Here is a 57671-nt window from a genome sequence, read left to right on the forward strand (position 1 = left end):
TCGGATCAACGTTTTCAGCTTCAACTTCAGGTTTTGATTCAGCTTGTGCCTCTGCTTGTTGTGCGGCTTTTCTTGCTTTAGCACGAGCGACGGCAGCAGCGACAGCGGCTTTTTTCGGATCAACGTTTTCAGCTTCAACTTCAGGTTTTGATTCAGCTTGTGCCTCTGCCTGTTGTGCGGCTTTTCTTGCTTTAGCACGGGCAACGGCAGCAGCAACAGCAGCTTTTTTCGGATCAACGTTTTCAGCTATAGGTTCAGGTGCTGATTCAGCTTGTGCCTCTGATTGTTGTGCGGCTTTTCTTGCTTTAGCGCGAGCCACGGCAGCAGCAACAGCGGCTTTCTTAGGATCAACGCTTTCAGTTTCAACTACAGGTTCAGTTGTTGATTCAGCTTGTGCCTCTGATTGTTGTGCGGCTTGTCTTGCTTTAGCACGAGCGACGGCGGCTGCGACAGCATCTTTTTTACTGTCATTTTCAGCAGCGGGTTGGTTACTTGCTGTAGCTTCTTTTTCAGCCTTACGTTCACGAGCTTGACGTTTACGCTCTTCACGTAATTTCGCCATTTCACTGTTATCTGGCAGGCTTTCTGAAGTTGCATCTTGTGCTGAAGCTGCTTGTTTTGCTTTTGCTTTTGCAATCGCTGCTGCAACAGCAGGTTTCACTTCAGTTGTATCTGCTTTAGCGGCTGCTGCTTGTTTGGCTTTTACGCGGGCAATAGCAGCAGCGACTGCATCATCACCCCCAGTTTTCGCCATTTCATCACGACGAGAATCAGCAGCTTTTTTAAAGCGGTTTTCACGCTCTGCTTTATCGCGTTCCATACGAGCTTGTTTGGCTTCAAAGCGCTGGCGAGCACGTTCAGCATTTATTTCATCTTGACTACGAGCCCAGATCTCGGCTTTGGCTTGGCGATAATATTGAACTAAAGGAATTTCACTTGGGCATACATACGCACAAGCACCGCATTCAATGCAGTCTTGTAAGTTGTATTCTTCGCATTTATCGTAGTTTTGATCTTTGGCATACCATTGTAATTGCTGTGGAAGTAATGATGATGGGCAAACATCCGCACAAGCAGAACAACGAATACATGCCATTTCATAGGTATGTAGTGGCAGCTCTTTACGTTTTGGAGCCAGAATACAGTTTGTTATTTTGGTAATTGGAACATTGGAGTGCGGGAGTGTAAATCCCATTAATGATCCACCAATGATCACTCGTGGATGTTTCTTATCTGCTTTATAGCCAAACTTGTCTAATAAATAGGCAATCGGCGTGCCTAGCATGGCAAAAACATTACCACGTTGTTTAAAGGCTTCACCCGTTAACGTTACAACACGCTCAATCAGTGGTTCACCGTCGATAATGGCGCGCTTAATCGCAAAAGCAGTACCTATGTTTTGCATGATAACGCCAACAGAAGTTGAACGTGACTGACTTGGTACTTCTCTGCCAGTTAGGATTTTCACTAACTGCTTTGAGCTACCTGATGGATATTTTGTTGGCACAACACGGATCAGAATGTTGTCTGCTTCGGTGACATGCTGTTCAAGGGCTTTAATTGCTTCAGGTTTGTTATCTTCAATACCGATGATTGTGAGCTTTGGGCTAATAATATGGCGAAGAATACGCACACCTTCGATCACTTCTTCAGCATAATCGCGCATCAGTCGATCATCGGCAGTAATGTATGGCTCACACTCGGCCGCGTTGATAATTAAAATATCGACATTACCTAAACCGCCTTGGAGTTTTCTTGCGGTAGGGAAACCTGCGCCACCTAATCCTGCAATACCACTTAAACGGATTGTTTCGATCAGTTCAGCTGGATCACGATCTTCATAATCTGTATAGGTTGTTTTCTCTCCCCAAGTATCAGTGTGATCGGGGTGAAGCACGATACATAAATCGCTTAAACCTGATGGATGAGCAGTGGTACGTTGCTCAATGGCTATTACTGTACCAGATGTGGGCGCATGAACAGGGACACACATTGCAATGTCGCCTTGTGTCAGAGCTTGACCTTTTTGTACTTTGTCACCAACGGCAACGATAATGTCGCCTTTAGAACCGATATGTTGTTTAAGCGGTAAAACGAGCTCTTGTGGAATGCCAGCACTCACGATAGGTGCTTGATTTGAGATTTTTTTATTTTCAGCGGGATGAATACCGCCATGGAAATCCCACAACTTACCTTGTTTAATTTGTTCAATGATAGATAGCATAACTACGACTCTACCTTTTCTGTACTCGATGCATCACTGATATTTACGACTGGAATTTGGTTTAGCTGCCATTTCCAGTTTTCAGGCGTTTCTTTTACTGGGATCATTTCGATACAGTCAGTAGGGCAGGGGGCAACACAGAGATCACAACCTGTACATTCGTCTTTGATGACTGTATGCATAGATTTAGTGCCGCCAACAATGGCATCGACAGGGCATGCCTGAATGCATTTAGTACAGCCAATACACATGTCTTCATGAATAAAAGCGACTTTTTTAATGCTTTTTTCTGCATCTGGAGCTGAATCAGGAACATCAACACCCATTAAGTCAGCTAATTTTTCTATGGTAACTTGACCGCCAGGAGGACACTTATTGATCACATCGCCATTGGCAATCGCTTCTGCATAAGGGCGACAGCCAGGATAACCACATTGACCACATTGGGTCTGTGGAAGAATATTGTCGATCTGTTCAACGATTGGATCGGCTTCAACTTTAAATTTAACCGAAGCAAAACCAAGAATTAGTCCGAAAATGGCAGCTAGAATAGCAACCGCAATGACTGCGATAAGGATCCCGCTCATTACAATTTCACCAATCCAGTAAAGCCCATAAATGCTAGAGACATAAGTCCAGCTGTGATCATTGCAATGGATGCACCTTTAAAGGGTTCTGGTACATCAGCTGCGGCAATGCGTTCACGCATAGAGGCAAATAAAACAAGCACAAGTGAGAACCCCACGGCAGCACCAAAACCATAAATCACGGATTCAATAAAGTTATGACGCTCATTTATGTTTAATAGGGCAACACCCAGCACAGCACAGTTAGTAGTAATAAGTGGTAGGAAAATACCTAATAAACGATAAAGCGTTGGGCTTGTTTTATGCACGACCATTTCTGTGAATTGCACAACAACGGCAATAACTAAAATAAAGCTAAGTGTGCGTAAGTACTGAATCCCTAATGGATCCAAAATGTAAGTTTCAACAAGATAGGCACACACAGAAGCAAGCGTTAGCACAAAGGTAGTTGCTAAGCCCATTCCAATAGCAGTTTCTAATTTTTTAGATACGCCCATAAAAGGGCATAAGCCTAAAAATTTAACGAGTACAAAGTTGTTAACCAACACAGTACCAATAAGTAATAGGAGGTATTCAGTCATACCGGCTTCATTATTATTGCAAGAGATCTAAACATTATCTGATTTTGTTGCCGTTATAACAACTCCTGAGGCGTAGGGTTTTAGCTATTATTGTGTTTTTCGTAAACACAGAACATGAAATATAAGTTTTTATCTTAATTATTACGTCATTCTTTCGCTGTGTGATCAAAAAACTGCCATTTCCATATAACGCGAAAGTTATCAGCATTTATTTTTGTGTGCATTAAATGTTACTTGTTTGTGTGTGCAAGCCTTAAAGCTTGTGATGATGAGTTAAGTTTTCGCAAAATATGTTTGGATAACTTGTAAAGCTGTTTTAAACCACGTTTTATGTCAGAGGACTTGTGATCATCATGCAAGATGATGACATCATTGAATGAGCATAGGATAGAAATGATGGATATTTTATTATTGAGTAACGGTAAAATTGCGGGCAATACTCATGTGATGGAATTTGCAGGTGATGCGATTGTTGAGCAGGTTAAGCGAACGGGCGCTAAGCATTTTCTTGTTATTCCTTATGCTGTGATTCGTTCAAGCCATGATGATCGTGTTGCTATGGTTCAAGCGACATTTGATCGTTTAGGTCTTGATTGTGTTGCTACTGGTATTCATCAAGCAACTGATCCTGTGAAAGCAATTGAAGAAGCCGAAGGGGTTATTGTTAGTGGTGGTAATACTTGGGTCTTAAATAAAAAACTTCATGACTTAGGTTTAGTTGGACCGCTACGTAAGGCGGTATTAGCGAAAGGTATTCCTTATATTGGTTGGAGTGCAGGTACCAATATTGGTTGTCCAACGATTCGTACCACTAACGATATGCCGATTGTCACTAGTGCAGTGCTAAGCTCACTTAACTTTGTTCCTTTCCAAATAAACCCGCATTATCTAGAAGCGTCAGTTGAAGGCCATATGGGAGAAACCCGTGATGAGCGTATTCAAGAGTTTTTAGAAGTGAATAAGCATGAGCCTGTTGTGGGTATCCCAGAAGGGACATGGCTGCAATTATTAGACGGGAAGTTAAGTTATCACACAGCTAATGGTAAGCCATTAAAATTATTCCATTATGGTGTTGAGCCTGTGTATTTTGAGGCAGGGCAAGATATTCAATTTATGATGGAATATAGCTGTTAAGACATCTGCTACATTGGATGAAAGAAAAGCCAGCATTCGCTGGTTTTTTTGTTTTAGTTATATATAAGCCTACATTTTACATATTTGCATTTAGATGCATATAAAATAAAGCTTGATTTTTAGGATAGTAGATTTGACCTGTGTTTTACTTAGTTACCCACAAAAACTGTGGATAAGTGTGTTGATTTCATCTTGTAAACTTATTTGATAGCGATGACTTGAGTTTATAGACTTTTTATATATAAGGGAGATGTACGATAAAAAGGTACTAATTTCAAACACTATTATTGACTAGATTGATACCTATATGTGTTATTGCTTAGTAAACAGACAAGATGAGGGGATATTTTTCAGTAAGTAAAAACATTGAACAGAATAGGGATAAGCTGTGGATGTAAAGACTAATATTTAATTGTTTGTGAAAAGTTAACGATATAAATCTGGAGTGTATCTTTTAGGGAGAAGCATAATACGTCTTACAACATAGTTGGTCAATTGTTCTAGATTCATTTTTATATGTTATTTTGATGTTTGGATAATAATTTCATAAAAAGAGATAAAAAAGATCAGATATTTTTTAACATTTTTTCTCGTTGTGAAATTCACTGTTTAATTATAAAACGTATAATAGATTAAATAATCAATGAGTTAGGTTTTTATTTTTACGATAGAAAGCATGTGTTTTCTGAAATTCAGAATGATACATAAGTCTAGATTATTTATTCTTTCTTTATATTCACACTGTCACTTTTACCTTGTCCATTATTCTCTTTATGATTCATTCCACATTAAGTTCCTGGATTCGAGTCAGGCCTTTAAACTTATGATTAAGATAAGGGTACTTAATGCTCTACACGTCAAATTTAGCTTAACGTTTTGCTTATAAGTTGAGTTAGCTTGTAACAATGTAATGTTGTTTTGCTTCAATATTAGTTAGTTAAGACCCAAAGGGGGCTATTTACAGACTGTTGTATATAGTTGTGGTCTTTTATTCTGTGAGTCATGTTTGGTGTTCAAGCTCTCAGTGTTTATGTAACTAATATTGGAGCTATTTTTTTATCTGCAATTTAGTTTCTTCATTTCAATGATTTCCAGTAGTTGACATTACTAATGGTCTATCCACAATGTAACCAGTAATTTATTGCTGGATATGTAATTTATGAGCGACTTATTTTCTCTTGCTTCTGAATATTCTCCGTCAGGTGATCAACCTACCGCTATTGCTCAATTGGTTGATGGTTTAGATTCAGGGCTTGCGCACCAAACGTTACTTGGCGTAACAGGTTCAGGTAAAACGTTTACCGTTGCTAATGTTATTGCTCAAGCTAATAGACCGACTCTGATCCTTGCGCCAAATAAAACATTAGCTGCGCAGTTATATGGTGAGATGAAAGAGTTCTTTCCAAATAGCGCCGTAGAATACTTTGTATCCTACTATGACTATTACCAGCCCGAAGCGTATGTGCCTACAACGGACACATTCATTGAAAAGGATGCGTCGGTTAATGCTCATATTGAGCAAATGCGACTATCAGCAACCAAAGCTTTAATGGAAAGACGCGATGTTATTATTATCGCTTCTGTGTCTGCGATTTATGGTTTGGGCGATCCTGATTCTTACTTAAAGATGATGTTGCATGTCAGACGTGGCGATTTCTTAGATCAACGAGACATTCTTCGCCGCCTAGCTGAATTGCAATATACCCGTAATGATATGGCTTTTGAGCGTGGTACTTTTCGCGTTCGAGGGGAAGTGATTGATATTTTCCCAGCAGAGTCTGAAAAAGAAGCGATCCGTCTTGAGTTATTTGATGATGAAGTGGAATGTATTTCATCTTTTGATCCATTAACGGGGAGTATTACGCATCGTGATATGCCACGTACTACTATTTATCCCAAAACGCACTACGTGACGCCACGAGAAAAAATCTTAGACGCGATTGAAGGGATAAAAAAAGAACTGGTTTCACGCAAAGAGCAGTTTTTAGATAACAATAAACTCGTAGAAGAGCAAAGAATTAGTCAGCGTACACAATTTGATATTGAGATGATGAATGAGCTAGGTTTCTGTTCAGGTATTGAAAACTACTCACGTTATCTTAGTGGGCGTGCTGAGGGTGAGCCACCACCAACACTGTTTGATTACTTACCTGCTGATGGCTTACTGATCATTGATGAATCACACGTGACGGTGTCTCAAATTGGCGCAATGTATCGTGGTGATCGTTCTCGCAAAGAAAACTTAGTCGAATATGGATTTCGTCTTCCTTCTGCGCTTGATAACCGACCGATGAAGTTTGAAGAATTTGAATCGTTAGCGCCTCAAACGATTTATGTTTCTGCAACACCAGGTAATTATGAGATTGAAAAGTCGGGGAATGATATCGCAGAGCAAGTAGTACGCCCAACGGGGTTACTTGATCCTGAAATTGAAGTACGTCCTGTTGGTACACAAGTGGACGATTTACTCTCTGAAATTCATATTAGAGAGAAAAAAGGTGAGCGTGTATTGGTTACAACTCTCACTAAGCGTATGGCAGAAGATCTCACTGAATACCTCACAGAGCATGGTGTGAAAGTGCGTTACTTGCACTCAGACATTGATACCGTAGAGCGTGTAGAAATTATTCGCGACTTACGATTAGGTGAGTTTGATGTATTAGTTGGTATTAACTTGTTGCGTGAAGGGCTAGATATGCCTGAAGTATCGTTGGTTGCGATTCTAGATGCAGATAAAGAAGGCTTCTTACGATCTGAACGTTCATTAATACAAACGATTGGTCGAGCAGCTCGTAACATTGAAGGTAGAGCCATTCTTTATGGTGATCGTATAACAGGCTCAATGGAGCGTGCTATTAACGAAACCCAACGCCGTCGTGAAAAACAAATTGAATATAACCTTGAGCACGGTATTACACCTCAGAAGTTGAACAAGAAAATCGGTGATATTCTTGAACTTGGTGCTTCGAGTTCTCGTGGTAAATCGCGAAATAAAGCGGCAGATCTTCACAAAGTGGCAGAAAGTAAAGGAACATATTCAGCGCTTTCTCCACAAGAGCTAGAATCACAAATACAAGTATTGGAAAAGCAAATGTATGACTTTGCACAAAACTTGGAATTTGAACAGGCGGCAGAAACGCGCGATAAGATCCATAAACTAAGACAGCAATTTATCGCCAATAGCTAATTGGTTATATGGCTACTTTTCTTATGAAGCTTGAATTTTAGGCAAAAAAAAGCCAACCGATAAATAGGTTCGGTTGGCGTCATTGTTTTAGTGAAAAAAATCCACAAACAACGTCAGTTGGCTAGGTTGACTCTTAACTTAAGAGTCACGTTATATAAAGCATGTAGTGTGCCAACTTTTTAAAATTGTATTTTTTTATACAATCCTGCGTGTTTCCTGCCTTTGAGTAGCACTTATTTATTTGTACTACAGCACAAATAAAAACAATAATTCGCAAAATGCGAATTAATTTGCAAACCAATATGAGATTATTGAAAAAAGAGAAATCTATCCCCCATATTTTTTTCTATTGATTACAATTAGTTTAAGGGGCTTGTTTTGGGAGGAGCAATGGAGAGCAGAATGCAGCAACGCCAAGTATTAATGGTTGAAGATACAGCGTCAGTTGCGGCCTTGTACAAATCTTACTTAAACCCTCTTGGACTTAATGTAAGCATTGTTGGTACAGGGAAGGAAGCACTGAGCTTTATTCAAGATATTATTCCTGATCTCATTTTATTAGATCTCCGTTTACCTGACATGACGGGAATGGAAGTGCTTGAACGTGTAAGAAAAGAGCATGGTAATGTTCCTGTTGTAATAATGACCGCACATGGTTCTATTGATATAGCTGTTGAAGCTATTCGTTATGGCGCACAAGATTTTTTAATCAAACCTTGTGAGGCAGATCGATTACGCATTACTGTAAACAAAGCACTTAAAGCCGAAAGTAAATCGAATACCAGTAATCAATCTAAACAATCTGATGGAGCACAATACCAAGGATTTATTGGTAATAGTTTACCGATGCAGGCGGTATACCGTGTTATTGAATCTGCTGCTTCAAGTAAAGCAACGGTATTTATCACGGGTGAAAGCGGTACGGGTAAAGAAGTGTGCGCAGAAGCGATCCATGCTGCAAGCCCACGCCATGACAAACCGTTTATAGCTCTAAACTGTGCTGCTATTCCTAAAGATTTAATTGAAAGTGAATTGTTTGGGCATGTCAAAGGTGCCTTCACTGGCGCATCAACAGAACGACAAGGTGCCGTTGAAATGGCACATAATGGTACGCTAATGCTTGATGAGCTCTGTGAAATGGATCTTGATTTGCAAAGTAAATTACTACGATTTATTCAAACAGGAACCTATCAAAAAGTTGGCTCCTCAAAAATGAGCAGTGTTGATGTCCGTTTTGTTTGTGCGACTAATCGAAATCCTTGGGAAGAAGTTCAAGAGGGGCGATTCAGAGAAGATCTTTACTACCGCTTACATGTTATTCCTATCTCTTTACCGCCGTTGCGAGAACGTGGCGGAGATATTATAGAGATTGCTCACGCACTACTAGGTTTGATGTCGTTAGAAGAAGGCAAAAGCTTTAGTCGTTTTTCTGAGCCAGTTTTGCGATTATTTGAGTCCTACTCTTGGCCTGGTAACGTTCGTGAATTGCAGAATGTGATCCGTAATATTGTTGTTTTAAATACTGATGATGAAGTCAAACTTGAAATGGTTCCACCACCTATTAATGCGATTAACGGCGTAGAAATTGCATCTTATCCCAAGGCTATACCTGAAAAAGTACAGAGAGAAAGCCTTGCTGATGAATCTATTTATTCACATGATCATCATAAAAATAAAATAGAGCCGCTCTGGGTTGTAGAAAAAAGAGCGATACAATGGGCGATTGATGCTTGCGATGGCAATATTCCAAGAGCTGCAGGCTTACTTGAAGTAAGTCCATCAACGATATATCGTAAATTGCAATCTTGGCAAGACACTAATGGCAGTGCTAGGGAGATGGATTAAATGGCAACAATGATAAATTCTGAGACAATTAAGCGCCTTGCTGATGAAGTTGGTGAGGATACTGTGTCATTGCTATTAAATGTTTTCAGTGATGAACTAGAACAGTATTCAAAACAATTGTCGGCACATCCTTCTGTTGATCAAATTGGCGAAATAAGTCATGCAATAAAAAGCAGCGCCGCCAGTTTTGGTGCGGATGATTTAGCATTAATGGCACAAGAATGTGAATATCGAGTAAAACAAGGACAAGATGATTGGATGATTGACCATTTGTCTGAATTTAGACAAATGGTCGAAGGTATGGTGGTTGAATATAAGCAATTAGCTGGAAGCAATGAGCTTATCAACCGCATGCTTTAACTTGTCTCGGTCATGTCGCCACTCATGATTACTGGATGCAAGATCTTCAATTTGTAGATTAAATTTATTATTTAAATCTGTATGAAGTTTATCCGTTAATATTGTGTCTATCTTGCGTCCATTCATTGCTCTTTCGCACCAATGTAGCATTGTCTCTAGTGGCATTTTACCTGCTGGACCATGCTCTTTATCTAGGTTAGTAATAAATACAATTTGCGCATTACTGTTTTTTAACGCGATACCTAAGTCACGTAACAGTAAGGTTGGCATAACGCTTGTTAAGAAACTACCAGGGCCGAGTAATATTAAATCAGCTTGATTAATAGCATTTAATGCTTCTTTTGTTGCTGGCACTGCTGGTTCAAGATAAAGGCGTTTAGGTATTTCTTGTAATTCATCAACACTGGTTTCACCATTTATAATCTCGCCACTGTAGGTTATTGCAGCAAGATCTGATGGATGCTCTGACATTGGAATGATCTGAGTTTCAACATTTAACATATCTCGGATCAGGTTAATGGCATCAAGTGGGCGAATCGAGAGGTTGTCTAATGCCGTTAGCATTAAATTACCTAGGTTATGACCATTCAGCTCACCATTACCTTTAAAACGGTATTCAAAAATCATCGAACCAATCGAGGGCTCTGTAATTAATTGATTGATACAGTTGCGCATATCGCCCCAAGCTATGCCGCCTTGGCAAGCCCTAATACGACCCGTTGAACCACCGTTATCTGTAGTTGCAACAATTCCCGTTACTTTTGAGCCGTAACAAGAAAGAGAGGATAAGATCCGTCCTAGGCCATGACCGCCACCGATAGCAACAATATTCTTTTTCAATTTATCTGCCTTAAGCATAGTGTTGGCTTTATTATATATTTATAAGCAATTAGGTTACCAAAGAAAGCATTCTGTTGCATTTGTTGCAGTGTAAATTATCTGTAATATCTCACATAAAAAAATTAGTGGCTTGTTTTGATCATACTCATTAAATAATCGTAAGTGTTTAAACAGGTTGGTTTATTAAGTAAATTCTGTTTATCTATGGTCGGTAGTGGCAATATTTCTAACCAGCGCTGACATAACCAACTGAGATTATTGAAGTCTTTGCATTTATAGAGTTCATCAAGATCAGGGAATTTTTCAAACATTTTCTTCAGCCGAATCGCAAGTAATTGTTGCTCTTTATTGATAGCGATCTCTTCCCAACAGGGTAGAGATGTTGTCTCTCCCCAAAATACACCATCTGTTGTTTGTTTTATCGACTGGATCTTAAAGTTATTATGGCCTGAAACGGTGAGTTTTATTAACGGAGACTCTCGATCTTGGTTGAAATCATCAATTGTGACACGGGTACCGATATGAAATAAATGTTGAGCTTCTTTTTTATCGCTATACATACAGATCCCCAACCCATCTTTTGATGCAAGTACCGCTTTTAAGGTTGGTGTCTGATCTACTGGTGAGATATAGATTTGCATCCGACCAGTAGGAAGAACATGGCGCTTTTGAAAAAGTAGCGGTAATACTTTAGCCATAATGAACTCCACAGTAAGATTTGCAATGCCTAGTTATATAGACAATGCAAAACTAATGCCGACTAAAAGTTCAGGCGTTCATCTGGCTTTGTCATTGACTTTATAATCTTTTTAATCAAACTGCGACGCTTCTTCATTTTATTTTAAATCAGTAAGACTTATTATTCATTGCAGTTTGAAAACCAATATTTGCAAATCACATTCTTCCTGTGTCATTTTTGACGCTCAATTATTGATAACGCAGTATCAGTCGGAAGCAGTTCTAAATGGCCTAATTCATCAAAATACCAACCTTTGATCAGTCCTTTATCACGCATGTCTATAAAACCATCAATGACTTGCTGTGCAGCATTTTGTGCTGAGTCTGCATCAATACCGTCTTCTCGTTGTAAATAGAGTGCAATATCTTCGATTGAAGCTGATTCCATTATATTTGCCATAATACCCTCACTTTTATTAGTAAATTGCGGCTTAAATTATTAACTAGTATTGTCGTGATCCTACTCGAAAGGTAGAATACAGACTGTTTTTTTCCGTTATTTGTCAAATATGGAAAAACTCTGATACTTTTATATATAAGAAATGCTGTTGTGTAATATTCTCTCAAGGATTGATTTGCTTTGCATAACTGCCATAACTCCGAGCATTTTTCACTAAGTTGCTAAGTGATGTTGGACGTTTATATATACGTTCAAAAGTTGATAGGTGATTAATGCCAGTGACGATTTGTCACCAGGGTTGATTTAGAAATGAATTGACCTCCCGTATTTGGAAAGGTGTTCCGTGGCGAAACAATTAGAAGATAGTTTCCATCGCAAGTTTTACTACTTGCGACTTTCAGTTACAGATGTCTGTAACTTCAAATGTACCTATTGCTTGCCAGATGGCTACCATCCAACAGAAAAGAAAAAACCTTCCTTTCTAACATTGGATGAAATTCAGCGAGTTGCTTCTGCGTTTGCAGAATGTGGAACCAGTAAAATACGTATCACCGGTGGTGAGCCGAGTTTACGTCGAGATTTTACTGAGATCATCAAGACTGTGGCTGAAATCCCTGGGATCAATAAAGTCGCGACAACCACTAATGGTTATCGTATGGCTAAACACGTCCACGAATGGCGTGATGCTGGCTTAACGCATATCAATGTAAGTGTTGATAGTCTTGATCCTAAGATGTTTTATCAAATTACCGGTGAGAATATGTTCCATCAGGTAATGGATGGCATTGATGCCGCTTTTGATGCTGGCTTTGAGCAAGTTAAAATCAATACGGTCCTCCTAAAAGATCTTAATTCACAAGAACTCCCTAAATTTTTAGAGTGGATTAAAACTCGTCCAATTCAATTACGTTTTATCGAATTGATGCAAACTGGCGAAATGGACAGTCTTTTTCAAAATCATCACCTTTCAGGGGTGAGTATTCGTAATCATTTGATCGCTAATGGTTGGCTACTGAAAATAAAAGGTAGTAATGACGGTCCAGCACAAGTTTTTTGTCACCCCGATTATATGGGCGAAATTGGCTTGATCATGCCTTACGAAAAGAATTTCTGTCAAAGTTGCAACCGTTTACGTATTTCTGCGAAAGGCAAGCTACATCTTTGTTTGTTTGGTGAACAAGGTGTTGAATTACGCGATTTACTTGCAAGTGATGATCAAAAAGAATCATTAATTGCACGTATTCAAGCAGGGCTAGGTGAAAAAGCGGTTAGCCATTTCTTGGATGAAGGTAAAACGGGTATGACGCCAAACCTAGCATCTATTGGCGGTTAATTCAGTCTACTTTTCCTAATTTTAGTGAGCTTAGTTGAGAAGACGTCTCAACTAAGCTTCGTATCGCTTCGTTGAGGAACGATTAAATAATGAACCAATTTACACATATTAATGCATCTGGTGAAGCTAACATGGTTGATGTTTCTGCTAAAGCGGAAACCGTTCGTGAAGCTCGTGCAGAAGCTTTTGTTCATATGGCAGCAGAAACGTTAGAGCTGATTGTATCAGGTCAGCATCATAAAGGTGATGTGTTCGCAACTGCGCGTATTGCTGGCATTCAAGCGGCAAAAAAAACCTGGGATCTGATCCCACTTTGTCATCCGCTACTCCTTTCGAAAGTAGAAGTACAGTTAGAAGCGATTCCTGCTGAAAACAAAGTGCGTATTGAGTCTTGTTGTAAGCTAGCGGGTAAGACTGGTGTGGAGATGGAAGCATTAACAGCAGCTTCTGTTGCTGCATTAACGATTTACGATATGTGTAAAGCGGTACAAAAAGATATGGTGATTAGCCAAGTGCGTCTGTTAGAAAAAACAGGCGGTAAATCAGGTCACTTTAAGGTAGAAGCATGATTAAGGTTCTCTTTTTTGCACAAGTGAAAGAACTTGTAGGTATTGATAGCCTTGAAGTTGATGCAATTTACTCTACTGCTGATACGTTGCGTGCGGCATTGGCAACACGTGGCGACAAATGGCAATTGGCATTAGAATCAGGCAAGTTACTTGTTGCTGTCAATCAAACTATTTGTTCACTAGATACGCCATTAACCGATGGTGATGAAGTAGCATTTTTTCCACCAGTAACAGGGGGATAAGTGATGATTTCTGTTCAGTTTGATGATTTCTCGGTTGCTGATGAATATGAAAAATTAGCGGAAGGCACTGAAGCTGGCGCTGTTGTAACTTTTATCGGTAAAGTACGTGACTTTAATCAAGGTGATGCCGTGACCGGGCTATCTTTAGAGCATTACCCTGGAATGACGGAAAAATCGCTTCAAGAGATCGTTGATCAAGCATGCCAACGTTGGCCATTGCTGAAAACACGAGTTATTCATCGTGTTGGTGATTTAGCATTGGGCGATCAAATTGTTTTTGTGGGTGTAACAAGTGCTCACCGTGGCGCTGCTTTTGAAGCGTGCGAGTTCATTATGGATTTTTTAAAAACCCGTGCGCCATTTTGGAAAAAAGAACAAACACCAGAGCAAAGTCGTTGGGTAGATGCTCGAGAAACAGATACTTCAGCTGCTGATCGCTGGAAATAAGCGCATAAATTAAAAGAAAAGGAGCCGAAAGGCTCCTTTTTTATTTATAAAATAGCAGATTATTCTAGGTTATTGCGATTTGTCACTCTTCTTGTTCTTATCACGTGGTATCACACTTGATGGAACGTAATTAGGGCGAAAACGTGATGGGCTTGGGCGTGACGCACAACCTACTGGTCTCATAGGATACTCTTAAAAATTAAATAGAGGGGTTATTCTTCAATCTTTGCTAAATAAAGCATAAATACTTTACATTAATAATATTACCCCTCTTTTTTATGTTTTGTATGTTAATAATGTAGATAAATATGTCGATATAATAAAAATATCTATCAGCATGATTGTTAATTGTTTTTAGTTATTTAAATAATCATAAAAGAAACTTTTATGGCAGATTAGAAGCGAATTGTGTAGATGTGTGCCATATTTTAATTGCGGTTAGTTATTAAATAGAAATTGATTGCTGGTGTTAGACCAAGTAGGAAAAGTGGTAATTGAGGTTCACTGGCATAGCTTGACAGCGGAGGGTTCAATGAAGCACAGACGCGTAACCAATAAAAAAATGAAGCAAATTATGCATGATATTGGTATGACAGATCAGCCCGAGGATGATGAGTCTCAATTGTTATTAGAGCAAAGAGAACAATCAGTAAATGTAGATAAACAATTGATTAAATTAGATAGCGAAAATAAGTAATTCCCATACAAATTTTGAACAAAAAAACATCGATAGTATCGGTGTTTTTTTTTGTCTGAAATTTAATTGTAAATAAAATGTTATTGTTTGGTGTTTATTGTTTGGTTTTTTGAGCTGATAATGTGATCTTGTGTGAATAATATAGCTGTTAATTGACCTATATAATAGTTATTTATAGTGTTATTTACTGTTAATTAAGAGTTTATGGAGATGAAAATTTGGAAGATAAGTTGTTATTAGTATTTATAACTTAACTATAACTAATTTATCAGCATAAAATCACTTTTAAATGTTAAAATATGGTAAAAATATTTATATTCTGGTAACGTTTTGAATAATTCTTCGGTTTGATTGGTCGGTTTTAAGGTAAAAGCTAACCAATGTAGCTACTTATAGATAGCCAGGTGAAGAACGTCACGGACGTAATAAACTGATGTATTGGAGTAATGCATGTACAAGAATAAAATCACACAGGCACTCATGATGAGTGCTAGTTTTGCTGTTGCCGCCACTTCTTTTTCCTCTTTTGCGGCACAAGTTCCTTCAGATGTAAAACTTGCAGATAAGCAAGAACTTGTTCGCGGTAATGGAACAGAGCCAGAATCGCTAGATCCTCAAAAAGTATCAGGTGTACCTGAATCAAATGTTATTCGCGATTTACTTGAAGGGTTAGTCAACCAAGATAGTAAAGGTAACTTAGTACCTGGTGCGGCGAAGTCGTGGGAAACTGCAGATAATAAAACGTGGATCTTCCACCTTCGTGAAGATGCAAAATGGTCTAATGGCGATCCTGTAACAGCTGAAGATTTTGTTTATACATGGCGTCGTTTAGCGGATCCAAAAACAGCATCTCCTTACGCGTCATATATTCAAATGACAACAATGGCAAACGCTGAGGATATTATTGCAGGGAAAAAACCAGCAGATACATTAGGTGTTGAAGCGGTTGATGCACATACTTTAAAAGTAACATTGGATAAGCCAGTATCTTACTTTGCATCGATGCTTGTTCACACTTCAATGAAACCAGTAAACCAAAAAACGGTTGAAAAGTTTGGTGATGATTGGACGAAAGTAGGTAATTACGTATCTAATGGCGCATACAAGTTAGATAAGTGGGTTGTTAACGAGCGTATTGTGTTAACTCGTAATGAAAATTACTGGGACAACAAAGATACGGTTATTAATAAAGTAACGTTTTTGCCAATTGAAAACCAAGTTGCAGCAATGAACCGCTTCTTAGCGGGTGAGTTAGATATGACGTATGAAATGCCAAACGAGCACTTTAAACGTCTGCAAAAAGAATACCCACAAGATGTGAAGGTAACGCCATATCTATGTTCGTACTACTACGAATTTAATATGACACGTAAACCTTTTGATGATGCAAACGTACGTAAAGCACTGTCATATGCGATTGATCGTGATGTACTGGCGAAGTTTATTGTAGGTAAAGGCGAAACGCCTGCTTACAACTTTACACCATTGGCAACCAATGGTTTAGATGTTGATATGCCTGAGTATTCGAAGCTTGATCAAAAGCAACGCTTAGCGAAAGCAAAAGAGCTATTGAAAGCGTCGGGTTATGATCAAAATAATCCTCTGAAATTTAGCCTGCTTTACAACACATCTGAAAACCACAAGAAAGTGGCTGTTGCGATAGCTTCCATGTGGAAAAAAGGCTTAGGTGTTACTGCGATGCTAGAAAACCAAGAATGGAAGAGCTACCTCGATGCTAAACGTCAGGGTAACTTTGATGTTTCACGTGCCGGTTGGTGTGGTGATTACAATGAAGCGTCAACATTCCTAGCAATTATGCGAAGTGATCACTCACAAAACTACCCGAAATATTCAAGTGCTGATTACGATAAAGCAATTGATGATGCGGTACTAGCAACAACAGATGCGCAGCGTTCTGCTGATTATAAACTGGCTGAATCAAAGCTTGCTGCAGATATGCCTATCATGCCTATTTATCACTATGTTAATGCTCGCTTGGTTAACCCTCAATTAGGTGGTTACCCAATGGAAAACCCTGAAGATAACATTTACTCAAAAGATATGTACTTCACAGCGAAATAATTCGCAATAAATAAAAATAATAATATGCAGCCTTCGGGAGTGAAGGCTGCTTTTGCACTCACAGCAATGACACGGTAGCGTTTATGTTTAAATTTATAGCTAAACGGATTTTAGAAGCCATACCGACCTTATTGGTATTGATCACGATTTCCTTTTTTTTGATGCGCTTTGCTCCTGGTAATCCTTTTTCAAGTGATCGTCCTCTTCCTCCTGAGGTTATGGCAAATATCGAAGCGAAATATGGTTTAGATAAACCAGTTTTAGAACAATACACCACTTATCTTGGCAATATTGTCCAAGGGGATTTTGGGCCTTCTTTTAAATATAAAGATTTCACTGTTAACGAGTTGGTGGCAAAAGCCTTACCTGTTTCAGCAAAAATTGGCTTTTTTGCCTTTATTTTTGCGTTGGTGATGGGGGTAACTGTTGGCACTATTGCAGCGTTGAAACAAAATACCTGGCTCGATTATACAATCATGTCTACTGCGATGGCGGGGGTGGTCATGCCGTCCTTCATTCTCGCACCTGTTCTTATCTACATATTCTCGATTAAGCTGCAGTGGCTACCTGCTGGTGGTTGGCAAGACGGTTCAACTAAATTCATTTTGTTACCAATGTTTGGTATGGCGTTGTTATATGTTGCCACGTTTGCCCGTATTACTCGTGGTAGCATGATTGAAACGTTAAACAGTAACTTCATTCGTACTGCGCGTGCGAAAGGCTTAAGTTATCCTTATATTGTCATTAAACATGCGTTAAAACCTGCACTTCTTCCTGTTGTTTCGTATATGGGACCTGCTTTTGTTGGCATCATTACAGGCTCTGTCGTTATCGAAACCATTTTTGGTTTACCGGGTATTGGTAAGTTATTCGTTAATGCAGCGTTTAACCGTGACTATTCTTTAGTACTTGGTATTACTATTTTGATTGGTTCATTAACCATTATCTTTAACGCCATTGTGGATATTGTTCTCGCAACAATTGATCCTAAGATCCGTTACTAAGAGGCTAATAATTATGATGTTAATGAAAAAAGATAGTGTAGAAGCCTTAGAGAACTTTTCAGAAAACTTGGAAATTGAAGGCCGTAGTTTATGGCAAGATGCGCGTGTGCGTTTCATGCGAAATAAAGCGGCAATGATTTCTTTAGCTATTTTATTCTTAATTACCTTTGCCGTTATTTTTGGCCCAATGTTTAGCCAATATGCGTTTGATGATACTGACTGGTATGCGTTACATGCCGCGCCATCATTCGGTGCTGAAGGACACTTTTTTGGTACTGATAGTTTGGGGCGGGATTTATATACTCGAACCCTTATTGGTGGGCGTATCTCACTGATGGTCGGGATTTTAGGTGCATTAGTCGCGGTGGTGATTGGTACGCTATATGGTGCAGCATCGGGATTCATTGGCGGTCGAACTGATCGCATTATGATGCGTATTCTAGAGATTTTATATTCAATCCCATTTATGTTTTTCGTGATTGTTTTAGTGACGTTTTTTGGTCGTAACATCATGTTGATCTTTATTGCGATTGGTGCCATTTCATGGCTCGACATGGCCCGTATTGTTCGCGGTCAAACCCTGTCTTTACGTGGCAAAGAGTTTATTGAAGCGGCACATGTTTGTGGCGTGAGTCGCTGGCGTATTATCACTCGTCATATTGTGCCTAACGTATTAGGTATTGTGGCGGTTTACTCAACATTACTTGTTCCGTCAATGATTCTGACTGAATCCTTTCTTAGCTTCCTTGGTTTAGGGGTACAAGAGCCGATGACTAGTTGGGGAGCACTGTTACAAGAAGGATCGCAAACAATGGAAGTGGCTATTTGGCAGTTGATATTCCCAGCAAGTTTCATGGTTGTGACATTGTTCTGTTTTAACTACGTGGGTGATGGTCTACGTGACGCATTAGATCCAAAAGATAGATAAGAGGGTGAAGCAAGGCAAGAAACAAAATGGTTAACAATAATAAAGTTTCCAATGCTTAGTTTCATTTATAAGGACGTAATATGAGCTTATTAGATGTAAAAGATCTGCGTGTCGAATTTACTACCCCAGATGGTATTGTTACTGCAGTTAATGACTTAAATTTCTCGCTGAACCTTGGTGAAACTTTGGGTATTGTGGGTGAATCAGGTTCAGGCAAAAGCCAAACTGTTTTTGCCATCATGGGTTTACTCGCTAAAAACGGTAAGATCAGTGGCAGTGCTAAATTTGAAGGCAATGAAATTTTAAACATGCCTGAAAAGGCGCTGAATAAAATTCGTGCAGAACAAATCGCGATGATTTTCCAAGACCCGATGACATCGCTAAATCCCTATATGAAAGTGAGCGATCAGCTCATGGAAGTATTAATGCTGCACAAAAATATGAGTAAGTCTGAAGCGTTTGAAGAGTCTGTTCGCATGTTAGATGCGGTTAAGATCCCTGAAGCACGTAAACGGATTAGCATGTACCCGCATGAATTTTCGGGCGGTATGCGCCAGCGTGTGATGATCGCAATGGCGCTATTGTGTCGTCCTAAGTTGTTGATTGCAGATGAACCGACAACAGCACTTGATGTAACTGTCCAAGCGCAGATCATGGAGTTACTCAATGATTTGAAGAAAGATTTCAATACTTCAATCATTATGATCACTCATGATCTTGGTGTCGTTGCTGGAAGTTGTGACAAGGTACTTGTGATGTACGCAGGTCGAACGATGGAATACGGTAAGATCAATGATATCTATTATCAGCCAAGCCATCCTTATACCGAAGGTTTATTACGCGCAATTCCTCGTTTAGATACTGAAGGGGAAGAGTTACCCACCATTCCTGGCAATCCGCCGAATTTATTACGTTTACCTACGGGGTGTCCATACCAAGATCGATGTCATCGTGTATCTGCACGTTGTAAACAAGAGTCACCTATCTTAACTCCGTTTGATGATGGTCGTTTACGTGCATGTTTTTCTGATATGGGGACGTGGTAATGACTACAGAAAAGAAATTATTGCTAGATGTGAATGATCTTAAAGTTCACTTTAACATTGCAGCTAAGTCAGCATGGCCATGGACACCACCACTTAAATTAAAAGCGGTTGATGGTATCAATATCCGTATTTATGAAGGTGAAACGCTGGGCGTTGTTGGTGAATCGGGCTGTGGTAAATCAACGTTTGCTCGAGCAGTGATTGGTTTGGTTGAGGCTACTGATGGGCAAGTTGTTTGGCTTGGGCAAGATTTGACGACATTGAAGCGGGAAGCATTACGTGAAAAACGTAAAGAAATTCAAATGATCTTTCAAGATCCATTGGCATCACTGAACCCACGTATGACGGTGGGTGAAATTATTGCCGAGCCGCTAAAAGCATTTTATCCAAAGCTTTCACCAGATGATGTGAAGCAGCAAGTACAAGCGATGATGACAAAAGTTGGTTTGTTACCTAATGTGATTAATCGTTATCCTCATGAATTCTCTGGTGGTCAGTGTCAGCGAATTGGTATTGCACGTGCGCTTATCTTAAAACCGAAAATGATCATTTGTGATGAGCCAGTATCTGCACTTGACGTTTCGATTCAGGCTCAAGTTGTTAACTTGCTTAAATCGTTACAAAAAGAGATGGGGCTTAGCTTGATCTTTATTGCTCATGATCTTTCTGTTGTAAAGCATATCTCTGATCGTGTGTTAGTGATGTATCTTGGTAATGCAGTAGAGATGGGAGAAAGTGATGCGTTATTTGCGGATCCTAAACACCCTTATACCAAAGCATTAATGTCGGCAGTACCGATTCCTGATCCAGAGTTAGAGCGTAATAAACATGTGGAGTTGCTAGAAGGAGATTTACCTTCACCGATGAATCCGCCTTCAGGCTGTGTATTTAGAACTCGTTGTCCAAATGCAACTTCGTTATGCGCAGAGCAAAAACCACAGCTACAAGGTGGCGATGTACATGCGGTATCGTGTCTTCATGTTGCTTAATAGCTGAGAAATAAATAAAACGCGGCTTTTGTATTGAACAGAAGCCGCTTTTAATGATTAATTACTAATATTTAGTTAGATGTTCAGTAAATTTTTATTCTTCTTGTTTTGATATAAAACATTGTCAGCGCGATTTAGCGCATAAGATAAGCTTTCATTTGTGGCAACCTCAACGCAACCAACCGTAATACTGGTATGGACCTTGTGCTCACAAAATCGACTATTGCTGATTGCAATAGATAGTCTATTCGCCATTTTCTTCGCTTTATCTAAGGTACATTGTGGCAATATCAGACAAAACTCATCGCCTCCTAGTCGAATACCTATATCCGCTTTACGACTTAAATGTGAAATATTATTGGCTATATGAGTCAGTGCCTTATCACCAATATCATGACCGTAGGTATCATTTATGGTTTTAAAATCATTAGCATCAATGATGATAATTGAAATAGCAATTTTCTTGTCTTGATATTCATTGATGAGTTTGGGCAGTATTTTTTCCATAATACGGCGATTAAATAGCCCCGTTAGAGAATCGCTGAATGCTTCTAACTGAAAGTGATTTTTTTGGAATCTATATTTTTTGAGTAGAGAATACATGTAATTTAATAAAAAAATAATCATTAATCCGATAATGATATTTTGCATTACGACACTTAGGAAAAACAAAATCGACAGGTGTGCGCAAATCGCGTTTTGATCGTCAATATCGACTTTCATTGTGAGGTAAGGACCTAACGCCGTTTTACTGCCTTGTAAGACATTAATCTGGCTGTCTTCTGCTTTGTTATTAAAAAACAAGGTGAGATAAGCCTTAAAATTACGAGGTAGAGTGATCGCACGGCGTAGTGATGCAATTGGAATATCTACACCAATATCACCAATTACTTGCTGATCTTTATAGACAGGTGATTTTAACGTGATCACTTTTTCATGGGTAATATAGTCTGTATAAGGTGCAGTAAAGTAAAAGCCTTCCTTATTCTGATATTGTTTGTTGGTATCTGAGCGATAGTGGGTATATAACGAAGTCGAAAAAAAATGTTTACGCGTATTAAAATCACTTACTGAATACTTGGTTGATAAATAGAAATACTTCGATGTATGCGAAATGTAGTAATAATTATACTTAATTGAATTTTGGTGTTGTTGGCTCCAGAGATCATCTAAAAAAGGGAAAAAATTGGTTTCCTTTTTTATCTCATCAGTCGGTTTACCTGCACCAATAAGACTACCGTTGAGTAGATTGCTTGCGTAGATATTACGGTTAAAGCCAAATTCATTCAGTTCAGGATAGTAATGCACATCAACTAAAGCAGAGGTCTGTGATGCTTGTAATCTGGTTATTTGCTTAGAAAAAGTACGCGCATAACGCTCATTACGATAAGCCAATGAAATAATACTTTTCTTTATTTGGTTTAGGTTACCTTGCACGTATTCTTTTGCAGCACTGATCTCTTGCTGTGTATTCATCACGACCAGAAAAGTCAGCAGTAATACATTGATGGATAAAACAATCATACGGTTTAATAGATAATGGCTTACGACAAAATGTTTGGTAAACCAATTTGCTTGTTGTTCTTCTAAAATACTGTGATTGTTGTTATTCATCAGTAGTAAACTCCTGACAAATACGGCTGAATGGCTGTGGTTTGCTATAAAGAAAACCTTGGTGATAATGAATTCCCATAGCAATTAAGCAGTCTGCCTGCTCTGCTGTTTCTACGCCTTCAGCAACTACTTCTACTTCAGCTTTCTCAGCAAAAGCGACGAGAGAGCTCACAATGGTATTCTTGTTATTACAATCGAGTTCATCAATGAATATTTTATCGATTTTAATCGTTGTTGCTTGTAGTTTTTGTAGTGCTAGAAAATCACAATAGCCATTGCCCACATCATCGAGTTTGATTTGAATCCCCATAGCATTAAGTTGCTGGCAAACTTGGCTAGCGAGTTCAATATCTTTAATTGGCGAGCGCTCCGTTAACTCAAACGCTATGTTATGTGCAGCAATTTTATAATGTTGTAGTGCTTCACGGGTGATCTGCACAAGCTCAGGATCTTGCAATACACTGGCACTTAAATTAATGCTGAAATAGAAAGGTAAAGGCTTGCCATGATGCAGAATTTCAAGCTTTCGAATATCTTTCGCAACAGTATTAATTAGTTGGAAAGTAAGAGGCGTGATTGCTCCATTTTCTTCACATTGTGGAATAAACTCATCTGGTAAGATCACTTTACCTTTTTTTGTTTCCCAGCGGATCAGGACTTCATAACCGCAAATTTGCTGTTTATCGGCATCAACAATCGCTTGGTAATAAGGCACCAGATGATTTTGTTTAATCGCATTTTCAATCAAGAACTTTATGATACTAGTACTGTGATAACGACGGTAACACAGGTAGATCAAGGCACTAGAAAACAGCGCAAGTAAAAAGAGTAAATAAGGCTTAATAATATTGCGATAAGTCTTAATTGCTTCAGGAGTCGCATAATATTTTAGCCATGCTTTATTATTTAACGACATGGATAAAATGGGTTTGACGATATGATTAACATCATTTGCGGTAATATCTTTTGAGAATATTTCGTTAGGTGAGCCTTTTCGATTGCCCGTAAATAATGCGGCATTATTGCCTTCAATAATTTGAATCCAACTATTTTTAGGCAATCCAGCAAGTAAAGGATTAACAGGCTGTTGAGCAATATCAACAATAACGTTGCCGCCTAAAATATGCTTTTTGTATTGGACAATCGACTTATTATTTTTCTTATTAGCAATGAGAATAATTTGCGGATCTAATTCGATAATTTGAAGAGGATGAGCATATAACGCATCGATATCACGGTGATCACTACATTTTAAACCGTTATTAGTAATAAGTTGAATTGATGCAATCTGAGGCGAGTAGTAACTGATTTTTTCAAGTTCAGCGATATCTTGAGCATCGCAGGTATAAGAAAGACTATATTGTAGGTTATCAAGTAGCACTGAAGTCTTTTTTACTTGATCGATATAGTCATAAAAACGTTGGTTTTCGAGAAACTTAAGATGAGTTTGGAATAGCTGAGTGCTGATTTGTTCCGATGACAAGGTAGCTAAAACGAGCACTATAGCCAAGCTAAGAAAGCCAACCGCACAATTAAAAAAAGTAAAAGAAAGACGTTTTAACTTTACGATCATGATACTCAACCAAGGTGTAGTGCTTTAAAGCGACAATATAAAGTTTGAAGTATTAATACGCTACTAAATAGCTCTGAAAAAATCTGAACATAAAATTTATGTGAGAGAAATTATTTTTATGTTTATTTATATAGTTATTTCCTCTGTTTTTATCACTCTCATTTGTTTTATTAATTTAATTGGTAGTACTAAGTTGCTTTGTGAATGGATTTAACTGTAACCAAAGTATATTTTTGTTTATGCATTTAAGTATTAAGGTTGACTGAAATTTAACAAACCTACTTGTAGATATTTTAATGGCGGCAAAGAATCTAAATATTAAAACATATTAATTTTTTGATTGGAGTGAGTTAAAAAGCTATATATATCAATGCATTTTTGATTAATTATTTTCATCATGCTTAATCATAATTAATAACTATCGGATACGAATTTTCCTGTGGCTAAATGTAGTCACTCGAAAGGCAAGGTGCTTTTAAGGAGCTCATCAAGCGCTTATCTGCACATCATCGCGAATCACGAATGTCAGAAGACATGCTTTGCCTTTCAAGCTACGACTAAAAAATTTACATAAAGGAAAATAGATATGAAATTCAATAAGACTCTTGTTGCTCTAGCTGCTGTTGCGTTCCCAATGATGGCTTCTGCTGCTACTTCAGGCGCTACAGGTACAACAGAAGTTCAAGGCGGCCAAGTACGTTTTGAAGGTGAAGTAGTTAATGCAGCTTGTGCAGTTGATAACGAGTCTCGTGACAAGCTAGTTCAAATGGGCCAAGTTCGTGTGGCTGACTTTGCTTCACCAGGTGATGAAGCGGGTGGTAACTCTTTCACGCTTTCTTTAGTAGATTGTGATACATCAGTTCAAACTACTGCTGCGATTAACTTCCAAGGTAATGTTGCTGCAACTGATACTCAAGCATTAGCAATTAATACCCTAGCGGGCTCAGCTAAAGGTGTAGGTATTCACCTTTACAATGAAGATGGTAGTGCAGTTACATTCAATGAAGCTTCGTCTTATTCGAAAGCTCTAATTGACGGTACTAACGTATTTAACTACCGCGCAACGTATGTATCAACTGATACGACAGTAGAGCCTGGCGTAGCAAACGCAGTAGCACAATTTACTGTTACTTACTCATAAGGGTTAAGTTGGCGTAAATATAGCTAACTAAGATAGGGTGCTTACCTTTATTCATCGTATTAAGGGTGAGCACTTTCTTATCAATAAGTAATAAGTAGGTTAGATGAAATATTACATATTAATATTATCGATTGTTACTTATTCTCATTTTGCATTTAGCAAAGATATGCCTGTAACTGCAGATGGAATTGTCAACATTGAAGGCATGGTGGTTAATCAAACCTGTGTGACTAATTATGATAACAACCATGAAGAAACCACTATATCGAAACATAATAATAATGATATAGATGACATTTTTAACTTTAATATTTTATTTGAAGAGTGCATTGCAGATATTAAAAAAAATATTGATTTAGGTTTTACTGGGATAAAAGACATCAAAGATGTGAATGCTTTTAAAGCCGGTAGTAACAAAAACGGCATTGCGATTGTTATTACTGATATTTACGGTAAACCATTCTTACCCAATACTAATAACCGTGTGGTATTGGATAAGAATAAAGAAAAAGTTGATATGGTTTTAAAATACAAAAGCACGCAAAAGAAAGTTGTCCCAAGCTCAACAAACAGTAAACTTTTAATTCGAGTTATCTATCCATGATGAAATTTAAAAAAAGAAAAGCAGTATTATTATTATCATTGCTTGCTCCAATTTGTTCTTATGCTGGTGGTGTTTCATTAGGAGCAACGCGGGTAATATTTAAAGAATCAAACTCACAGCAATCGTTAAATATTAATAATTCTGATCAAGATAACAAATTCTTAATTCAGTCATGGATTGAAAACGATAAAGGTGAAAAGACCAATGATTTCACCATTACACCGCCTTTATTTGTTGTTGATAAAAATACAGAAAATAAAATCAGGATCATTCGAGTTAAAAACAGCGCAGCGTTCGAACCTAAAAAAGAGCAAGTGTATTGGATCAATGTAAAAGCGATCCCACCAAAAGACGAAAAGAAGAAAAATACCTTGCAGCTGGCGATTGTCTCGCGGATCAAAATGTTCTATCGCCCTGATTATGTAGCGCATGCCGCAGGTATGGTGGACGTACCATTACAAGCCAAATATAAAGATAGTCGACATATTGAATTAGTGAATGACTCTATTTTCCATCAATCATTGATTAATGTGAAAACGGGAAAAAATAAGCCTGAAGCAATTATGTTAGCACCTAAATCAACCACAAGTTTTGATTGTAATGATTGTAAAAATACCAATCTGCAATATCAAAGCATTAATGATTATGGTGCGATTTCTGATAAGTTAACCTTGAAAGTAATGTAATGATGACACTACGACTAAATAAAGTAGCCTACTGCCTGTTATTATGTATGACGCAATCAACAGTCACGGTTAATGCTGAAACATTTGATGCCGCCTTTCTTTCTGAAGGTGATGGTGCAGCAGTGGATCTCTCTTCATTTAGTCGTAGTTCTATTTTACCTGGCCAATATATCTTTGATATTTACGTTAATGATAAATATTTAACCAATGAAGAGATTGTATTTAAAAATCATGATGACAGCATTGAACCTTGTCTTTCATTAGAGGAATTATCTTCATTAGGGTTAGATTTAACGAAGCTGGGTGAGCAACACTTTGATCTTAAAAGTTGTTTTTCTTATAAAGAAATTAACGATCTTGGCATTGACGTAGATACTTCAAAACAAGCCCTGTCTATTTCTATTCCTCAAGCATACCTTGATAAAAATGTGAGAGGATTCGTTGATCCTAGCCGTTGGGATAATGGTATTAATTCAGCATATATGAATTATCATTTATCTGGTCGTAATAGCCGTTATCAAGGCAATGCATCTAATAATTTATCTGCGAACGTATTACTCGGAGCTAATTTTAACGAGTGGCGTTACCGCGGTAGTCTTTTTGTTAGTGATATAACTGGCTCACCAGATGTCAATATTAGTAATAACTATATTTATAAAGTGATCCCAGCGATTGAATCGAAGCTGAAAGTGGGTGAGTTAAATTCCAGTGGCAGGGTATTCTCTTCTAATCGTTATGATGGGGTTCAGCTTGTAACTGATAAAAATTTAATGCCAGAAAGTCAGCAAGGTTTTGCCCCTGTGATTAAAGGGATCGCTAAATCGAATGCATTAGTCACTGTAAAACAAGGTAATAGCACCATTTATCAAACCTCGGTGCAGCCGGGTCCGTTTGTTATTGATGATCTTTATTCAACAGGATCAAGCGGTGACTTACATGTTGAAGTGAAAGAAGAAGATAATACAGTTAGCTCATTTATTGTCCCTTTTTCAACTTTACCGTCATTGCAACGTGCGGGTCACCTAGGTTACGAAATGAACCTTGGTAAATTGAAAGATGCGAATGATCTAAAAGACGGATTATTTTTAGACAGTAATTTTTATTACGGTTTCAATAACACGTTTACCGTGTATAACGCTGTGCAATTAAATACCAATTATCAAGCATTATCACTCGGTGTGGCAGCGAATATTGGTCAATTTGGTGCCTTTTCGATTAATACATCCTATGCAAAAAGTCAGTTTGAAAACAGTGATGCGGAAGGTGTGTCTACTAGTATTCTTTATTCTAAATCACTAACAAGCACAGGCATGAACGTAAGTTTAGCTGGTTACCGTTATTCATCAAAAGGGTTTTATGAGCTGTCGGATGTGATCCAAGAAAATAGTACTAAAGATCATATTAATAATAAAAAAGCCAAAGCAAATATTACTGTTAATCAATCACTAGGAAAATATGGCAGCTTATATACTAACTATTATAAGCAGTCTTATTGGGATGGCAGTAAAGAAAATAATTTCTTAATTGGTTATAACGCAACCATCAAGAACGTTACATTGGGTTTATCTTATTCTCAGGTTGACAATGATAGTCAATATTCAAACAGTGATAAGATGATTTCATTGAATGCATCGATTCCAATTAATTATATGGATGATAAAAATACATTATCAACCTCATATGTAAATTACAGTATGGATTCAGATTTAGATGGTCATGTTGCGCATCGTGCTTCGGTCTCTGGGGCGCTATTAGAAAATAAAGAGTTGCAATACTCAGCCTCAACCCGTGTTGATAGCCGTGATTTTTCGGGCAACGTGAATTTAAATTATTCCTCATCTCATGCGGAATATGATGTTGGTTACTCGAAAAATGGTGATAGCCAAACTATAAACTATTCCATGAAAGGCGGCATTATTCTCCATGAGGGGGGGATCACCTTTGGGCAAAACGTGGGTAACACCAGTGTATTAGTGTCTACGAATGGCGTGGCTAATGTACCGCTTTATAACCAACGTAATGTTGTTACAGATAGTCAGGGTTATGCCATTGTTTCTTATGCTCGTCCATATAAAGAAAATACGGTTGAGGTTGATGTTAACCACCTTGATGATAACTTGGAAATTGAAAAATCAGTGAAGAAAGCCGTACCAACTGATGGTGCGATTGCTCAATTAACCTTTGATATTAAGAAAGGTTATAAGGCCCTGATCAACGTTAAATATCAAGGGAAGTGGTTACCATTTGGCAGTTCGGTATTAGATAAAGACAATAACCAAGCATCCATTGTGGGTGATGAAGGTAAAATTTATTTATCTGGCTTGCAAGAGAAACAATCTTACCAAATTCAATGGGGACGTGATAAATCATGTCAATTAGATATTGAATTAAACGATCTTAAAGAAGGGCGTATTTATTATGGGCAGAAAGATTGTATCTAAACTTATTATGTTATTGGTCTTATTTTCATCGAATTGTTTTGCTTACGATGTTTTGATCAATATCAATGGCCGTATTATTGAGAATACATGTACGATATCTCCATTAGATCAAAATAAATTAGTGTCATTTGGCACAGTAGATAAAAAAGAATTTGGTTCAGTAGGGGATCAAATCAAAAGAACACCAATCACGATTAATTTTGAAAATTGCAGTGAAAGTATTCAGGCTGTGAAACTTAATTTAAAAGGTGATGCAGATAAAACGGATGTTAATACATTAAATATTAATGGTGATGCAGATATGGGTTTTAGCATTGCTTTTTTCACTCCAAATGATGAGCAGATAAAATTAAATGGTAGTAGTGAAGTTATTAATTTTGATTCTAGTGATAGTCAATCTATTACTTTTTCCGCTTCGTTAAAGAAAACAGAAACAGATGTTGCTGAAGGTGCTTTTTCTGCAACAGCGACATTAGAGGTTGAATATTTATAAAATGAAAAAAATACTATTATGTATATGTTTGTTTATATCTTGTCCTGTTTTAGCTAGTAATATTATTAACCACTCCGATGAGCAATTAGGTGCGATCCCATTACATATAGATCCATCGGCTAACTTTGCTGCATTAAAAGGTAAACCCATAAATGGCGTATATTCATATACTCAATCAACACTCGATGATCCTACTTTTAAGTGTTCAAATAATGATAAATGTATTGTTAAAGGATATCTAGCTCAGTTGTTAGGTGTTGCCGTACCTGGCATTAGTTACGTGGATGATGAAGGTAATAGTCATGCAGTGTATCCAACTAATGTAACGGGAATTGGTTTCTCTGTTAGTGCTATAGATGAAAAAACAGCTACTTATAAACCATTACAAGCAAATACTCCGTTAGTGATACATGAAGGGGCAACAAGTAAGTTAACTTTTAGTGTTAGGCTTATTTACATTTATACAGGGGATCCTATCAGTGCGGGAAGTCATATTATTTCAGGATTGCCAAATTTTGATGAAGTTGCGAGGCTCTATGCTGATACCAGTGATAGTAAAAATGAAAACGTGCCTGTTATTATTGGTAAAGGTGACGTTATCGTTAATGCACATTCTTGTGAGATTTCATCAGAGAAAGAATTTACGCTAGATCTTGGTGAGCACAATATTAACGAATTTCCTTCTGTTGGCTCATTGGCTGAAGGTAAAAGCCTATCAGTTCGGTTGAGTTGCAAGAATGAAACGGTTGTATCTGCTGTGATGACAGATCAATCATCTCCAGGTAACACATCTAATACTTTAACATTAACCGATACTTCAACAGCGAAAGGGGTTGGTATTCAGTTTTTCCACAAGGATGATCCTAAAGCGATTGTTTACGGGCCTGATAATAATACGGCTGATCAATCGAATAAATGGTATATAGCAACCGCAGATAAAGATGAAGATTTAATTGATGTGAATCTTACTGCGAAATATGTACGAACAGGCGATATCACTGTTGGGGAAGCATCAGGAATTGCGAGTGTCACATTTATTTATGAGTAACGTTTGGCTGTGATTAATGCGCAATTTTTTTATAAACAATGGGTTAAGCGAGAGATTAAAAGGAACGTATATGTTCCTTTTTTTCAAGGTATTTATAATTTTGAAAAAAGATCTATAAAAGGTATGGAGGTATTAGCACGAAAAAAGGTAAAGGGAAGATATTTGTCTCCAGCTGCTTTCTTATCTGAGATTGAAAGTTCTGAATTAATGAGTGAATTTACACAGTCTATTATTTATCAGTCGCTGACGTTACTTAATAATATCAACATATCTAATACGCTAGATATTAGTATTAATGTTCCCCCCTCATTAATTGAAGAGCAATCGTTTATTCAATTTATACAAACCAAGGTGGTGGGTTGCTATGATGCAGATAAATTTAATCTCATTTTAGAACTGACAGAAAGTTCTAGAATTACGAATAGAACCATATTCACCAAGAATATTAAGTTACTTCAAAAATATGGTCTTAAGTTTTATATCGACGATTTTGGCAAAGATTATTGTGACTTTGATACTTATTTTTCTGACTTAAAGATAAAAGATATAAAGATTGATAGGTCGATTGTTAATGGCTCGCAGAATACACTACAAGCCGTGATTAACTTTGCGGATACGCTTTCAGCTGATCTGATAGCAGAGGGGGTTGAAACTCGAGAGAAATCGCAAGAGTTACTTAAGCTGGGTATTAAACATCACCAAGGTTTTCTATATTCAAAACCATCAGTAATAGAAAAAGTAGCACTAAGTATTTAGTGCTTTTTTTGATTGTGTACGATTAAATTTTTAATATGATAAGACCTTTTTATAAGTTCCTTATCAAAAAGCGTGAACTCTATTCTATCATCGTATTTAAAAAATGGAGCGATATTTACTCCTCGATTCAACACATCTGTATTTAACGTTTCTCCTTTTAAGTGGTAGTTGATCATTTTTTCATTGAGTTTTATCAGCGCACTTTTAGTACCATAGTTTAAGTACAAACCACTATTATGCCGAATACTACCATCGGGAAAGTAATGGTATAGATCGTAGATACCATTCTTACATATAAACTTGAACTCACGTTCAGGTAGAACAATCTTTCCCTCAGCGGTATAAGCACATTGGTTTCCATTATAAAAAGCAGGAATTAGTAAATATAATGGAATGAAAAAAATAAAAATATTGATATATAAGAAAGTTTTATTATTCATTAGTAAAATAATTTATAGATATATTTAGATACCATAAAGCTGCATAAGATATTTATCATAGTAAGCATGCTCAATATAGTAAAGCTTAGTTTTGATATGGTTTTTATGGTGCTGTTATTTTCAATTATATCTTCACTGGTTGGGTCATGAATTGATTCCTGAGTATCTTTAAATGATGCATTAAATATATATCCAATAGTAGGTACAGTATTTATTGATAAGTTGCTATCAATATCATTAGCAAGAAAAATTTTTCTTATATTAGCAACTGCAACATTTAGGGAGCTCATACTTACTGATTTATATGGCCATCCAATATTAATCAGTTCCTTACGCGTTATTTCTTGATTTATATTGTGAGTAAAGTGTCCCATAATGTTTAATTCAGCCGTAGATAATTTAGATAGATCTATCTTTTTATTATATTTTTCAGAAATAATGATAATTGCTCGTTCATTTTTTGAAAAGGTGATATTAGCAGACATATTTATTCGCCATTGATTTGATGTAATATTATATAAGCTAAATTACTTATATTCTAGATGTGTGTATATAAAATTATAAAAAATATTGTATATATTATCCTTTGTAATTACATGTTTTTTAGTTGTTGTAAATGACTTTTTAACCAGATTTTTTTTGGTATTAACACTTATTAAATTTGATTTTTTGCTTTGTTAGTTTCTTTAATTTAGCTTTTTTTATTTTAATTTAAGTTAGCATTTGTTTGTAAAGTCTTGTTTTTGTTGGTTAATATTTTTTGTTTGATGGTTGTGTTCCCAGTTTAAAAGTGCTTTTAAAAAATGACGGCTTGTTCTGATTTTTCAATTCATTATTATTCATAACATATGAGTTAACCCTGTATCTTTCTCTTGTTAATGTTTATTCATAGGGGCACCTAGTCAGCATTAATAAGGTGTGAAAATAATTAATAAGAAGATATACGGAAAGCTTATGCCTTTGTTATCAACATTAGTAAGATTCATATTATCTTTATTGATATGTATAACTGGTTTATCTGTGCTTCCTGCACAAGCTAATATTACCGATGATTTGGTGGTAACAATAAGTGCACCAAAGAATTATGATGCAGGTTCATCAGTTAAATATACATTAACCATTAAAAATAATTCTGAAGTTACTACTTATAAAAATATAAAGTTAAATGCATCAATTGCAGATATCACTACGATGCTTGATTCCGGAGAAGAAGGTAATGCCTTTTCTTCTGTTTCTAATAAAGTCGATACTATTGGTGATAATAGTGATGCTGGTGTATTTAATACTTCTGGAAATCTAGCGTCGACAAATATTATTGTTGCTCCTTCTGAGTCAATTACTTATATCATTACAGCTAAGACTGTTGAAAATGCTATCGGCGATATTAATACCAGTGATCATGTTTCATTTAAAAAGGGTTTCTGGTTTAAAAAGGAATTAGATGCGGTTGTCACTCAATATCTACAGCCAGATCTTTCTATTACTAAAACCGTTGCTAATACGGCATATCAAACAGGGAAGAAAATTACCTATACTGTTGTGGTTGAAAATGCTGCTCATGCAGGTACTGCACGTCATTATCATGTGATTGATACGCTTTCATCTATCCAGTCACAAGCGGCAAATAATAATATCGACGACAATAATAACTGGTCACATACCGATGAAGATAAGTCTAACCCATTTACAACGTGGGATATTGCTGTTGCTGTTGAAAACGGTGCTGACTCTTCATTATCTTCTCCTCTTAAAGATACTGATCTTGATGACACAGTGACATTACCTGCAAAGGGTAAAATTACCTATACAGTGACAGCGACAACAACAACTGTTGCTATTGCAGAGATCAGTAATAAAGCGCTGTTGCTTGATGCAAAAAAACAACAAATTGCTGAAACGGCATTAGTGAATACAAATACCCAGCTTGTAAATACGACACAGAATACGAAAAGAGTGATTGAAAGTGAGTATTCACCGGGTAACGAAATCACTTATAAATTAAGAGTTAAAAATACAGATAAGCATAAGTTTGCTAATAACATCAGTTTATTAGATAAGCTGATGACATGTCCTACCACTACGCAATCGACAGGTGCAGATGAGGCGCCATTTGAGTATTGGTATATCGACAGTATTGATGCAGAAAATACTGCTAAAGGTACTGATGCAGGTGTTGCTGCGAATAACCCGTCGGCACATCGAACGGATAACATTAACTTTGTGGTCGATTTAGCGCCAAATTCTTATATCGAATATACGATCAAAGCAAAAGTGAAAGACACCACGATTGGACATATTCAAGATTCTAATGCTTGTGGTGATGACTTTGATGAATCTGGCTCTGGTATTGATATGCCAAAGGGTAAGATCCAAATTAAGAAATCGGTAGATCAAGACAAGTTCACTCCGGGTGAAGATATTACTTATACCATTGAAGTAAAAAACCCATCGAATGGTTTGTTACTTGATATTCCTGTGGTTGATAAATTAAATGAAATCACGGCAGAGAATGCTGACGGTAAGATGGTATATCCATTTGTTGAAGGGAGTATTCGTGTAACTACAGATCAAGGTAAACATTCAAACCCTGATGTTAATGGTGATTTAAATAAAAATCCTATTGATGTAAAAGCAACTATTTTTCCGAATGAGTCGGTGAAATACATTGTTACCGCTAAAACCAAGCAAGACATTGTCGGTGTTATCTCTAATACGGCTTATGCAGGTGAAGGAACACAACAAGGTAAATCGACTGTTATTACTACGCCTCGTTTAGAAAATTTAAACATAGAGAAGCATGTTAAAGGTGCAAATAGTGATGGATGGCGTGCGTACGGTTATAAGGATGATGAGTTTACTTACACCATTAAAGTCACGAACCCAGCACCTGCGGGCTTTGCTCAAAATGTCACAGTGACGGATGCTATATCTCAAATAAAAGCAGAGTTACTTGAAAAAGCGGGTGAAGAAGTACCTGTATTCACGTCATGGACAGTATCTACAGCTACTGACGGTGGGGCGGAAGTTGTTACAGCGCCTGAAAATAATAAAGATTTAGAGAGTGTTATTAATGTTCCAGCTGATAGTTCGGTAACATTTACTGTAACTGCCAATATTGACCCACGTCGTAAAGATCACGTGATTTGGGGCAAGTTTACTAACCAAGCACAAGCTAAATTGGCACGTACAGGCGAAGTTATCAAAACAGCTAACGTTGATGTTGTTCCTGCTGAACCTCGTTTACGTTTGCGTAAGTTAGTGTCGAACAGTGTTTATACGGTTGGACAACCACTTGAGTACACCATTGATATTCAAAATTATGATCGTGATGGTTATGTGAATGATGGTCGTGTATCTGATTCAATTTCATCATTGAGTATTTTTGATCAATGGAAAGTTTGGTGGGAAGTCATTGATGATGAAAAGAACCCTGCAACCACTGATCGTGGACAAGGAACAGAACTATTTGGTTACCCAACCACAGAAGCAAGTGCGAGTGAAAGTACCAAAGATATTAATAATGCTCGCTTTGATTTAGCACCGCATCAAACATTACGTATTCATGTAAAAGGCTTAGTGTCTGAAAAGGCAGTTGGTAAAGGTAAGATCACTAACGTTGTAACTGCAACGGATAATGCAGGTGATCATTTTGATGCCTCTGTTGATGTCAATGAAGATAATACATCGGTCAATAGCATTAGTATCTACAAATACGGTGATCCTGACTTTAAACGTTATCACCCAGGTGACAAGTACACTTGGACGGTACGTGTTGTAAATAACAGTGCGAATGCTGTCGACAATGTTGTAGTGAACGACAAGATCATCGGTATAGATGTTTTGCTAGCTAATAACGGCGACAACAAGTATGCCGATATTACTGGTACACCTTACCGTTCATGGACGATTACCAAGCAAGTTGGTGAGGGAAGTGAAGAACATTTTTCTGATGATGTTGATTTACATAATGAATTGAAATTGGCGAAAAAAGGTGAGGCTGGCGACAATGCAACTTACCGAATTACGGCCATTATTAAAGATAATGTCGTTGATGAGTGGTTAAACAACGTCGCAGATGTGACTTACCTTACCCTGAGAAATGGCAAGATGGAGCCAATCACGGCATACGCTAAAGCTTCTGTACAGCGTGCGTCTACAGGTGGTGATGTCACTCGTCATTTGAATGAAACACAGTATATTCCTGGTAAAACAAAAATCGTTTATACCATCACGGCATCTTCAAACTTAGGCTATATGAACAATAAAGCTATTTTGGAGAACCTTGAAGGTCTAACGGTTAAAACCATTAATAAAGATGGTACAACTTCAGAAGGTAACCCGTTTGATCATGGCTCTGGCCCTGAATTCACCGTATCAGTAGAGAAGTCAGAAGTAACAGGACACGACGTACCATCGACTTCTACTGATGGCACGTTAGACGGCACTGTTGCTGATAATAAAAATATTGATACGACTATTGATGTCGCGCCAAAAGATAAAGTGATTTATACCGTTACAGGTACGGTACGTGACGATGCTGTTGGTGATATTACTTTTAATAACGATCCTGACTTAGTGGTTGAACCTTATGAGTCGAAATTAGAAATTGAAAAGAAGGTTGATCAGAAAAGCTATGAACCAGGTAAACCATTACATTACACCTTAACCGTTAAAAACACGGGTAAAGCCCATGCCTTTGATGTACATGTTAAGGATCTACTTGCTGACGTGAAAGTGCTAGATGTTAATGGTAATCAAGCGCCTGCGTTCTCGTCTGTGACAACAACTGATAAATACAGCGGTGAATATAAAACATGGTATTTCGCAGGTCACTATGACAAAACTGGCAGCATTAATACAACGGATACCATTATTCCTTTAGGTGGTACTGCTGTTTATAGCGTTAATGCTGTTGTTAACAAAGATGCGGTTGGCCCAATTACCAATGCCTTAGATGTAAATGGTAATACCACCGAAGTGGTTACTAACCCTGTTACTGCAAAATACATTGCTAACAAGACGATTGTTGCTTACTACGATGACGAGAAAAATAAACTGCCGGATCTTAAAGGTTATATGCCGGGTGGTTACATTGAGTATCAGGTGACGGTTACTAACCAAAGCACTGCGAATATTGATGATTTATCGATAAAAGACGATCTATCTACTATCACAGCAAAAACCGTAGATGGTGGAGAAGAGCCTGTTTTTGATGATGTATTGATTGACTATGCTTTTGTTCGTCAAGATGCATTTAGTAAAGTGGCAGGCTTTGCATCTTCAACTCAAGTACTTGATACAAAAGTTGATATTGGCCCTGAAAATGCGGTGACGTTTAATATTAAAGCGCATATTAAGCCTACCATTGTTGGTACTTTCCAAAATGAGGCAAATATTGGAGACAGGCTACACCCTAAATCTCCTATCTCTAAGATGCTACCAGCTAATGTTGAGCTAACGAAAATTGTTATGGATAGTGCAGGTAAGGAAATAAAGACTTACCAACCAGGCCAAAAAATCCAATACAAAATTGAGTTATCAAATAAAGGCTACGGTACGAGTTACACTGTGGCATTGAAAGATGAGCTAAGTAAATTACTTACCAACGTAGCTGAATTATCAGGTGACGGTAAGCAAGATCCAACAGCTACTCCTTTCAGTCATTGGATTGTTCATGAGCCTGTATTTGATGGTGGTATTACAACAATCCCACTGACAACTGGGCAGAATGATATTAAAGCTAAGGCTGTGCTTGCACCTAAAGTTGGCAAAATAACGATTTTAGTGGATGCAACCATTAGCGATGATGCATTGGGGGATATTACCAATACCGCAGTGTTTGGTAAGAAGAGTGATGATGCTGTATTAACACCTGAGCCTAAAGATATTAGAGCGTCAAAAAATGTGATTGAACTTGATGGTAAGCCGTTTACATCGAATAGCTATTATCTTCCAGGACAAAAAGCGACATATGAAATTAAAGTTAAAAATAGTTCAAATAACTGGGCAAATGACATCACAGTTAAAGACGTTGTATCACATGTAAACGTTGATGTAGCGGGCGATAAGAATGAGCCAGCTTATAGCAACTATCGCATTACTTATCGTGTTGAAGGTGGTGTATCTTGTTTGCCTGATACCTTTGTACCTGTAAATACGCCTTTAGATAATAAGCAGCTTGATACTGAACTGGATATTGCACCACAACAAACCGTGTACTTTACCGTTGAAGCAATGATTAAAGATACTGCGGTTGGTGTGATTGAACCTAACCATGCATTTGTTAATGATTTAGACAACACATCGCAGGAGATCCCACCGCAAAACAGTGACTTTGTTATTCATAAAAAGGTGGCAGATGAAGATAAAACCTTCACGCCAGGGCAAGAGATCAACTACACCATCACAGTAGAAAATACAGGTGACGCGTGGCTGAATGATTTACCGATCAAAGATGAATTGACAGCGATTACAGCTGATATTGCTCATGATGCGACATCATCTACGACAGGCTCGGCTTTTAGCTCAGTATCAGTTGAAGCGAAAGCTACTGATGGTTCATTTGTTACAAGCAATGCTTCAGACAACATTGACGCTGTGGCTGATATTAAACCGAAAGGCTCTGTGACATTCACAGTGACTGCTGTCGTTGCAGATAACGTTATTGGTGAAATTGATAATACCGCTTATGCAGGAAGTGATAATACGCCTTCTGAAAAGGTCACTATCACGCCTAAGCAAGGTGATTTTGAGTTAACTAAAACAGCAGATACTGAGACATATGTAACCGGTCAAGAAGTAACGTACAGTGTGACGTTAAGCAATAGTAGTGATGCTTGGATTTCTGATATTTCTCTTCAAGATCAAGTATCAAAGATTGTTGCTGACTCTCATGCTGGGGTAAAAGCACCTGCATTTGACGCATCTAGTATTAACTTTACTTGGGCATCAGAAGGTGCAATTAAGAGCTTTGTCGATGTTAACTCTGTGAATGAATCAGCGACGGTATCTTTAGCGCCAAAAGGCAAAGTGATCTTTACCATTAAGGCGAAAGTAGCTGACAACATTGTCGGTGACATTACCAATGAAGCGATAGCCAATGATAAAACTGCAGATGTAACAATTACACCAAAAGTAAGTGAATTCGATATTCATAAAGCAGCGGATATTGAAACATTTGTACCGGGACAAGTTGTTACCTACACCGTTACCGTAAATAACACAGGCGGCACTTGGTTAGATGATCTTCCAATTAAGGATGATCTAAAAGCAATCCAAACGGATGTAATTGGAACTTCAGGCAGTAAAGAGAAAGGCAATGCCTTTAGTGCAATTGAAGTAACAGCATCTGCAACGCCAGATTCAACAGTTACTAACACAGCAGCCGATACTATTGATGCAACGGCTGACATTAAGCCGCAAGGCAGTGTGACATTTACGGTTAAAGCAACGGTTGCCGCGAATGTTATTGGCAATATCGATAACACAGCCTATGCAGGTAATGACAACACACCATCAGAGACGGTGACAATTACACCAGAATCAGGTGATTTTACGTTAACGAAAACGGCCGATATTGCTGAGTTCGTGACAGGTCAGGAAGTGACTTATGTGGTGACACTTGAAAATAGCAGTGATAGCTGGATCACTGATATTCAGTTGTCAGATAAAGTCTCTAAGATCATGGCTCTATCTCACGATGGTAATGATGAAAATGCATTTGAATCGTCAAGTATTAGCTATGAGTGGCATGTAAAAGGCACAGATAAAAGCTATATCGAATCTGATCTTGCTAATGAATCAGCGGTAGTGAATCTTGCGCCAAAAGGTATTGTTGATCTAACAATCAAAGCGAAAGTCGCTGAAAACGTGGTTGGCGATATTACCAATGTCGCAACGGCAAATGATAAAACGGCAGAGGTAACGATTGATCCTAAGCGTGGTGACTTTACTATTACTAAATCGGTTAATAAGGCAACCTTTGTGCCGGGTAAACCAGTCACTTATACAGTAACAGTAAAAAATACTGGTGGTACATGGTTAGATAACTTCCCGATTAAAGATGATCTAAAAGCGATTGAAGCTGATATCGCACATAGCGCGAGTTCACCCGTTAAAGGTGTGGCATTTAACACTGTATCAGTAGTAGCTAAAGCATCTGATGGCTCATCTGTAACCAATAGCGTTACTGACAATATTGATGCTATTGCAGATATTAAACCTGACGGTGACGTTACTTTTACGGTTGAGGCTACTGTTGCTGATAACGTGATTGGCGCAATTGATAACACCGCTTATGCAGGTGAAGAAAATACGCCATCTGAAACGGTAACTATCACGCCAGAGCAAGGGGACTTTGCGTTAACTAAGAGCGCTGATACTGATACCTTTATTCAAGGTCAGAAGATCACTTACACAGTGACATTGTCAAATGATTCTGATAGTTGGGTAACGGATGTACTGCTAAAAGATGAAGTATCGAAAATCGAAGCACTTGATCCAACAGGCACAAAAGTAGCTGCGTTTGATCCTGCCACGATTAAGGTTTCAGCAACATCTGAAGGTAGCCTTGATAGCTTTGTTGATATCAATACAGCTAGTGAATCGGCAACGGTAAGTCTTGCGCCACATGGCAAAGTGCACTTTGACATTGAGGCGAATGTTGCCAGCAATATTGTTGGGGATATTACTAACGTGGCAATGGCGGGAAATAAATCTGCTGAAGCGACAATTACCCCAACGCAAGGTGAATTTACGCTAGAGAAAGCCGTAAACAAACCAACGTTTGTACCTAATGACACCATGACGTACAGCCTAACTCTGAAGAATAATTCAGAAGCATGGGTAACAAATGTAAAAGTGACTGATGCATTTAATACCATTACAACTGAACTTGCAGGTCATCGAACAGGATTAGCTTTTGATAAATCATCAATCAAAGTGACATCTGGCAAGATCACTGCTGGTGAAGGTTATGTGAAACCTAATCCTGATGGTAGTGCATCTGCATTAGTGGATTTAGCACCAAACAGTGAAGCGGTGATAACAGTGGATGCCCAGGTTGCAAGCGATGTTGTCGGTAATATTGCCAATACTGCCTATGCGAATGATCAAGCATCGAATGAAGTGGTGATCACGCCTGAAGCATCTGAAATCACGATAGAGAAAACAGCTGATATTAGCGAGTTTGTTCCGGGTCAAACCGTGAATTACACAGTGACAGTGAATAACACCAAAGCGAGTTGGGCAACAGGCGTTAATATCAAAGATGAAGTGTCTAAAATTGAAGCTGAAATTGCTGGTGGTACGCCAACGTCACCATTAACAGGCAGTGCTTTTGATGCTAATTCGATTGTGACGAAAATTGTTGACTTAGGTGATAGCAAAGTTGTTAAGCAAGAAAGCAATGAAAGTATCATTTTAGATATCGCGCCTAACGCTTCAGTGGTGGTAAATATTGCTGCGAATGTGAATAAGAACGTGATTGGTTCTATTACCAATATCGCTCATGCGATTGATAATAATGGTGACGACCATAATGCTGAAGTGACAATCGAACCTATTGAAGGTGCAGTAATTTTAACTAAAGAAGCTATCTACGCGACTTATAAGAACGGTGGTGAAGTAGGTTTTGATATTAAAGTTGAAAATACAGGTGCAGGTTTTGCCGCTAATGTGACGCTTGAAGATTTAATCAGCAAGATAGAAGCAACAACAAACTTAGGTCAGCCAACCCCCGCATTAACACATTGGAAAGTGAGTTATGTCGCTGGTGATGAAAACACCAAAGTGATGGATGTTGCTTTAAACAAGCTAAAACAAAACTTACCTGAAGATAAAGACGTGAATGTGGTGATGGATATTGCACCGCAAGATACAGTGACATTCACCGTAATGGGTACTGCTGCTGATGACATTGTTGATGATATTACTAATACCGCGAGCATGACATTTGGTGAGAACAAACAGGATGCAACGGCAACTGTTAAGCCTGAGCAAACCAATTTTGAAGCAACCAAAGCGAGCGTTGAATCGTATTACACCATCAATAAGGATGTGAGCTTTGAGCTAAGTATCACCAACACATCGAACAATATTATCAATGACATGGTGGTTAATGATGATATGAGTGGAATAAAGGTGAAATATCGCGATGGTTCAATAGGTCCCGCTTTTGTAAAAGATAGCACTAAGTTTGTTGTAGAAACCGTTCCACAAGGCGCACAGGTTCAAGCGCAAACAGAGAGTCAGTTCTTGGTTGATCTACTACCTAAGCAAACTATTACTTTTAAAGTAACAGGTAAGGTTGTAGATAGTGCTAATGGCATGATTCAAAATGTCGCGCAGGTAAATGATCAAGATGTACCAAGTAATTTTGTCCCACCATTGGAGCCTGAAATTACAGGTACGATTGTTACGACAACGGATTACGATGATGACAATGTAGGTGAAGACGAAAATATCTATGTACCGGGTGGAACCGTGGTTTACACCATCACGCTAGAAAACAACACTGATGCGTTTGCTAACAATGTTGGCTTTATGAGTGAGTTCTCAAAGGTTAGTTCAGAAGATTATAACGGTCGTCAAATTCATGCTTATACCGATTGGAAGATCGCAACCAAAGCAACAGGTACGGAGCGTGGTACTACAGTAGGTAGTTACACTGATGGTAAAGATGTACAAACGGGATTACACATCGCACCACACAGTAAAGTGGTTTATACCTTTACCACTCAAGTTGATAAGAACCTTGTTAATGTTATCGACTATGCTGCGTTTTACATTGATAGAAAAGTGATAGGGCATATTGATGTACATAACTTGTCGGTTACTAAGCTTGAGTCTGAAGTGAAACCTATGCTGCCAGAGTACGATTTGAAGCTGACAAAAACAGCATCAAAAGCAACGGCACAAGTCGGTGATGTCGTTGAATACGAAGTGATGGTAGAAAACGACAACAAAGCGAATTTCTACGATGTATCAGTTGTTGACCATTACCCAGCAGGTTTCCAATATGTGACGGGTTCAACCCAAATCGTGCATAGTGGTCCTGATGGTGAGTTTGATACCAAAGATGATCAATCACTAAGCCAAGAGCCTGTGATGTCAGGACAATTAACCTTTAGAAAGGTTAACCTGAAATCAAACGAGAAAGTGCGTGTCCGTTACCTTATGCGTGTTAGTACCGGGGTGACATTTGGTAAATATGTGAATACCGCCGTTGCGCAGATCCGTGGTGAAGATAAATCGAATGTCGATAAAGCCGTGGTGGAAATTGAAGCGGATAAGTTATTTGATACCGCATCTATCATAGGTAAAGTATTTGAAGACTTAAATGGCGATGGTTTCCAAGCCGATGCAACTGCCAAAGGCATTACTGTAAAAATAGACTTACCGAAAGGGGATTATGTTGCCAATTCAACAACCTTAATGCGTGACGGTAAAACGACAGTAGTGAGTGATGCAAAACAAGCAGCGCCTATTAACCGTGGTATTACAGTTAAAACGTTGATGGGCCAATCGCAAAACCGAACCTTGAAGCAAAGTAATAAAGCTGTGATCCGTTTTAAAACGACAACAGCTACACCGTTTGCCTTTAGCGTAACAACAAGCAATGGTACTCATGTTCATTTTGGAACTGATAGTAAGATCACGCGCACATTAACGGGTGATACCAAACAAGGACTTTCAGCAGAGAACCTCAATGTGACACGTAATCTATACCAAGCGAAAACAGGTTATGTTTGGGAGATCGTAATTGAAAACTTGGGTATCTATGAAGATGGTATTCCTGGGGTTCGCTTAATTACCACTGAAGGGATTAAGATCGAAACCGATCAATTTGGTCGTTACCATATTCCAGATCAGTGGGTGAAAGATAAGAAAGGTAAGAACTTCCTTGTGAAAGTTGATACTGATTCTTTACCAACAGGAATGAAAGTGATCAGTGAAAACCCGAAAGTACAGCGTATAACACCGAATGCACTGGCTAAGTTTAACTTTAGTGTTCAAACCAAACATTAATTAGTTAGACGATGAATCAAAGGCTGATGAATTCTCATCAGCCTTTTTTTATATCAAAGAGTCGCTTCCATATCTATTAATATAACGAACACTGGTTCATCATTTATCTTGCCATGAATAACAGTGCGCGTATTAATCAATCTATTGCTGTTGTTCTATATCCCTAGATGTATTTCACTATGTGCTTTAATGAGTATAAAGACCTATCTATGAGAGGTTAAATATTTGATAGGTTAATTGATACAGCGAAGTCATTTTCATTTTTTGAAATTACAGTAAGAGATAATAATAACCATGATTTTTAGATGGAAATAACAAGGAGAAGTGAAAATATTACAGTTATTGGAGTTTTAATATTGTTCTGAAAGTTGGGTTCAAAACGCTTTGTTATTATAAAAATATACGATATCTGGCTTTAATTGTATGATTTTAAACGTTTATGTTTTTTTATATTAAGGTGATTAAATTCTGCTTCTCTTCATTTTTCATGATGATTTTATCTTTTCCTGTCTTTTATATTAATTGACGTAAACAGTGTTTTTTTCTCTGAAATTCAAAATCAAAATATTTCAATGTTTATGAGTTAACCCTTTTAAGAGCAATTGTTAGCCTGTCTACATATTAATTATGTATCCATTTTGTTCACAGATAACACCTATATGTCGTGTTCAAAATTAAGGAAGTAAAGACAGAAGAATTGCTATTCACCCGACTGAATATTGATTCTTTTATATCAGGCGTGGTTGCCAAAAGAGGTTAAAGTGAAACAGTTTAAACTAAGTAAAATAACACTATTAATCATTACGGCGTTGCCTTTAATTGCTCAAGCTCAATCTGTAAATACGTCAGAAAACTCATCAACAATCGATTCTGAGCTGATATTAATTAGCTCAGAATCTACCGATGTTAAAACCGATATTCACACACAGAAAGATAACTCCCGCATATATTTAGATGAAGGTGCGATCTGGGCTACCCGGGACATTACCAAATTTTCACCTGTGCTTAATATTGATCTCAGTGATGAGGTTGAAGTTGAACACAATAAAGTGACAGATAGCCTTCGATTTAATATCCAAACTAATTACTCTCATTACATTAAGCGTTGGCAGCTTGCGGTATACCGTGGCAAAGATCGCCATTTATCTCAGCCATTAAAAGTGCTGACTGGTGATGAACTGAGTAATGATTTTGATATTGAATGGGACGGAAAAACTGAAACGAACTATCAGTTTAAAGCTGGGGAGCAACTGATCTTTAGGCTCAAGGTTTGGGATAAAGATAATAATATGGATGTATCGACACTCGGTGTTACCGATTTGGTTCATGCTGATAAACAAGTGGAAATCGATAAACTTGATAATGATGACAACAATGAAAAGCGCACTTATGGTCGTGCAACATTGATGCGTCATAACATTCCCACGTCTTCAGGCATGGCAAAAATGATGGGCACGGGGCTAAAGGGCGTTGATACTGTCACCATTGGTGAAGATGAATACACGGTGGAAGATGGCAAATTATATGTAGAAAAGTATTTGCCAACAGATGCCTACATGTTCCCAGTGAAAGTGAAATATGACGATGGCAAAGAGCGTGACTACCAGCTATTTGTTCGTATTCCTGATACTTACTATGCTCAAGCTGGTTTAGTGGATCTGTATTTTGGTAAAAACCATGTTTCCGGTAATAAAGATGTGCTGGGCGTGGATGATCAATACCAAGGTGATATTTATAACCGAGGTCGCTTAGCCTATTTCGGTCAAGGTAAGTTTGGCGACAAGCTTCAGGTTGTTGCCCATGTTGATACCAAAGAATCAGCGTTAAAAGATATGTTCAAACATCCGTTTGCCGCAGACGACACAACGGTATTTGATATCTTAGACGATGACGACGAAATGTATTACGGCAACTATGGTGATGAAGCCAATATTGAAAAAGTCGTTAATACAAAAGGTAAAGTCTATCTGGATGTGCAATATGACAAATCCAGTGCCATGTGGGGTAATTTCAATACTGGGTTAACTGGTACTGAAAATGCAGACTACAGCCGTAGCTTATATGGTTTTAAAGGGGATTATCGTACGCGTCAAACCACGTCATTTGGTGATGATCGTCTTGCTGTCACCGCTTTTGCTTCACAGGCCGATACGCTTTCTTCACATGATGAATTCTTAGGTACTGGTGGTAGCTTATACAGCACTCGTCACGGTGAAATTGTACCTGGCAGCGACAAAGTCACTCTCGTTGTGCGTAACAGTAAAACAGGTGTTGTGGAAAGCCGTAAAACCTTGCAATCGGGTCGTGATTACACCATTAACCCGTTCCAAGGTCGTATTGTACTGAATAAACCATTAAGTCAGCAGTCACAATCTGGTGGTGATGGAGTATTAGATTCATCAACCAATAACGATCTCGAAAACTACTTATCGGTTGATTATGAATATGTGCCAAACGGTAGCGAAGCACTAGAGCAAATGACTACGGGTGGACGTGTTAAAGGCTGGCTTACTGATAACATTGCCCTTGGTAGTACCTATGTTCAAGAGCAAAAAGATAATCAGAATTATCAATTATCAGGGGCTGACTTAACCTTAAAAGCCACTGAAGGGAGCTATTTAACGGCGGAATTTTCTCACTCTGAAGGGCAGCAAACTGACAGTAATTATTTGTCAAAAGATGGTGGTTTAAGCTTCGATAAAATTGAAAACACCGATCCAAGCGCAAAACGTCAAGGTGATATGATCCAAGTACATGCAGTCGCGAGTTTGTACGATCTTATGCCTGATACCTTTGGTGCTGTCGGTAACGATATTGAAGCTTGGTATCGTGATAAAGATTTAGGTTATTCCTATGCCAGCCAAGACGATAACTTGGCACAGTTAGCTTATGGCTCGAAGCTACGTTTGCAGTTTGGCGATCGAACACAATTAACTACTCGATTTGATCATTTAGATGAGCAAGACAGCAGCGGTAAAACAGTTACTGATACCGAACGTGTTGAAGTTGAAGGTCAATACCGAATTACCGATCATTTAAAAATTGCCACAGCTGGTCGTCATGTCAATGAGCTTAATAATGACGATCAGCAAAGCTCTGGTGATTTGGTAGGCGTTCGTGCCGATTATGAATTTAACGATGACAATAGTGTTTACGTTAAAGGGCAGAAAACCGTTAATGCTAGTCAGAGTTTTGATCAGGACGATAGCGTAGCTGTTGGGGCTGAGTTTGCACTGAATGATGATTGGACGCTATCCGGTGAATATGCCACGGGTGATCGCGGCGATTCACTGCAAGCGAAAGTGGATTACCAAGTTAACGATTACTACTCTACTTACGCGAGTTATATCCAAGAAGATTACGATAACGAAAACAATATTGTCTTTGGTCAGAAAGCGGATCTCACCGATACCTTGTCGTTCTATCAAGAAAATCAGTTTGTGGATGATAACAATGGCAAAGGTAAAGTGAACTCGTTTGGCTTTGATTATGATGTTAATGATGACGTTGACGCAGGTATTGCCTTTGAAAAGAGTAACTTAAAAAGCACAGATAATGGTGATATTGAGCGAAGTGGGATTAGTGTTTATACCTCGGTTGATAAAGACGATTACAGCTTAAAGAATAAAGTGGAATACCGTGTCGATAAAGGTGATAGCAAAGTCACTCAATTTGTTACCACTAACCGTTATGTTCATCACCTTAGCGATGAATACACCTTGTTTGGTAAGTTTAATTACTCGAAATCTAAAGATGAAACCAAAAACGAAGTCGTTGAACGCTACACAGAAAGTAGTGTGGGTTTAGCTTATCGTCCTATTTTTAATGATCGCTTGAACTTCTTAACTCGTTACACCTATTTAGAAGATTACGATCAAACTGACCGTTCCAAAGAGCAAGATACCAATAATGAGAAGAGCCATATTGTTGAAGGTGAAACGATTTATTCGGTTAATGCCCATGTTGATCTTGGTTTGAAAGGGGCTTACAAGAAAAAATCTGAGCTTTATAAACGTAAAGACACTAGTGATGTGCCCGTAAAGAACGAGATCTTCCTAACTGGTGTCAGTGCCAGCTATAAAGTGATGAAAGACTGGGATGTATCTGGTGAGTATCACTGGAAAAAAGATCGTGTGACCGATGATTTAGAGCAAGGTGCATTAGTGTCTGTGAATAAACATATTAATGATAATGTGAAAATTGGTGTGGGTTATAACTTTTCTAAATTTGATGATGATTTAGTACATAACGATGATTACAACGCGAAAGGCGTCTTCATTAACTTAGTAGGTAAATTCTAATGAAAAAATCACTCTTCGTATTATGTTTATTAGCGTTATTGAGTGGTTGCTCAACGGATACTTATGTTAGCCAAGAAAACATCAATAAGTTTGATGATCTCACTGTGAAGAAGTTTTTAATTGCAGAGCTTAAGCCGAAAACAATAGCGGAAGATAAGAAGATATACTTGTCTTTGATCTCGCATTTTGACTTTGATAAAGCGGTTTTAAAACCACAAGACATTAAAGAGTTAGATGACTTTATAGCTAAAATCCAGTCACTTTCAGGTGATATATTAATTGCAGGTCATACCGACTATCAAGGTAGTGATAGCTATAATGAAGCTTTATCGCTGCGTCGCTCACATGCGATTGAAAGCTATTTAAAAGCGCGAATTGATGAAAGTCATTATCATTTTGAAGTGAAATATTTTGGCGAGAAGAATCCCATCGTGAAAGGGCACAGCTTAAAAGCCAATGCATTGAACCGTCGTGGTTTGGTGATGTTCACGGAAGTCTAATCGATAAATTCGAGATAAAGAAAAGGCGAGAAAGGTAACCCTTCTCGCCTTTTTAATTCCGTTTGTAGCGAAATTATAGCTTGTCAGTTAGCTTAACAGCATCACCAATGTAGTTTGCTGGTGTTAGCTCTTTTAGACGTGCTTTTTCGTGTTCAGGCAGTTCAAGACCATCGATGAATACACGCATACCTTCGCCATCAACACGCTTACCACGAGTTAGCTCTTTTAGCTTCTCGTATGGCTTCTCGATACCGTAACGACGCATTACTGTTTGTACTGGCTCTGCTAGTACTTCCCAGTTTTTATCAAGCTCTGCTGCTAATGCATCGGCGTTGACCTCTAGCTTGCTAATACCTTTCAGTGTTGATGTGTAAGCAATAATTGCATAACCACAACCAACACCTAGGTTACGAAGTACTGTTGAGTCAGTTAGGTCGCGCTGCCAGCGAGAAACAGGTAGTTTTTGTGCTAGGTGGCTAAAGATAGCATTCGCTAGGCCCAGGTTACCTTCAGAGTTTTCAAAGTCGATTGGGTTAACTTTGTGCGGCATTGTTGATGAACCGATTTCACCCGCAATTGTCTTCTGCTTGAAGTGACCTAGTGCAATGTAGCCCCAAACGTCACGGTCGAAGTCTAGAAGGATTGTGTTGAAACGTGCGAATGCATCGAATAGTTCTGCGATGTAATCGTGTGGTTCAATCTGCGTTGTGTAAGGGTTCCAAGTGATACCTAGAGAAGTCACGAACTCTTCACTGTACTGGTGCCAATCGATTTCAGGGTAAGCTGAAAGGTGAGCGTTATAGTTACCTACCGCACCGTTGATCTTACCAAGAATTTCAACGTTTTCGATTTGCTTGTATTGACGTTCCATGCGGTACGCCACGTTCGCCATTTCTTTACCCATTGTAGATGGAGACGCTGGCTGACCGTGAGTACGAGTAAGCATTGGAATATCACGGAATTGATTTGCTAGATCTTTGATCGAATCAATCACGTTACGTACTTCTGGAAGCATTACTTTTTCACGTGCTTCAGTTAGCATAAGTGCGTGAGAAAGGTTGTTAATATCTTCTGAAGTACATGCAAAGTGGATGAATTCGTTAACCGCGTGAAGCTCTGGTAACTCAGCAACTTTTTCTTTTAGGAAGTACTCAACCGCTTTAACGTCGTGGTTTGTTGTACGTTCAATCGTTTTAATGCGTAACGCATCTTCTTCACTAAACTCAGCTGCAACACGATCTAAGAATGCGTTAGCTTCAGGGCTGAATGCAGGAACTTCCACAATAGCATCAGTAGCGGCTAATTTTTGTAACCAACGGATTTCAACGATTGTGCGGTACTTTAGCAGACCAAATTCACTAAAAATGCTGCGTAGTGCGCTTGTTTTACTTCCGTATCGGCCATCTACTGGGGAAACAGCAGTCAATGCTGACAGTTCCATATTGGGTCTCTCCTGATATATAAGGGTTAAAACAATTTGTTCATCTAGCTAGGGGGTTAGCCAAAGCTAGATGTTATGAATATTTACATCGTCGCTTTTAGTTTCGAGCAAGCAAGATTTTTGCTTGCTCGATCATTTGTTTACGACCAAACAAGAGGTGGCGACGTTTACCACCGACTTGACGCCAAAGTACCGCACCACGAACAGCTGCAAGTAACAACGCACGCACTTTATGTTGTACGTGAGATTGTTGTAGCTGCGCAGGTGTGCCTGATACCTGAATACGAGGGCCAAGAGGGCTAATAATATCAAGGTAAACGCTCGCGATATTACTTAGCATCTGCTCGTCAAGTAGCTCGAAATGATCACGTTGACGTTTAAGCATATCAATACGATCCCCAAGCTGTGACATGCTATCTCGACGGCTTTCCAACTTACGTTCTAGTGCCATTACGCTGACTAAGTAGCGAGTAATTTCGCTACCTGACGTGCTATTGTCGATATCACGTACCATGGACTCTAAGCCCATACGTAGGTTTTCTTCATTTCCATATACAGCAATGGTATTGTTTGGTGTTGTCTCAACAATACTATTTAATGTTGCGGCTAGAATATCGTTGTCACAGCTACCATTTTTGGCAACTTCCTGTACTAGTTTTACCGCTTGGCAAATACCAGCAAAAGCGATTGTTCGGTCATAAACAGTGTAAGCCACGGGTGAAAACTCCTTTAAATTCGCTCTTCAATAATGCCGCCACCTAGGCAGATTTCACCGTTGTAGAATACCGCGGATTGACCTGGAGTAACTGCAATTTGAGGCTCATCAAAAATCACTTTAATGGTTTCATCATCCATTGGAATGATGGTGCAAGGAATGTCTTGCTGGCGGTAACGTGTTTTCACGGTACAAGCCATCGTTTCACGAATTGGTTGACGATCAACCCAGTGTAATTGCTTCGCAATCAAACCGTTTGATTTAAGGCGCGGGTGATCTTTACCTTGGCCCACAATCAATAGGTTGTTTTTAACATCTTTATCAACCACATACCAAGCATCTTCGTGACCATTACCACCTTTTTGACCACCAATGTGTAAGCCTTTACGTTGGCCTAGCGTGTGGTACATCAAGCCTTGGTGTTCACCAATTTCTTTACCTTCGTCAGCAGTAACAATTTTACCTGGCTGAGCGGGTAGATATTTACCTAAAAATTCAGTGAACTTACGCTCACCGATAAAACAGATACCTGTTGAATCTTTTTTCTTCGCTGTAATTAAGCCTTGCTCTTCCGCAATGCGACGAACTTCTGGTTTCTCTAGTTCACCAACAGGGAATAAGCTACGTGCGATCTGCTCGTGACTTAATGTGTACAAGAAGTAGCTTTGGTCTTTGTTATTATCTACACCACGTAACATTTGTGGTTTGTCACCTTCCGTAGTTGGGAAGCTACGACGGGTGTAGTGACCCATAGCAATGTAATCAGCTTCAAGTACTTCGTCTGCAAATTCAAGGAATGCCTTAAATTTGATTTCCTTGTTACATAGAATATCTGGGTTTGGTGTACGACCGGCTTTGTATTCAGCTAGGAAGTACTCGAAAACGTTATCCCAGTATTCTGCTGCAAAGTTAATGGTGTGCAGAGGAATACCCAGCTTGTCACATACAGCTTGTGCATCAGCGAGATCTTCTGCAGCAGAGCAGTATTCGTCGTTATCGTCTTCTTCCCAGTTTTTCATGAATAAGCCTTCAACGTTATAACCCTGTTGAAGGAGCAGGTAAGCGGATACCGATGAATCTACGCCGCCGGACATGCCGACAATGACTTTCTTTTGGCTGTTATCTGACATATTTCTCTTCAGTCGCTAATTTAGTGTTAAGGGCGTAATTCTAACAGAAAGCATTGAGCTGAAACAGATCGAGAGCAGAATCACACTTCAATAAATAAGTGACATAACTTTGTGTGTTAGGTGTAAACTAAAACACCCTCAAAAAAACACTTTAAATACAATAAGTAATGATAAAAGTCACCAATAAAAAAGAGGGTGTATGTTTAGATTTAAACCCAACGCAAACGTTTGCTATTTGTTTGGATGATAATAGATATAGTGATGAATGTGTAGTTTTTTTAGTAGGAAAGAGTGTTTTACATTTTGAATAATAATTTGTGTGTTCCTTTTTATAAAAGAAACACACAGATCAAACGCAGAGTTAGACTGGGGACGTTGTTGTAAGGGGGACTTCACGCCATTCACCTGGGGCTAAATCATCAACCGTCCATTGTGCCATTTGATAGCGAATTAGACGCAATGTTGGATAACCGATATGGGCAGTCATACGACGAACTTGGCGATTACGCCCTTCTTTTAATGTAATAGCAAGCCAGGTTGTTGGAATGTTTTTACGTTCACGAATCGGCGGATTGCGATCCCATACTGTGGGGGACTCAATGACTTCGACACCAGCGGGTAATGTCATACCATCTTTTAATTCTACGCCATCACGTAAAGCTTGTAGATCAGCTTCAGCAGGTATGCCTTCAACTTGTACCCAATATACTTTTGCTTGCTTTGATTTAGGTTGAGTTAACCGTGCTTGTAAAACACCATCATTGGTTAGAACTAATAAACCTTCACTGTCTTTATCTAAGCGCCCAGCAGGGTAAACATCTTTTACTGGAATGAAATCTGCGAGGGTGCTATCGCCCGGTTCGCCCGAAAATTGAGTCAGAGTATTAAAGGGTTTGTTAAATAAAATGATCTTTTGTGGGCCGCGAGATCGTTTCGGTTTATTTAATTTTCTTGATGCCCTGCGCTCATTATTGGCACGTTTAGGTTGACGAATCGTGGTATTTGGCTTCATAAATACTGCCGTAATGGAGATTTGTAATATAGACAGGCCTATTATACGCGAAAATAACACAATTGGCGTGTCGTTAAAATTTCAAGTATGATTTGCTCGCATCTTACAAAAAGATAACAAATGGACGCTAGGAGATTAAAATGGATAGTAAAGTAGTTGTACCAGTTGAAGGTCAGAAAATTACCCTAGATTCTGATGGCAAATTGGTCGTTCCTAACAACCCAGTCATTCCTTATATTGAAGGTGATGGTATTGGTGTTGATGTAAGCCCTGCAATGATTAAAGTTGTAGATGCAGCTGTAAAGAAAGCCTATGCTGGCGATCGTAAAATTGAGTGGATGGAAATCTACACAGGTGAGAAGTCGACGCAAATTTACGGTGAAGATGCTTGGTTACCTCAAGAAACATTAGACTTTATCCGTGACTATAAAGTAGCGATTAAAGGCCCACTGACAACGCCTGTTGGCGGTGGTATTCGCTCACTGAATGTAGCATTACGCCAAGAGCTAGATTTATACATCTGTGCTCGTCCTGTTCGCTACTTTGATGGTGTTCCAAGCCCACTTAAGCAACCAGAGCTAACTGACATGGTTATTTACCGTGAAAACTCTGAAGATATCTATGCGGGTGTTGAATTCCAAGCAGGTACTGCTGAAGCGGATAAAGTGATTAAATTCCTACAAGAAGAAATGGGTGCAACTAAAATCCGTTTCCCACAACAATGTGGTGTAGGTATCAAACCTGTATCTGAAGAAGGTACTAAGCGTTTAGTTCGTGCTGCAATTCAATACACAATCGATAACGATCGTGACTCACTAACATTGGTACACAAAGGTAACATCATGAAGTTCACCGAAGGTGCCTTCAAAGATTGGGGTTACGAAGTTGCACTACAAGAGTTTGGTGCTGAACTACTTGATGGCGGCCCATGGATGACTTTAAAGAATCCAAATACGGGTAAAGAAATCGTCGTTAAAGATTGTATTGCTGATGCATTCTTGCAGCAAATTCTACTTCGTCCTGCTGAGTACGATGTAATTGCAACAATGAACCTTAACGGTGACTACGTATCTGATGCACTAGCGGCACAGGTTGGTGGTATCGGTATTGCACCTGGCGCTAACATCGGTGATGGTATTGCACTGTTTGAAGCAACGCACGGTACTGCACCTAAGTACGCAGGCCAGGATAAAGTAAACCCTGGTTCACTGATCCTTTCTGCTGAAATGATGCTGCGTCACCTAGGTTGGGTTGAAGCTGCAGATCTAATTATCAGTTCAATGGAAGCGGCAATTAGCAATAAAACAGTAACTTATGATTTTGAGCGTTTAATGGATGGCGCAACACTACGTAAGTGTTCTGAATTTGCTGATGATATGATTGAACAAATGTAATTGACTCCTTGCATTATAGATATGAGCCCAGCATTGCTGGGCTTTTTTGTGTGCAATTAGTACAGCTTGTCTGCTAATCAAGCATTTAGATGAATAGTTCGTGCTGAAGATCTCAAAGGTGATATTTGACCATAATTCAATGGTTTTCATCGTTAATTATTTCGCATATGATAAAAATAAAGAGAGGTAATTGTTAATAATATGTTTGAATTTTACTTGTGGTAGGGATTTTTTGATTATTCACTATTTATTCAAAAGTATTGAGTAATATTCGTTTCTACATCACAAGGTTAGCGAATAATCATGCGATAGGCGTACTTTTAATGTTCATTGAGTCAGTTGGCCATAGACAAGTAAACACATTATTATTATTGTTTATTAGTAATGCTGTAGATGTTGAGATAGAAGGGAATATCAAGAAAAATTAAAGGCGAGCGGTACTCACCTTTATTATACACAATGTGGTAGATACAAGATTACTTAGCTTCATCACCTTCAGCGAGGACGATTTCGCTAGCATGATAGCCTTTAGGGCCAGTTTGCACTTCATAGTTAACTTGTTGTCCTGCCTTAAGTGTTCTGTATCCTTCCATCTGGATTGTAGAGTAGTGGGCGAAGATATCATCTTCTCCATCCTCAGGGCAGATGAAACCAAATCCTTTGGCGTTATTGAACCATTTCACTGTACCTGTTGCCATGCTATTACATCCCTCTTGCATTCAACTTCCATTTGGCATTAGTTATATACCAATATATTTGATAATTTGCATACTAATGCGTTTTGATGCAGATTATATCTACTACAGGTAACACTTTAGTAAAAAGAGCAAGTCAGTCAAGTGTTCTTTGTAACATTTTGATAAAATCTTTTTTGTTGGCTTCGCTATAGCCAGCTTGTGAACTAATGAACTAAGATGAAACTATGAGTAAGTTATACGAATGGATTAGCCCTGACTCCGATATTTTAGAAGAGGAAGAGATTCAGGTTAAGCCACCATCGATGTACAAAGTAATTTTAAATAATGATGATTACACCCCGATGGATTTTGTGATAGAAGTGTTACAAACTTTCTTCTCCATGGATCTGGAGAAAGCTGCTCAGTTAATGCTCGCTGTGCATTATGAAGGTAAAGCTATTTGTGGAACTTTCACGGCAGAAGTAGCAGAAACAAAAGTAGCGCAAGTAATGATGTACGCACGCGAACATGAACATCCGCTGTTGTGTACTATGGAAAAAGCATAATCTTTTTCCGGCACGCCATTTTTAGTGGTTTTTAGGGGAGGTGCCTTATGCTAAACAAAGAACTTGAAGCGAGCCTAAACGGTGCATTTGCCCGTGCGCGAGAAAAGCGCCATGAGTTTATGACTGTAGAACATCTATTGATGGCTCTATTAGATAATGTAGCAGCTCAAGAGGCTTTATTAGCGTGCCGCGCTGATTTAGACCAATTGCGTCGTGAACTTGATTCCTTTATTGAACAAACTACGCCATTAATTCCGGTTGATGATGAAAGCCGTGAAACACAACCTACGCTAAGTTTTCAGCGTGTCTTACAACGTGCCGTTTTCCATGTTCAGTCATCCGGACGTAGTGAAGTTACGGGTGCTAATGTTCTTGTTGCTATTTTTAGTGAACAAGAGTCTCACGCCGCTTACCTATTAAAGAAAAGTGATATTAGTCGCCTAGACGTTGTTAATTTTATCTCGCATGGCACTGTTAAAGACAGTGATAATGATGATGTTAATTCATCAGATATGGGAAATAGCGAAGAACAGCGCGCAGAAGCGAGCTCTGAAGATAAGCTAGAGAACTTTGCAACTAACCTTAACCATCTTGCAAAAGCTGGCGGTATTGATCCATTAATTGGGCGAGATAAAGAGTTAGAGCGTACCGTTCAAGTGTTATGCCGTCGTCGTAAAAATAACCCACTATTGGTTGGTGAAGCTGGAGTCGGTAAAACAGCGATAGCAGAAGGGTTAGCATGGCGTATTGTTGAAGGACAGGTGCCAGAGATTATCAAAGATTGTGTGATCTACTCTCTTGATATTGGCTCGCTACTCGCGGGAACTAAATATCGTGGTGACTTTGAAAAACGTTTTAAAGGTATTTTAAAGCAGTTAGAAAAAGAAGATCATGCCGTGCTATTTATCGATGAGATCCACACTATTATTGGTGCCGGTGCTGCATCGGGTGGTCAAGTTGATGCTGCGAACTTAATTAAGCCGTTACTAAGCAGTGGCAAGTTACGTTGCATGGGGTCAACGACCTATCAAGAGTACAGCAATATTTTTGAGAAAGAGCGTGCACTTTCACGCCGTTTCCAAAAAATTGATGTGATTGAACCATCTCTTGATGATACAACCAAGATCTTAATGGGCTTGAAGCCGAAATATGAAGCACACCATGAAGTACGTTTTACTAATAAAGCAATTCGTGCAGCAGTAGAGTTATCGGCAAAATATATCAATGAACGCCATTTACCAGATAAAGCGATTGATGTGATTGATGAAGCGGGAGCTCGTTGTCGTCTAGCTCCAGCTAACCGTCGTAAGAAAACGGTGAACGTAGGTGATATTGAAGCCATGATTGCTAAAATGGCACGTATTCCTGAGAAGTCGATTTCATCGAGCGATCGTGATGTACTTCAGCATCTTGATGACAAATTGAAGATGCTAGTCTTCGGTCAAGATAATGCAATTGATGTACTTACTGAAGCAATTAAGCTCAGTCGTGCAGGTTTAGGAGCTGAGAATAAACCGGTAGGTTCTTTCTTGTTTGCAGGCCCTACAGGTGTTGGTAAAACAGAAGTGACTGTTCAGCTTGCACGTACGTTAGGCATTGAGCTGTTACGTTTTGATATGTCAGAGTATATGGAGCGTCATACTGTTAGCCGTTTAATCGGTGCTCCTCCTGGTTATGTGGGTTATGACCAAGGTGGTTTATTAACGGACGCCGTGATTAAAAATCCACACTCAGTAGTACTACTGGATGAGATTGAAAAAGCACACCCTGATGTATTTAATCTACTACTGCAGGTAATGGATAATGGTACGTTAACAGATAATAATGGTCGTAAAGCGGATTTCCGTAATGTGATTTTTGTGATGACGACCAATGCGGG

General features: G+C 38.5%; 42 protein-coding genes and 1 riboswitch (1 of these 43 only partly in view). Of the genes, 27 read left to right on the plus strand and 15 right to left on the minus strand.

Annotated elements, in window-relative coordinates; translation table 11 throughout:
• The 3 genes from rsxC to rsxA form a co-directional block, all read right to left on the minus strand.
• Positions 1-2224, minus strand: a 2224-nt coding sequence (gene rsxC / locus I3259_RS03180; RefSeq protein WP_238028297.1) for an electron transport complex subunit RsxC, incomplete at its 3' end; no start/stop codon positions are given.
• Between the two features lie 2 nt (positions 2225-2226).
• On the minus strand, positions 2227-2811 hold the full coding sequence (rsxB, locus tag I3259_RS03185; RefSeq protein ID WP_238028298.1) for an electron transport complex subunit RsxB: 585 nt from the start codon (positions 2809-2811) through the stop codon (positions 2227-2229).
• The gene (rsxA, locus tag I3259_RS03190) at positions 2811-3392 is read right to left on the minus strand and encodes an electron transport complex subunit RsxA (protein WP_008987552.1); all 582 of its coding nucleotides are present in this window, start codon (positions 3390-3392) and stop codon (positions 2811-2813) included. The genes rsxB and rsxA overlap by 1 nt, the downstream gene beginning before the upstream one ends.
• 396 nt (positions 3393-3788) lie before the next feature.
• Between rsxA and pepE the strand changes: the two genes are divergently transcribed.
• The 4 genes from pepE to I3259_RS03210 all read left to right on the plus strand — a co-directional run bounded on the left by pepE (position 3789) and on the right by I3259_RS03210 (position 9918).
• Positions 3789-4526, plus strand: a complete 738-nt coding sequence (gene pepE, locus I3259_RS03195) for a dipeptidase PepE (protein WP_238028299.1) — start codon at positions 3789-3791, stop codon at positions 4524-4526.
• A 1159-nt stretch (positions 4527-5685) separates the two neighbouring features.
• A complete protein-coding gene (uvrB, locus tag I3259_RS03200) occupies positions 5686-7713 on the plus strand; it encodes an excinuclease ABC subunit UvrB (protein WP_238028300.1) in 2028 nt (675 codons plus the stop codon).
• A 390-nt stretch (positions 7714-8103) separates the two neighbouring features.
• Positions 8104-9558: a quorum-sensing sigma-54 dependent transcriptional regulator LuxO gene (gene luxO / locus I3259_RS03205; RefSeq protein ID WP_238028301.1), complete on the plus strand. Its 1455-nt coding sequence runs from the start codon at positions 8104-8106 to the stop codon at positions 9556-9558.
• Positions 9559-9918 carry an Hpt domain-containing protein gene (locus tag I3259_RS03210; RefSeq protein WP_238028302.1) on the plus strand — a complete coding sequence of 120 codons (360 nt, stop codon included), beginning with the start codon at positions 9559-9561 and terminating at the stop codon, positions 9916-9918.
• Here the strand turns inward: I3259_RS03210 and yvcK are convergent.
• The 3 genes from yvcK to I3259_RS03225 all read right to left on the minus strand — a co-directional run bounded on the left by yvcK (position 9880) and on the right by I3259_RS03225 (position 11896).
• Entirely contained in the window at positions 9880-10776 is an 897-nt protein-coding gene (gene yvcK, locus I3259_RS03215; protein WP_238028303.1) for a uridine diphosphate-N-acetylglucosamine-binding protein YvcK, read from the minus strand. The genes I3259_RS03210 and yvcK overlap by 39 nt on opposite strands.
• A gap of 104 nt (positions 10777-10880) precedes the next feature.
• Entirely contained in the window at positions 10881-11456 is a 576-nt protein-coding gene (locus I3259_RS03220) for an LON peptidase substrate-binding domain-containing protein (RefSeq protein ID WP_238028304.1), read from the minus strand.
• Positions 11457-11668: 212 nt separating this feature from the next.
• Positions 11669-11896 carry a hypothetical protein gene (locus I3259_RS03225; RefSeq protein WP_238028305.1) on the minus strand — a complete coding sequence of 76 codons (228 nt, stop codon included), beginning with the start codon at positions 11894-11896 and terminating at the stop codon, positions 11669-11671.
• A gap of 185 nt (positions 11897-12081) precedes the next feature.
• Positions 12082-12251, plus strand: a riboswitch (molybdenum cofactor riboswitch).
• Here I3259_RS03225 and moaA point away from each other — a divergent pair.
• The 10 genes from moaA (at position 12225) to oppF (ending at position 21233) form a co-directional block, all read left to right on the plus strand.
• Positions 12225-13229: a GTP 3',8-cyclase MoaA gene (gene moaA, locus I3259_RS03230; RefSeq protein ID WP_238028306.1), complete on the plus strand. Its 1005-nt coding sequence runs from the start codon at positions 12225-12227 to the stop codon at positions 13227-13229. It overlaps the preceding riboswitch by 27 nt.
• Before the next feature lie 89 nt (positions 13230-13318).
• Positions 13319-13798 carry a cyclic pyranopterin monophosphate synthase MoaC gene (gene moaC / locus I3259_RS03235; RefSeq protein WP_005368821.1) on the plus strand — a complete coding sequence of 160 codons (480 nt, stop codon included), beginning with the start codon at positions 13319-13321 and terminating at the stop codon, positions 13796-13798.
• The gene (moaD, locus tag I3259_RS03240; protein ID WP_238028307.1) at positions 13795-14040 is read left to right on the plus strand and encodes a molybdopterin synthase sulfur carrier subunit; all 246 of its coding nucleotides are present in this window, start codon (positions 13795-13797) and stop codon (positions 14038-14040) included. Before moaC ends, moaD begins: the two co-directional genes overlap by 4 nt.
• 3 nt (positions 14041-14043) lie before the next feature.
• Complete coding sequence (gene moaE, locus I3259_RS03245; protein ID WP_238028379.1) at positions 14044-14487, plus strand: molybdopterin synthase catalytic subunit MoaE; 444 nt, start codon at positions 14044-14046, stop codon at positions 14485-14487.
• A 532-nt stretch (positions 14488-15019) separates the two neighbouring features.
• Positions 15020-15184, plus strand: a complete 165-nt coding sequence (locus tag I3259_RS03250; RefSeq protein ID WP_238028308.1) for a hypothetical protein — start codon at positions 15020-15022, stop codon at positions 15182-15184.
• A 450-nt stretch (positions 15185-15634) separates the two neighbouring features.
• Positions 15635-17266 carry an ABC transporter substrate-binding protein gene (locus tag I3259_RS03255; RefSeq protein WP_238028309.1) on the plus strand — a complete coding sequence of 544 codons (1632 nt, stop codon included), beginning with the start codon at positions 15635-15637 and terminating at the stop codon, positions 17264-17266.
• Positions 17267-17349: 83 nt separating this feature from the next.
• Positions 17350-18270: an oligopeptide ABC transporter permease OppB gene (gene oppB / locus I3259_RS03260; RefSeq protein WP_238028310.1), complete on the plus strand. Its 921-nt coding sequence runs from the start codon at positions 17350-17352 to the stop codon at positions 18268-18270.
• A 16-nt stretch (positions 18271-18286) separates the two neighbouring features.
• Positions 18287-19198, plus strand: a complete 912-nt coding sequence (gene oppC, locus I3259_RS03265) for an oligopeptide ABC transporter permease OppC (RefSeq protein WP_238028380.1) — start codon at positions 18287-18289, stop codon at positions 19196-19198.
• A gap of 80 nt (positions 19199-19278) precedes the next feature.
• On the plus strand, positions 19279-20244 hold the full coding sequence (locus I3259_RS03270; protein WP_238028311.1) for an ABC transporter ATP-binding protein: 966 nt from the start codon (positions 19279-19281) through the stop codon (positions 20242-20244).
• Positions 20244-21233, plus strand: coding sequence for a murein tripeptide/oligopeptide ABC transporter ATP binding protein OppF (gene oppF / locus I3259_RS03275; protein WP_238028312.1), 990 nt, complete (start codon positions 20244-20246; stop codon positions 21231-21233). The genes I3259_RS03270 and oppF overlap by 1 nt, the downstream gene beginning before the upstream one ends.
• Before the next feature lie 75 nt (positions 21234-21308).
• On the opposite strand, the gene I3259_RS03280 is transcribed toward oppF, so the two are convergent.
• Positions 21309-22847 carry a sensor domain-containing diguanylate cyclase gene (locus I3259_RS03280; protein ID WP_238028313.1) on the minus strand — a complete coding sequence of 513 codons (1539 nt, stop codon included), beginning with the start codon at positions 22845-22847 and terminating at the stop codon, positions 21309-21311.
• The gene (locus I3259_RS03285; protein WP_238028314.1) at positions 22840-24420 is read right to left on the minus strand and encodes an EAL domain-containing protein; all 1581 of its coding nucleotides are present in this window, start codon (positions 24418-24420) and stop codon (positions 22840-22842) included. The genes I3259_RS03280 and I3259_RS03285 overlap by 8 nt, the downstream gene beginning before the upstream one ends.
• A 586-nt stretch (positions 24421-25006) precedes the next feature.
• Here I3259_RS03285 and I3259_RS03290 point away from each other — a divergent pair.
• The 7 genes from I3259_RS03290 to I3259_RS03320 all read left to right on the plus strand — a co-directional run bounded on the left by I3259_RS03290 (position 25007) and on the right by I3259_RS03320 (position 31589).
• Entirely contained in the window at positions 25007-25561 is a 555-nt protein-coding gene (locus I3259_RS03290; protein ID WP_238028315.1) for a fimbrial protein, read from the plus strand.
• 103 nt (positions 25562-25664) lie between these two features.
• Positions 25665-26165 carry a hypothetical protein gene (locus I3259_RS03295; protein ID WP_238028316.1) on the plus strand — a complete coding sequence of 167 codons (501 nt, stop codon included), beginning with the start codon at positions 25665-25667 and terminating at the stop codon, positions 26163-26165.
• Positions 26162-26851 (plus strand): molecular chaperone, encoded by a 690-nt coding sequence (locus I3259_RS03300; RefSeq protein ID WP_238028317.1) that lies wholly within the window; start codon positions 26162-26164, stop codon positions 26849-26851. The genes I3259_RS03295 and I3259_RS03300 overlap by 4 nt, the downstream gene beginning before the upstream one ends.
• Positions 26851-29292 (plus strand): fimbria/pilus outer membrane usher protein, encoded by a 2442-nt coding sequence (locus I3259_RS03305; RefSeq protein ID WP_238028318.1) that lies wholly within the window; start codon positions 26851-26853, stop codon positions 29290-29292. Before I3259_RS03300 ends, I3259_RS03305 begins: the two co-directional genes overlap by 1 nt.
• Positions 29270-29785 carry a fimbrial protein gene (locus I3259_RS03310; protein ID WP_238028319.1) on the plus strand — a complete coding sequence of 172 codons (516 nt, stop codon included), beginning with the start codon at positions 29270-29272 and terminating at the stop codon, positions 29783-29785. Before I3259_RS03305 ends, I3259_RS03310 begins: the two co-directional genes overlap by 23 nt.
• Before the next feature lie 28 nt (positions 29786-29813).
• Positions 29814-30833: a fimbrial protein gene (locus tag I3259_RS03315; RefSeq protein ID WP_238028320.1), complete on the plus strand. Its 1020-nt coding sequence runs from the start codon at positions 29814-29816 to the stop codon at positions 30831-30833.
• 9 nt (positions 30834-30842) lie between these two features.
• Complete coding sequence (locus I3259_RS03320; RefSeq protein WP_238028381.1) at positions 30843-31589, plus strand: EAL domain-containing protein; 747 nt, start codon at positions 30843-30845, stop codon at positions 31587-31589.
• On the opposite strand, the gene I3259_RS03325 is transcribed toward I3259_RS03320, so the two are convergent.
• Entirely contained in the window at positions 31586-32029 is a 444-nt protein-coding gene (locus I3259_RS03325) for a hypothetical protein (protein WP_107218377.1), read from the minus strand. The genes I3259_RS03320 and I3259_RS03325 overlap by 4 nt on opposite strands.
• Positions 32029-32514, minus strand: a complete 486-nt coding sequence (locus I3259_RS03330; protein WP_107218378.1) for a helix-turn-helix domain-containing protein — start codon at positions 32512-32514, stop codon at positions 32029-32031. The genes I3259_RS03325 and I3259_RS03330 overlap by 1 nt, the downstream gene beginning before the upstream one ends.
• 535 nt (positions 32515-33049) lie before the next feature.
• Between I3259_RS03330 and I3259_RS03335 the strand changes: the two genes are divergently transcribed.
• From I3259_RS03335 to I3259_RS03345, 3 genes are all read left to right on the plus strand, one after another.
• Positions 33050-44056, plus strand: a complete 11007-nt coding sequence (locus tag I3259_RS03335; protein WP_238028321.1) for a DUF11 domain-containing protein — start codon at positions 33050-33052, stop codon at positions 44054-44056.
• 761 nt (positions 44057-44817) lie between these two features.
• Positions 44818-48357: a porin family protein gene (locus I3259_RS03340; protein ID WP_238028322.1), complete on the plus strand. Its 3540-nt coding sequence runs from the start codon at positions 44818-44820 to the stop codon at positions 48355-48357.
• Positions 48357-48857, plus strand: coding sequence for an OmpA family protein (locus I3259_RS03345; RefSeq protein WP_238028323.1), 501 nt, complete (start codon positions 48357-48359; stop codon positions 48855-48857). The genes I3259_RS03340 and I3259_RS03345 overlap by 1 nt, the downstream gene beginning before the upstream one ends.
• A 73-nt stretch (positions 48858-48930) precedes the next feature.
• Here the strand turns inward: I3259_RS03345 and purB are convergent, their stop codons facing one another.
• The 4 genes from purB to I3259_RS03365 form a co-directional block, all read right to left on the minus strand.
• Positions 48931-50298: an adenylosuccinate lyase gene (gene purB, locus I3259_RS03350; RefSeq protein ID WP_238028324.1), complete on the minus strand. Its 1368-nt coding sequence runs from the start codon at positions 50296-50298 to the stop codon at positions 48931-48933.
• Positions 50299-50395: 97 nt separating this feature from the next.
• The gene (hflD, locus tag I3259_RS03355) at positions 50396-51013 is read right to left on the minus strand and encodes a high frequency lysogenization protein HflD (protein WP_005368793.1); all 618 of its coding nucleotides are present in this window, start codon (positions 51011-51013) and stop codon (positions 50396-50398) included.
• A gap of 14 nt (positions 51014-51027) precedes the next feature.
• Entirely contained in the window at positions 51028-52143 is a 1116-nt protein-coding gene (gene mnmA, locus I3259_RS03360) for a tRNA 2-thiouridine(34) synthase MnmA (protein ID WP_238028325.1), read from the minus strand.
• A 361-nt stretch (positions 52144-52504) separates the two neighbouring features.
• Positions 52505-53155, minus strand: coding sequence for a pseudouridine synthase (locus tag I3259_RS03365; protein WP_238028326.1), 651 nt, complete (start codon positions 53153-53155; stop codon positions 52505-52507).
• Positions 53156-53295: 140 nt separating this feature from the next.
• Here I3259_RS03365 and icd point away from each other — a divergent pair, with 140 nt between their 5' ends.
• A complete protein-coding gene (gene icd / locus I3259_RS03370) occupies positions 53296-54549 on the plus strand; it encodes an NADP-dependent isocitrate dehydrogenase (RefSeq protein WP_006646581.1) in 1254 nt (417 codons plus the stop codon).
• Positions 54550-55025: 476 nt separating this feature from the next.
• On the opposite strand, the gene cspD is transcribed toward icd, so the two are convergent.
• Positions 55026-55247 carry a cold shock domain-containing protein CspD gene (gene cspD / locus I3259_RS03375; RefSeq protein ID WP_238028327.1) on the minus strand — a complete coding sequence of 74 codons (222 nt, stop codon included), beginning with the start codon at positions 55245-55247 and terminating at the stop codon, positions 55026-55028.
• 224 nt (positions 55248-55471) lie between these two features.
• Here cspD and clpS point away from each other — a divergent pair, with 224 nt between their 5' ends.
• Positions 55472-55792: an ATP-dependent Clp protease adapter ClpS gene (clpS, locus tag I3259_RS03380; protein WP_006646582.1), complete on the plus strand. Its 321-nt coding sequence runs from the start codon at positions 55472-55474 to the stop codon at positions 55790-55792.
• Positions 55793-55839: 47 nt separating this feature from the next.
• Positions 55840-57671, plus strand: partial view of an ATP-dependent Clp protease ATP-binding subunit ClpA gene (gene clpA / locus I3259_RS03385; RefSeq protein WP_238028328.1) — the 5' portion only. The gene runs 436 nt beyond the window's last position; 1832 of the gene's 2268 nt are visible here — the first part of the coding sequence; it begins with the start codon at positions 55840-55842; its stop codon lies beyond the right edge, outside the window.

This window comes from Photobacterium sp. Ph5 (assembly GCF_022129445.1).
Lineage (GTDB): Bacteria > Pseudomonadota > Gammaproteobacteria > Enterobacterales > Vibrionaceae > Photobacterium.

What these genes read in the sequence shown, in the direction of transcription:
- rsxB (WP_238028298.1), bottom strand. Translation starts at nt 2,811, where the DNA reads ATGAGCGGGATCCTTATCGCAGTCATTGCGGTTGCTATTCTAGCTGCC.
- rsxA (WP_008987552.1), bottom strand. Translation starts at nt 3,392, where the DNA reads ATGACTGAATACCTCCTATTACTTATTGGTACTGTGTTGGTTAACAAC.
- pepE (WP_238028299.1), top strand. Translation starts at nt 3,789, where the DNA reads ATGGATATTTTATTATTGAGTAACGGTAAAATTGCGGGCAATACTCAT.
- uvrB (WP_238028300.1), top strand. Translation starts at nt 5,686, where the DNA reads ATGAGCGACTTATTTTCTCTTGCTTCTGAATATTCTCCGTCAGGTGAT.
- luxO (WP_238028301.1), top strand. Translation starts at nt 8,104, where the DNA reads ATGGAGAGCAGAATGCAGCAACGCCAAGTATTAATGGTTGAAGATACA.
- I3259_RS03210 (WP_238028302.1), top strand. Translation starts at nt 9,559, where the DNA reads ATGGCAACAATGATAAATTCTGAGACAATTAAGCGCCTTGCTGATGAA.
- yvcK (WP_238028303.1), bottom strand. Translation starts at nt 10,776, where the DNA reads ATGCTTAAGGCAGATAAATTGAAAAAGAATATTGTTGCTATCGGTGGC.
- I3259_RS03220 (WP_238028304.1), bottom strand. Translation starts at nt 11,456, where the DNA reads ATGGCTAAAGTATTACCGCTACTTTTTCAAAAGCGCCATGTTCTTCCT.
- I3259_RS03225 (WP_238028305.1), bottom strand. Translation starts at nt 11,896, where the DNA reads ATGGCAAATATAATGGAATCAGCTTCAATCGAAGATATTGCACTCTAT.
- moaC (WP_005368821.1), top strand. Translation starts at nt 13,319, where the DNA reads ATGAACCAATTTACACATATTAATGCATCTGGTGAAGCTAACATGGTT.
- moaD (WP_238028307.1), top strand. Translation starts at nt 13,795, where the DNA reads ATGATTAAGGTTCTCTTTTTTGCACAAGTGAAAGAACTTGTAGGTATT.
- moaE (WP_238028379.1), top strand. Translation starts at nt 14,044, where the DNA reads ATGATTTCTGTTCAGTTTGATGATTTCTCGGTTGCTGATGAATATGAA.
- I3259_RS03250 (WP_238028308.1), top strand. Translation starts at nt 15,020, where the DNA reads ATGAAGCACAGACGCGTAACCAATAAAAAAATGAAGCAAATTATGCAT.
- I3259_RS03255 (WP_238028309.1), top strand. Translation starts at nt 15,635, where the DNA reads ATGTACAAGAATAAAATCACACAGGCACTCATGATGAGTGCTAGTTTT.
- oppB (WP_238028310.1), top strand. Translation starts at nt 17,350, where the DNA reads ATGTTTAAATTTATAGCTAAACGGATTTTAGAAGCCATACCGACCTTA.
- oppC (WP_238028380.1), top strand. Translation starts at nt 18,287, where the DNA reads ATGTTAATGAAAAAAGATAGTGTAGAAGCCTTAGAGAACTTTTCAGAA.
- I3259_RS03270 (WP_238028311.1), top strand. Translation starts at nt 19,279, where the DNA reads ATGAGCTTATTAGATGTAAAAGATCTGCGTGTCGAATTTACTACCCCA.
- oppF (WP_238028312.1), top strand. Translation starts at nt 20,244, where the DNA reads ATGACTACAGAAAAGAAATTATTGCTAGATGTGAATGATCTTAAAGTT.
- I3259_RS03280 (WP_238028313.1), bottom strand. Translation starts at nt 22,847, where the DNA reads ATGAATAACAACAATCACAGTATTTTAGAAGAACAACAAGCAAATTGG.
- I3259_RS03285 (WP_238028314.1), bottom strand. Translation starts at nt 24,420, where the DNA reads ATGATCGTAAAGTTAAAACGTCTTTCTTTTACTTTTTTTAATTGTGCG.
- I3259_RS03290 (WP_238028315.1), top strand. Translation starts at nt 25,007, where the DNA reads ATGAAATTCAATAAGACTCTTGTTGCTCTAGCTGCTGTTGCGTTCCCA.
- I3259_RS03295 (WP_238028316.1), top strand. Translation starts at nt 25,665, where the DNA reads ATGAAATATTACATATTAATATTATCGATTGTTACTTATTCTCATTTT.
- I3259_RS03300 (WP_238028317.1), top strand. Translation starts at nt 26,162, where the DNA reads ATGATGAAATTTAAAAAAAGAAAAGCAGTATTATTATTATCATTGCTT.
- I3259_RS03305 (WP_238028318.1), top strand. Translation starts at nt 26,851, where the DNA reads ATGATGACACTACGACTAAATAAAGTAGCCTACTGCCTGTTATTATGT.
- I3259_RS03310 (WP_238028319.1), top strand. Translation starts at nt 29,270, where the DNA reads ATGGGCAGAAAGATTGTATCTAAACTTATTATGTTATTGGTCTTATTT.
- I3259_RS03325 (WP_107218377.1), bottom strand. Translation starts at nt 32,029, where the DNA reads ATGAATAATAAAACTTTCTTATATATCAATATTTTTATTTTTTTCATT.
- I3259_RS03330 (WP_107218378.1), bottom strand. Translation starts at nt 32,514, where the DNA reads ATGTCTGCTAATATCACCTTTTCAAAAAATGAACGAGCAATTATCATT.
- I3259_RS03345 (WP_238028323.1), top strand. Translation starts at nt 48,357, where the DNA reads ATGAAAAAATCACTCTTCGTATTATGTTTATTAGCGTTATTGAGTGGT.
- purB (WP_238028324.1), bottom strand. Translation starts at nt 50,298, where the DNA reads ATGGAACTGTCAGCATTGACTGCTGTTTCCCCAGTAGATGGCCGATAC.
- mnmA (WP_238028325.1), bottom strand. Translation starts at nt 52,143, where the DNA reads ATGTCAGATAACAGCCAAAAGAAAGTCATTGTCGGCATGTCCGGCGGC.
- I3259_RS03365 (WP_238028326.1), bottom strand. Translation starts at nt 53,155, where the DNA reads ATGAAGCCAAATACCACGATTCGTCAACCTAAACGTGCCAATAATGAG.
- icd (WP_006646581.1), top strand. Translation starts at nt 53,296, where the DNA reads ATGGATAGTAAAGTAGTTGTACCAGTTGAAGGTCAGAAAATTACCCTA.
- cspD (WP_238028327.1), bottom strand. Translation starts at nt 55,247, where the DNA reads ATGGCAACAGGTACAGTGAAATGGTTCAATAACGCCAAAGGATTTGGT.
- clpS (WP_006646582.1), top strand. Translation starts at nt 55,472, where the DNA reads ATGAGTAAGTTATACGAATGGATTAGCCCTGACTCCGATATTTTAGAA.